The organism is Methylobacillus pratensis (genome assembly GCF_054072455.1).
In genome coordinates, this window is record NZ_JBSUSR010000005.1 from 172530 (window position 1) to 230200 (window position 57671).

45 protein-coding genes, 1 pseudogene and 2 riboswitches (2 of these 48 cut by a window edge) are annotated in these 57671 nt (G+C 59.3%); of the genes and pseudogenes, 14 read left to right on the plus strand and 32 right to left on the minus strand.

The genetic code is table 11. The features are described 5' to 3' along the window. The 23 genes and pseudogenes from ACW4YW_RS11735 to ACW4YW_RS11845 all read right to left on the minus strand — a co-directional run. A protein-coding gene (locus ACW4YW_RS11735; RefSeq protein WP_457137714.1) for a M48 family metallopeptidase crosses the window boundary here: on the minus strand, positions 1–351 show its 5' end (the start). Its footprint begins 351 nt before the window's first position; 351 of the gene's 702 nt are visible here — the first part of the coding sequence; it begins with the start codon at positions 349–351; its stop codon lies beyond the left edge, outside the window. Continuing rightward, positions 351–3476, minus strand: coding sequence for a type I restriction endonuclease subunit R (locus ACW4YW_RS11740; RefSeq protein WP_457137715.1), 3126 nt, complete (start codon positions 3474–3476; stop codon positions 351–353). The genes ACW4YW_RS11735 and ACW4YW_RS11740 overlap by 1 nt, the downstream gene beginning before the upstream one ends. Continuing rightward, the gene (locus ACW4YW_RS11745) at positions 3473–4210 is read right to left on the minus strand and encodes a zeta toxin family protein (protein ID WP_457137716.1); all 738 of its coding nucleotides are present in this window, start codon (positions 4208–4210) and stop codon (positions 3473–3475) included. The genes ACW4YW_RS11740 and ACW4YW_RS11745 overlap by 4 nt, the downstream gene beginning before the upstream one ends. 134 nt (positions 4211–4344) lie before the next feature. After that, on the minus strand, positions 4345–6195 hold the full coding sequence (locus ACW4YW_RS11750; RefSeq protein ID WP_457137717.1) for a restriction endonuclease subunit S: 1851 nt from the start codon (positions 6193–6195) through the stop codon (positions 4345–4347). Then, on the minus strand, positions 6186–8606 hold the full coding sequence (locus ACW4YW_RS11755; RefSeq protein ID WP_457137718.1) for an N-6 DNA methylase: 2421 nt from the start codon (positions 8604–8606) through the stop codon (positions 6186–6188). The genes ACW4YW_RS11750 and ACW4YW_RS11755 overlap by 10 nt, the downstream gene beginning before the upstream one ends. Positions 8607–8787: 181 nt before the next feature. Beyond that, positions 8788–9722 (minus strand): annotated as a pseudogene (locus tag ACW4YW_RS11760) (response regulator). After that, positions 9709–13158 carry a hybrid sensor histidine kinase/response regulator gene (locus ACW4YW_RS11765; protein ID WP_457137719.1) on the minus strand — a complete coding sequence of 1150 codons (3450 nt, stop codon included), beginning with the start codon at positions 13156–13158 and terminating at the stop codon, positions 9709–9711. The pseudogene ACW4YW_RS11760 and the gene ACW4YW_RS11765 overlap by 14 nt, the downstream one beginning before the upstream one ends. A gap of 115 nt (positions 13159–13273) precedes the next feature. Beyond that, on the minus strand, positions 13274–13840 hold the full coding sequence (locus tag ACW4YW_RS11770) for a HupE/UreJ family protein (protein ID WP_457137720.1): 567 nt from the start codon (positions 13838–13840) through the stop codon (positions 13274–13276). 25 nt (positions 13841–13865) lie between these two features. Next, complete coding sequence (gene ureG / locus ACW4YW_RS11775) at positions 13866–14477, minus strand: urease accessory protein UreG (RefSeq protein WP_457137721.1); 612 nt, start codon at positions 14475–14477, stop codon at positions 13866–13868. A 334-nt stretch (positions 14478–14811) separates the two neighbouring features. Beyond that, positions 14812–15495 carry an urease accessory protein UreF gene (locus ACW4YW_RS11780; RefSeq protein WP_457137722.1) on the minus strand — a complete coding sequence of 228 codons (684 nt, stop codon included), beginning with the start codon at positions 15493–15495 and terminating at the stop codon, positions 14812–14814. Further along, positions 15488–15979: an urease accessory protein UreE gene (ureE, locus tag ACW4YW_RS11785; RefSeq protein WP_457137723.1), complete on the minus strand. Its 492-nt coding sequence runs from the start codon at positions 15977–15979 to the stop codon at positions 15488–15490. Before ureE ends, ACW4YW_RS11780 begins: the two co-directional genes overlap by 8 nt. A gap of 209 nt (positions 15980–16188) precedes the next feature. Then, positions 16189–17892, minus strand: coding sequence for an urease subunit alpha (gene ureC, locus ACW4YW_RS11790; RefSeq protein WP_457137724.1), 1704 nt, complete (start codon positions 17890–17892; stop codon positions 16189–16191). After that, positions 17889–18197, minus strand: a complete 309-nt coding sequence (locus ACW4YW_RS11795; RefSeq protein WP_407993704.1) for an urease subunit beta — start codon at positions 18195–18197, stop codon at positions 17889–17891. The genes ureC and ACW4YW_RS11795 overlap by 4 nt, the downstream gene beginning before the upstream one ends. Positions 18198–18351: 154 nt before the next feature. Next, a complete protein-coding gene (ureA, locus tag ACW4YW_RS11800; protein WP_457137725.1) occupies positions 18352–18654 on the minus strand; it encodes an urease subunit gamma in 303 nt (100 codons plus the stop codon). A gap of 36 nt (positions 18655–18690) precedes the next feature. After that, positions 18691–19554 (minus strand): urease accessory protein UreD, encoded by an 864-nt coding sequence (locus ACW4YW_RS11805; protein ID WP_457137726.1) that lies wholly within the window; start codon positions 19552–19554, stop codon positions 18691–18693. A 179-nt stretch (positions 19555–19733) separates the two neighbouring features. Then, positions 19734–20423, minus strand: coding sequence for an urea ABC transporter ATP-binding subunit UrtE (gene urtE, locus ACW4YW_RS11810; RefSeq protein ID WP_457137727.1), 690 nt, complete (start codon positions 20421–20423; stop codon positions 19734–19736). Between the two features lie 67 nt (positions 20424–20490). Next, positions 20491–21234 carry an urea ABC transporter ATP-binding protein UrtD gene (urtD, locus tag ACW4YW_RS11815; RefSeq protein ID WP_457137728.1) on the minus strand — a complete coding sequence of 248 codons (744 nt, stop codon included), beginning with the start codon at positions 21232–21234 and terminating at the stop codon, positions 20491–20493. After that, positions 21231–22400: an urea ABC transporter permease subunit UrtC gene (gene urtC, locus ACW4YW_RS11820; RefSeq protein ID WP_457137729.1), complete on the minus strand. Its 1170-nt coding sequence runs from the start codon at positions 22398–22400 to the stop codon at positions 21231–21233. Before urtC ends, urtD begins: the two co-directional genes overlap by 4 nt. 10 nt (positions 22401–22410) lie before the next feature. Beyond that, positions 22411–23328 (minus strand): urea ABC transporter permease subunit UrtB, encoded by a 918-nt coding sequence (gene urtB, locus ACW4YW_RS11825; protein ID WP_309565604.1) that lies wholly within the window; start codon positions 23326–23328, stop codon positions 22411–22413. Positions 23329–23432: 104 nt separating this feature from the next. After that, positions 23433–24677, minus strand: coding sequence for an urea ABC transporter substrate-binding protein (gene urtA, locus ACW4YW_RS11830; RefSeq protein WP_457137730.1), 1245 nt, complete (start codon positions 24675–24677; stop codon positions 23433–23435). A gap of 184 nt (positions 24678–24861) precedes the next feature. After that, a complete protein-coding gene (locus ACW4YW_RS11835) occupies positions 24862–25212 on the minus strand; it encodes an FmdB family zinc ribbon protein (protein ID WP_457137731.1) in 351 nt (116 codons plus the stop codon). 45 nt (positions 25213–25257) lie between these two features. Beyond that, positions 25258–26481: a formamidase gene (fmdA, locus tag ACW4YW_RS11840; RefSeq protein WP_457137732.1), complete on the minus strand. Its 1224-nt coding sequence runs from the start codon at positions 26479–26481 to the stop codon at positions 25258–25260. 71 nt (positions 26482–26552) lie between these two features. Then, positions 26553–27707: a porin gene (locus ACW4YW_RS11845; RefSeq protein WP_457137733.1), complete on the minus strand. Its 1155-nt coding sequence runs from the start codon at positions 27705–27707 to the stop codon at positions 26553–26555. Positions 27708–27918: 211 nt separating this feature from the next. On the opposite strand from ACW4YW_RS11845, the gene ACW4YW_RS11850 reads away from it, so the two are divergent. After that, positions 27919–28491 carry a hypothetical protein gene (locus tag ACW4YW_RS11850; RefSeq protein WP_457137734.1) on the plus strand — a complete coding sequence of 191 codons (573 nt, stop codon included), beginning with the start codon at positions 27919–27921 and terminating at the stop codon, positions 28489–28491. Positions 28492–28660: 169 nt separating this feature from the next. Here ACW4YW_RS11850 and ACW4YW_RS11855 read toward each other — a convergent pair whose 3' ends face one another. Together ACW4YW_RS11855 and ACW4YW_RS11860 are read right to left on the minus strand one after the other, a co-directional pair. Beyond that, positions 28661–30487 (minus strand): phytase, encoded by a 1827-nt coding sequence (locus ACW4YW_RS11855; protein WP_457137735.1) that lies wholly within the window; start codon positions 30485–30487, stop codon positions 28661–28663. 189 nt (positions 30488–30676) lie between these two features. Continuing rightward, positions 30677–33196 (minus strand): TonB-dependent receptor, encoded by a 2520-nt coding sequence (locus tag ACW4YW_RS11860; protein WP_457137736.1) that lies wholly within the window; start codon positions 33194–33196, stop codon positions 30677–30679. 334 nt (positions 33197–33530) lie between these two features. On the opposite strand from ACW4YW_RS11860, the gene ACW4YW_RS11865 reads away from it, so the two are divergent. Beyond that, positions 33531–34436 carry a GGDEF domain-containing protein gene (locus ACW4YW_RS11865; protein ID WP_457137737.1) on the plus strand — a complete coding sequence of 302 codons (906 nt, stop codon included), beginning with the start codon at positions 33531–33533 and terminating at the stop codon, positions 34434–34436. Continuing rightward, positions 34433–35461: an AraC family transcriptional regulator ligand-binding domain-containing protein gene (locus tag ACW4YW_RS11870; RefSeq protein WP_457137738.1), complete on the plus strand. Its 1029-nt coding sequence runs from the start codon at positions 34433–34435 to the stop codon at positions 35459–35461. The genes ACW4YW_RS11865 and ACW4YW_RS11870 overlap by 4 nt, the downstream gene beginning before the upstream one ends. 304 nt (positions 35462–35765) lie before the next feature. On the opposite strand, the gene ACW4YW_RS11875 is transcribed toward ACW4YW_RS11870, so the two are convergent. Beyond that, positions 35766–36350 carry a LexA family protein gene (locus tag ACW4YW_RS11875; RefSeq protein ID WP_457137739.1) on the minus strand — a complete coding sequence of 195 codons (585 nt, stop codon included), beginning with the start codon at positions 36348–36350 and terminating at the stop codon, positions 35766–35768. Between the two features lie 113 nt (positions 36351–36463). Here ACW4YW_RS11875 and ACW4YW_RS11880 point away from each other — a divergent pair, with 113 nt between their 5' ends. The 3 genes from ACW4YW_RS11880 (at position 36464) to ACW4YW_RS11890 (ending at position 40582) form a co-directional block, all read left to right on the plus strand. Beyond that, complete coding sequence (locus tag ACW4YW_RS11880) at positions 36464–36988, plus strand: sigma-70 family RNA polymerase sigma factor (RefSeq protein WP_457137740.1); 525 nt, start codon at positions 36464–36466, stop codon at positions 36986–36988. Beyond that, a complete protein-coding gene (locus tag ACW4YW_RS11885) occupies positions 36989–37975 on the plus strand; it encodes a FecR domain-containing protein (protein WP_457137741.1) in 987 nt (328 codons plus the stop codon). A gap of 105 nt (positions 37976–38080) precedes the next feature. Next, positions 38081–40582, plus strand: coding sequence for a TonB-dependent siderophore receptor (locus tag ACW4YW_RS11890; RefSeq protein WP_457137742.1), 2502 nt, complete (start codon positions 38081–38083; stop codon positions 40580–40582). A 41-nt stretch (positions 40583–40623) separates the two neighbouring features. Here the strand turns inward: ACW4YW_RS11890 and ACW4YW_RS11895 are convergent, their stop codons facing one another. Then, the gene (locus ACW4YW_RS11895) at positions 40624–40869 is read right to left on the minus strand and encodes a hypothetical protein (protein ID WP_457137743.1); all 246 of its coding nucleotides are present in this window, start codon (positions 40867–40869) and stop codon (positions 40624–40626) included. A 121-nt stretch (positions 40870–40990) separates the two neighbouring features. On the opposite strand from ACW4YW_RS11895, the gene ACW4YW_RS11900 reads away from it, so the two are divergent. The 5 genes from ACW4YW_RS11900 to ACW4YW_RS11920 all read left to right on the plus strand — a co-directional run bounded on the left by ACW4YW_RS11900 (position 40991) and on the right by ACW4YW_RS11920 (position 47606). After that, a complete protein-coding gene (locus ACW4YW_RS11900; RefSeq protein WP_457137744.1) occupies positions 40991–41590 on the plus strand; it encodes a protein-S-isoprenylcysteine O-methyltransferase in 600 nt (199 codons plus the stop codon). A 175-nt stretch (positions 41591–41765) separates the two neighbouring features. Then, on the plus strand, positions 41766–42266 hold the full coding sequence (locus ACW4YW_RS11905) for a sigma-70 family RNA polymerase sigma factor (protein ID WP_457137745.1): 501 nt from the start codon (positions 41766–41768) through the stop codon (positions 42264–42266). After that, positions 42247–43233: a FecR domain-containing protein gene (locus ACW4YW_RS11910; protein WP_457137746.1), complete on the plus strand. Its 987-nt coding sequence runs from the start codon at positions 42247–42249 to the stop codon at positions 43231–43233. The genes ACW4YW_RS11905 and ACW4YW_RS11910 overlap by 20 nt, the downstream gene beginning before the upstream one ends. 96 nt (positions 43234–43329) lie before the next feature. After that, positions 43330–46062, plus strand: coding sequence for a TonB-dependent receptor domain-containing protein (locus ACW4YW_RS11915; protein ID WP_457137747.1), 2733 nt, complete (start codon positions 43330–43332; stop codon positions 46060–46062). Positions 46063–46181: 119 nt separating this feature from the next. After that, a complete protein-coding gene (locus ACW4YW_RS11920) occupies positions 46182–47606 on the plus strand; it encodes a sulfatase family protein (protein WP_457137748.1) in 1425 nt (474 codons plus the stop codon). 88 nt (positions 47607–47694) lie between these two features. Here the strand turns inward: ACW4YW_RS11920 and ACW4YW_RS11925 are convergent, their stop codons facing one another. The 3 genes from ACW4YW_RS11925 to ACW4YW_RS11935 all read right to left on the minus strand — a co-directional run bounded on the left by ACW4YW_RS11925 (position 47695) and on the right by ACW4YW_RS11935 (position 51262). Beyond that, positions 47695–48957, minus strand: coding sequence for an MgtC/SapB family protein (locus tag ACW4YW_RS11925; RefSeq protein ID WP_457137749.1), 1263 nt, complete (start codon positions 48955–48957; stop codon positions 47695–47697). A gap of 97 nt (positions 48958–49054) precedes the next feature. Then, positions 49055–50344, minus strand: coding sequence for an LLM class flavin-dependent oxidoreductase (locus tag ACW4YW_RS11930; RefSeq protein WP_457137750.1), 1290 nt, complete (start codon positions 50342–50344; stop codon positions 49055–49057). A 132-nt stretch (positions 50345–50476) separates the two neighbouring features. Then, entirely contained in the window at positions 50477–51262 is a 786-nt protein-coding gene (locus ACW4YW_RS11935; RefSeq protein WP_457137751.1) for a 3-oxoacyl-ACP reductase, read from the minus strand. A 47-nt stretch (positions 51263–51309) separates the two neighbouring features. Beyond that, positions 51310–51415: riboswitch (TPP riboswitch) on the minus strand. Between the two features lie 106 nt (positions 51416–51521). Next, positions 51522–51625: riboswitch (TPP riboswitch) on the plus strand. Positions 51626–51674: 49 nt separating this feature from the next. Here ACW4YW_RS11935 and ACW4YW_RS11940 point away from each other — a divergent pair. Both ACW4YW_RS11940 and ACW4YW_RS11945 read left to right on the plus strand, forming a co-directional pair. Next, positions 51675–53126 carry a sodium:solute symporter family transporter gene (locus ACW4YW_RS11940; protein ID WP_457137752.1) on the plus strand — a complete coding sequence of 484 codons (1452 nt, stop codon included), beginning with the start codon at positions 51675–51677 and terminating at the stop codon, positions 53124–53126. Positions 53127–53222: 96 nt separating this feature from the next. After that, the gene (locus ACW4YW_RS11945; RefSeq protein ID WP_457137753.1) at positions 53223–54707 is read left to right on the plus strand and encodes a mechanosensitive ion channel; all 1485 of its coding nucleotides are present in this window, start codon (positions 53223–53225) and stop codon (positions 54705–54707) included. 58 nt (positions 54708–54765) lie between these two features. Here the strand turns inward: ACW4YW_RS11945 and ACW4YW_RS11950 are convergent, their stop codons facing one another. Next, positions 54766–56322 (minus strand): protein adenylyltransferase SelO, encoded by a 1557-nt coding sequence (locus tag ACW4YW_RS11950; protein ID WP_457137754.1) that lies wholly within the window; start codon positions 56320–56322, stop codon positions 54766–54768. A 294-nt stretch (positions 56323–56616) separates the two neighbouring features. Between ACW4YW_RS11950 and ACW4YW_RS11955 the strand changes: the two genes are divergently transcribed. Further along, positions 56617–57615 (plus strand): LLM class flavin-dependent oxidoreductase, encoded by a 999-nt coding sequence (locus tag ACW4YW_RS11955; protein ID WP_457137755.1) that lies wholly within the window; start codon positions 56617–56619, stop codon positions 57613–57615. A 43-nt stretch (positions 57616–57658) separates the two neighbouring features. Here the strand turns inward: ACW4YW_RS11955 and ACW4YW_RS11960 are convergent, their stop codons facing one another. After that, positions 57659–57671 carry the final stretch of a PEP-CTERM sorting domain-containing protein gene (locus tag ACW4YW_RS11960; protein ID WP_457137756.1) on the minus strand. It continues 629 nt past the right edge of the window, so 13 of the gene's 642 nt are visible here — the last part of the coding sequence; the start codon falls outside the window, past its right edge — the gene reads right to left on this strand; it ends in the stop codon at positions 57659–57661.

Consider the following 57671-nt stretch of genomic DNA (forward strand, 5'->3'; position numbering starts at 1 on the left):
CGCTTTTGGACGAATACTCAAGGTAATACGGCGGTGATCCATCTTCACGGCAGGAGCCGCATCACGCTCAACCACTGCGAGCAAATAGCGGCGCCCCCAGATGTAATGGCTTTCCCGGGTGACAAACTGGCGGGGCGTTTCGCGCGCCTGTGTTTGTAATTGCATTTGTTGCTGGCGAATCCAGCGCAATTTGGAAACGGCATAAGCACGCGCTACTTCCAGTCGAGTGCCGGTTGGCGCCACCAGTGTTACATTACCCTTTGGTGGATGTACGGAAAGATGAACATTCTTCACGGCCTTGAACGTGATGGTGATATCCAGTTCCCCCAGACGTATGTGTGTCTGCACCATCAATAGCCCGGCTGATTTCTCAGCAAATCGAATAGTTTGAGCGTGGCCTCGCGGTTGCGTCCGGTCAACGGGTGCAGGAAATTCTGCACAATGCGCTCCTTGGCTTGGTCGCCACGCCATCCTGCCGGGGCTTCGTCACGCATCAGACGATCGATTTTCAGCGCCAGCAAGGCCAACGGGTCTCCGTATTCGGCCTGTGGCTCTTTGACTACACCATCCGTATTGGGCAGCACATCGCCGGAAATGATGTCAGGCAGATTGCGATAAATCACCAGCGCACCTGCATTGCCGTGCAACATGGCAGGTTCATCAATGTCGTGTTGTTTCGCGCGGTGCTTCTTCAGTATGTCTTCCGCCTTGCTCAGGAATGATTCGTAGGCCTCGGTGCCTTCACGGCTTTGCTGGATCAGGTCATCGAGTAGCTTGGACATCTGCTCATAAAAGCGCGGATCGGTCAGGCGATCTCGGATGATGGTCTTGCGGACGTTATTGATGATGGTTTCCGCAATGGCGTTCTTCGAGAGCTTCCCCTTCTCGTTGAGCTTTTTTGCGATGGCATCGTGGATGCCGGTTTCGATAATCAACTCTGTCAGTGACAGTTCAGCCAGCTTACCTAATGCCTGTGCTGGTTCAGCCTGGATATAAGTATTGATAAGGTGACGCATGTCGGCTTCGTAGGGCTTGATGTCCAGCTCTTCGCCGCTATAGTGCTTGATAGCCGAACGCAACTCGGCGTAAAAATCGGTTTCCCGTCGCAAGGTATCGGTTTCGTTATCGGTATAACCGGCCTCGGCCAGGTTCTGGGCAATGGCCGCAAAAGCACGCAGATAAGTCGCGACTGCCTTGTAGAAGGCAATGCGCAGTGCTTCGCTTTCCAGCAGTGCTTCTGGATCACCGGCATGACCGCAAAAGTAGTGAATAAACTGCTCGAATTCTCGCGGTTGCGCCACCGGTTCACACAGGTAGTACAACGCTTCACGGGCATCTTCCAGTTGCTTGCAGCCTTCTTCTAACCAGTTCTTCAGATGAATGTTGTTATCTCCACCTTTGCCTGCATCAATATCCAACTCGTCGGAGCTGTACACCGCAATCGCCTGCTGTACATCACGGAACATCTCCTTGTAATCGACGATATGACCGTAGTCTTTGTCGTCGCCATCAAGGCGGTTGGTACGGCAAATGGCCTGGAACAGATTATGATCGTGCAGTTCGTTGTCCAGATAGATGTAGGTGCAACTCGGGGCGTCGAAGCCGGTGAGCAGTTTGCTGACCACAATCAGCAGCTTCATGTTGGCCGGCTCCTCAATGAAGCGCCGTTTGGTTTCGTCTTCGTATTGCTTGGTGGTCTGACCATCACGCAGCACATGCTGCTTGTAGGTATCGTATTTGTAGCGTTCGTCGCTGCCGGATGATTCCTTTGAGATAGCCGCCGGGTTGGGTTCGAACGAGGTGATGACGCCTACATAAGGGCCAAAATGTGTGTTCTGGAACAGCCGGAAATAGTGGCAGGCATCGTAGATCGAGGCCGCCACAAGTATCGCTGTGCCGCGATCATTGTCCAGACGGGGCTTGAGGCTGAAGTCTTCGATGATGTTGGCGACGATGCGATCTTTGCGCTCCTTGGCGCTCATCAGCTCTTCCATCGTTGCCCAGCGCTTGCGCAGGATAGATTTCTGGAAGTTGTTAAGTCCGCGTGTTTTCTTCTCGAACCAGGCATCAATAGCCTCGCGTGAGGTCAGCCGCTGCGGCACATCACGAGCCTCGTATTTCAAATCCAGCACCACCTTATCGGCCACGGCTTCGTGAAACTTGTAGGTATGGATGTAGGTGCCGAACACCTCTCGAGTGGTTTGTCTGTCCTTGCGCAGCAGCGGCGTGCCGGTAAATCCGATGAAGATCGCATCAGCCAGCCAGCGTTTCATCTGCTTGTTCATATTGCCACCCTGAGTGCGATGGCACTCGTCCACAAACACATAGAAACGCCCATGGATCGGTGGCGGCTCGCCCTTGAGATCGGCCACATCGAACTTGTGGATCAGCGCGCACAACAAGCGCGGTGTGGTGGCGCTGAGCTTCTGCACGAAACCCGCCCTCGAAGTGATGCGCGGTGAAGCCGATTCCGCACCGATCACCCCTGCGTTACGCATCACACCTTCGATCTGCTTGTCCAGCTCGTCGCGATCAGTCACTACCAGCACCCGTGCCTGTGAGTCATGCTCCAGCAGCCACTTGGCCAGCAGCACCATCAGAATGCTTTTGCCGCTGCCCTGGGTGTGCCAGATCACGCCGCCCTCGCGCTTGGCGATGCGCTCCTGAGCAGCCTTAATGCCCTGGTACTGGTGCTGCCGGGGCACCTTCTTGAAGCCTGCGTCGAAGATCACAAAGTTGCGAATCAGGTCCAGCAACCGCGCTTTATCGCACATCTGCGCCAACGGGCGATCCAACAAGGCACCTGCGGCGACTGTGGCTTGCAATTCTTCATCCTTCCACTGCACAAAGAACTGCTCCGATGTGCCAGTGGTGCCGTAGCGCAAGCCTTGCACATCGCTGCCCGCCAGCAGCAACTGCACGGTGCTGAAGAACCCTTGGTTGAATATTTCTTCCTGATTGCTGCGCAGCTGGCGAATACCATCGCCCACATCCACTGAACTACGCTTGAGTTCAATCACCGCCACAGCCAGGCCATTGATGTACAGCACGATATCCGGCCTACGGATACTCCCACCTTTCAGTGTTACCTCCTCGGCCAGCGCAAAGTGATTGTGCTCGGGTTGCGTCCAGTCGATCAATTGCACCGTCTCGTGCGACTGACCTGCCGCGATCTGCACCGGCACGCCGTAACGCAGCAATTGGTATGTGCGCAGGTTGGCCTGATAGGGCGTAATGCCGGTGACATCCACAGCGACTTCCAGCTTCTGCAATGCGGCGCTGATGTGGGCAGGCGTGTAACCGCGTGCAGCCAGATTGGCGCGCAGCAGATCGACTTCGATGGCGCGGTTATTCTCACGCTTGCTCCAGTTACCCAGGTGTTCATAGCCTAAACCGCCCTCGGCCGCTGGGGTGGTAAACAGGCGCGCTACGCGGTTCTGCGAGTTGCGCTCGGAGCGCGGCAGGGATTGGTTCATGGCTTGCCCGGATTCTCCGCATTGCATTCCTGCCGCAATTGTTCGGCGGTGATGCGTATCCGCTTGCCTTCGCGCACCACAACGATGGCGGTATTGGTCTGTATCGCAGTTTGACGTGCCAGCTCAGCCGCACGTTGCATGGCCGTCATGGCCGTCCGCAAATCCGGATTTCTGGCTTGGGAAATCTGCTGTGTCTTGATATTACGGCTCATGGTTGTTCCCCCCCATTCCACTAGTACAGGTGTGTCACCTGCATTGTCATACAAACTCCAATCATCCACCGCATTGCGGTAATGCTGCTCAAAGTTCCTCCGGCCCGCCGCAAAGCGGCGTCGAATGACGGCCTCCGGGATATCATGGCCACCTTGCCGAACCCTTTCAGCCACGCGTTCGATGGCCGTTTCAGCATCAGGCAGCGCCAGAAAGAACAGGCTGACGACATAACCTTGCGCCCGCCACTGCCTGATATGCCGAAGATAACCAAGGCCAGACAGCGTGGTTTCAAAAGCAAAGCTCTCTGCGCGTTGAACGCATTCGCTAATTTCCCCCAGCATCAGTCGCCCAGCCTTGATGGCCGCCGCTTCTGGTGCAAATGGTGATAACCCTGCAGCAATCAAGTCTGCATTGATAAAGCGGGGAAGCTGCGCCTCAGTTGGTAGAAAGGCACGAGCAAACGTCGTTTTTCCCGCACCATTGGGGCCGGCGATGATGATGATTTTTTTGCCGTTTACCATTTTCCTCCCAAGTCCATTTATTTCAAGTAACGGCACCAAAGTATTTGTGCAAGCATCTCTTGCACAAATGATACATCCGGCCAACCAGTTGAAGTAGTAGAGTCAGGGGAACGAGTGTGTCGGTCATGGAGAATTCACCCCTGCTCAGCGAACAATTTTCTGGATTGATCAATTGCCCACTTGATATTGATGTCCGAGAAAATGGGACGCTCCAACTTAGGCTTCCACTCAGGATGTTCAGCAATCAATGTCTTGACGCTCTCCAAGCTGATGACAGAGCCTTTCCGCTCCAGGTCTTCGACAGACATGTCCACCGTTGTCAGCAACTCCAACTCATCGTTTGTTTTCTTACGGAACTGTTCGAGCCAGTCCAATACTTCCTGACCATACCAATCAATGAAGTATGCTTCGGCCTGAGCAATATTCTGATCTGCAACAAACCCTGAAAACTGGCCATTTCTGTGCTGCCGAATGTAGCCGTTTTTCTGCGCGATGCCCTCCGGCCCCCTGTATTTCACGTCAGGGTTGTAAGGTCCGGCGGCTTTTTTACGGAAGCCTTCCGCCACATACTCGACATAACGATGCATCAAGTAAGCCAGCTTGGTGCAACGTTTGCGCCCAAGCGGATACTGTTCGGAGCCAAACCGGCTTGCCAGAACGGAAATAACAACCGCTTCATTGATTTGCCAGTTGTGTACCTTGGCTTTCGCTTTCCCGGCTGAGATGTTCACGACCTTCCCTGACGACTCTGAGGCAGGCATCACGAGCCTTATTCGTCCCGTCAGCAACTCCTGCATCATGGCCTGCTTGAGGGCATGGGTCTTTGTACGGCGGGTTTCGAGGGCGGTGATTTCGGCGTCCATGTCGGTGAGGATGGTGGCGATAGCTGTTTGTTCTTCAATGCATGGGTAGCTGATTTTTATTTTTTCGATATCACTCATCCCGATATTTCCCTGCGAGGATGCGTTTGTCAAAATCAGGATCTGGCTGAGGCAGTCCATGCTCAATAGCTGGTAATAAGTAAACTTGGAGGTGATTTGATTGTTTGGTCTGATAAGTGCAATTGGTGACCAAATATTAAAGTCAAAATCGTTTTCAACGATTGCAACTTTTCCTACTGAAGCTGCCTTTCCTAGAAGGATATCTCCTTTCTTTGGTTTGCATTTTCTAGAAAAGATTTCGTCATCTTCTTTAGATATGAAACGCAGGTCGCTAAGGTCAATTCGATTATTGACAAGGTTGTTTACAGATAAAAAAGGCACTCCATCATCGTAGAACTTCGGTGTCAAATGAGGTCCATCAGTGATCGGTGTAGAGACCAACTCTTTCAGATCGCCCCGTGTCCACTCCCCACTGAACCCCGGCAAGCGAATTTGGCCGGTGAGGAGTTGCTGCATGGTGGCCTGTTTGATGGCGCGCTTTTTGGCGACCAAGCGATCCAGTCCGTCCAGCAGTGCGTCCATGTCGCTGAGGGCGGTGGCGATGGCGCGCTGTTCTGAAATATCGGGAACAGGAAAAGAAAAATCAGCCAGTTCAGACCGATTGATTTTCGGCATCCCACTCCGAATAGATACAGATTCGGCATATTTGGAAAACCTATGCGCCAGAAGCATCGGGAGCAGGTATCCACCATGTATAGCCTCAGCTGGCTTTAGGGGATACATGTCTGCGCTACATAGTCCTGCGAAATCCGCAAGAATTGCCTTGCGTAGATACGGACGAATTTTGCTATAGATAACATCGCCCGGCTCGAAAAGGTACTTTCCACTGATGGCCCGCTGCTCTGCGGCAGTTCTTTTTTCAAGCAAACGACCAGAACCGCTTTCGATGTGGTCTGGGGCAACTAATACCATAGAGCAGAATGGTTCATTTTTCGGATCAACCTGACCACTCGCAACTCGGGCGACGTCAAGTAATCCCTGAATATCCCAATCCTCCGGAATCACCCCCACTTCCGTCTGCTTGTACCCCGGTTTCACCTCCATACCGCCCCCATCTTCTTCAGGTGTTCTCCCACCTTGGCGCTGAGGGCTGCTACTTCTTCTTCCAGCTTTGGCAGCGGGGTGTCGTAGCGTTCGGCCAGTTCGCGGATGCGTTGGGCCAGGGTTTGCGAGATGCGTTCCAGCTCCTGCTGCACGTCGGTTTGCAGGCGCGTCAGCCACTTGTCCTCCACCACCAGCGTTTTCACCTCGGCTTCGCTCAAGGTGGCGTAGCGGTCATGAGCTTGCTGGTCGAGTGCCGCTTCCAGCGTTTTGACGGTCTTCTTCAGTGCGCCTTCCTGCGTGTTGAGCATGAGCCATTGCTTGAGCACGGCCAGTTCGTCGGCGCTGTCCGCGTCATCTCCGATTTCCTGGATGCGCTCTTTCACCTGCACGGCGTTGATCTTGTCAAAACCGGAGAAGACAGCGTCTTCGCCGCTGTGTTCTTCTTCCAGTTCGGCAATCTGGCTGGCGAGGCTTTCCAATTCAGCTTGCTTGGTCTCCAGTTCGGCCTGCTCGGCAGCGAAGTAGCGGGCGACGATGAAGGGCTTGGGCAGCAGGTCGCAAGTCCAGCCCTTGTCTTTGGTCTTGCCCTTCTTGTCGGTTTCCACGATGCGCCGGGGCAGGGCCACCCAGCCGTCGGCGGCGATCAGGTAGGCGTCGTCCTGCATCGTCTCGGCCCAGTAGTCCATCAGGTGCTGGTAGATGTCGTAGGGGTCGAGCAGCGGCGCGGCGTGGAAGGTGGTGAGCAGGGTTTCAGAAACCTGCGCGATCAGCGCCTTGGGTTTGTCGCCGGGCTGGATGCCGGTGAGCAGCGGCATGACGGCCTGCTGCCATTTGCCGAACAGGGTTTCGACCTTGCTGCGGAATTGCTGGAACTGCGGGTGGGCGAGGATGATGGAACGCACTTCGGCCATCGGCTGGCGCAGCCGCGCATAACCGGGCCGCTCGGCCTCGAACAGCGCATGGCGCAGGGCGGGCATTTCCTGCCAGTCGGCGGCAAAAGCGTCGATGTCGCACTCGGGAATACCGCCGTTGAGGTGCGCGTCGATGTCGTGCAGGTCTTCCGGCTCGCTGCTATCGATATAGCGCGGCAGGTTGAGGTTGTAGTCGTTTTTCTCGCTGGCGATTTCGTCCAGCGGCACCATGCGGGCATAGCGCGGCTCGTCCGCGCTGCGGCGAAAGGCATCGACGATGCGGTGGATGTCCTGCTCGCGCAGGCGGTTCTTGGGGCCGTCCTTGATGAAGCCTTTGCTGGCGTCGATCATGAAGATGCCCTTGCGGGCGCTGGCGTTTTCCTTGTCCAATACCAAGATGCAGGCGGGGATGCCCGTGCCGTAGAACAGGTTGGCAGGCAGGCCGATGATTCCCTTGAGGATGCCGGAGCGCACCAGTTTTCTGCGGATATGGGCCTCAGCATTGCCACGGAACAGTACGCCGTGCGGCAGGATGATGGCCCCCTTGCCGGTGGTGGCCTTCATGCTGCGGATGACGTGCAGCAGGTAGGCATAGTCGCCCTGTTTGGCGGGCGGTTCACCCCAGGCGAAACGGTGGTACGGGTCGTTGGCCGGGTTGAGGCCGGTGGACCATTTCTTGTCGGAGAACGGTGGATTGGCGACCACGTAGTCGTAAGCACGCAGTTGTTCACCGTCCTTGAACTTGGGGTTCACCAGCGTGTCGCCGCTGAGGATGGTGGCGCTGGGGAAGTCGTGCAGGATCATGTTCATCCGCGCCAGGCCAGCGGTGGTCACGTCCTTTTCCTGCCCTTCCAGGGTGATCTGCCGGCCTGCCTCGGCGGCCACTTTCAGCAGCAGCGAGCCGGAACCGCATGTCGGGTCATACGCGGTGGTGGAAGCCTTGGTATTGGCGTGCGAGATGCCGATCACCTGGGCGATGACGCTACTGACTTCGGACGGCGTGTAGAACTGACCCTTGCTCTTGCCGGAGTCCTGCGCGAAGTGGCGCATCAGGTATTCGTAGGCATCGCCAAGCAGGTCATCGTTGTCGGCGCGGTTGTTGGCGAAGTTCAGCTCGGGCTTTTCGAAGATGGCGATCAGGTTGCCCAGCCTCTCGACCATAGCCGCGTTTTCGCCGAGCTTGTTGGGGTCGTTAAAGTCAGGGAAGTCGCTGCGCGCCAGCTTGGTGTTGGCGTCGATCAGCAGGCGGATGACTTGCTTGTTGATCTTGTCACCGATTTCCGGGTCTCCTTTGAGCGCTGCCATGTCTTTGAATGACGCGCCCGGTGGGATGACCACAGGCGGGGCGAAGTCATCACTGTTGCCGTACTTGTCGCTGATGTACTTGATGAACAGCATGAACAGCACGTAGTCCTTGTACTGGCTGGCGTCCATGCCACCGCGCAGCTCGTCGCAAGCTGCCCAAATGGATGCGTAAAGTTCGGATTTCTTGATAGCCATGATTTATATTTCTGTGGTCGAGCACAGCACGGGCATGTACTCGAATAAATAACGCGTTATATATGGCGCAAGCAAATTGAGGCCAATATGCAGCATGCACAATTGGCCTAAACTAAGAGAGGTGAATCATACCGAGAGGATGGGACTTCTGTCACCCTCTCCTATACAGATGGATACGGCTTCAACCCGCCTTAAGATTGCGCATCTTGCTTGTCGCAAGCGCTGCGGCCGCGGTGCGGGTTTCCACGCCGAGCTTGGCGAAGACGTGTTCCATGTGCTTGTTGACGGTGCGCGGGCTGGTGCCGAGGATGTCGCCGATGTCGCGGTTGGTCTTGCCCTTGATCGCCCAGTAGAGCACCTCGGATTCGCGCTGGGTCAGGCCGGGGTTTGCATCAGGGCCTCGATTTGGGCGGCGTCGGACTCTTCCCTGAGGATGATGACCCATTGCTCCTCGGCGTTGAGGTCGGCCGGTGAGAAGATCAGGCGGCCGCTGCCTTGCACCACGGTCAGCGGGTTGGCTTCGGCGCCGCTGGTTTTCAGGCTGCCTAGCCATTTTAGGAGAGTCTGCGGAGTATTCGTTTCGGCATCGGTTTCGCTGGTACTGAAATACCGTTGCATCCAGTCCCGCGCCAGGGGCGTCTGCCAGACGATGCGGCCGCTCGCGGGCAATACGGCGATGGCTGCTTGCCCGAAGGCATCGAGGGCGCCGCGCGCCTGGTGCATCTGGCGCGATGCCTGCAGGTGCGTGCTGATGCGCGCCAGGACTTCGGCGGTGCGGATGGGCTTGGTGACGTAATCGGTGCCGCCGGCGGCAAAGCCTGCCACCACGTGCTCGGACTCGGTGAGCCCGGTCATGAAGATCACCGGGATATGGCGGGTGTTGAGATTGGCCTTGAGCCTGGCGCAGACCTCGAAGCCATCCAGTCCCGGCATGATCGCATCCAGTAGGATGATGTCGGGACGCGCCTCTTCCGCACGCCTGAGCGCGGTCTCGCCGTTGTTGGCCACCAGCACCATGTAGCCCGATTCGTCCAGCGCATCGTGCAGCACGGCCAGGTTGTCCGGCACGTCGTCCACGATCAGCACGACCGCGGTGTCTTTTCTAGACTCCATCATTCACTTCTTCCAACATTTTCTGCATTGCCTCAAGTTCGAATTGCTGCGACAGCTGGCGCATGGCCGCAACAAAAGTCCCATACCGGTCGTCCTTGCCGATCTCGTCCAGTTTGCGGGTAATGCCGCGCACGTAGCCCACCTTGATCAAGGCCATCAATTCGTCCCGCTGCTCCTTGGACGGCGCTTCAACCGCATTAGGTCCGGAAGCGACGGCAATGCCCGCATCGGCAACCGCGTCGCCCACCTCGGTCACCCATTCCAGCTTGAGCTGCTCGCCGATCCAGCGCAACAGCTCCATCACGTTTACCGGCTTGACGATGAAATCGGAGGCCGGGATGCCGGCGGTGTTCTCCAGGCCCTTGTCGAACGCATTGGCCGAGACAATCGCGATCGGTACGTCGGACTGGTGCACCTTGCGTATCATGTAGCTCGCCTCCCAGCCATCCATGTCCGGCATGGCAAGGTCCATGAGGATGACGTTGGGCTTGAACCCGGTATAGACCTGCAGGCACTCGCGCCCGCTCGCCGCCTCCGCCACCTCGAAGCCCAGAGGCTGGAGGATATTCTTGAGCAGCTCCCTGTCCACCTGCTCGTTGTCCACCACCAATATGCGCCGGCGCGGGCCTTTGTAGGCCAGCGGCATGGGCATGGAGGCGTTCTCGATCTCTTCAGCCACCCGCACCTGGGAGAGGAACAGGCGGATATTGAACTGACTGCCCTGCCCCGGCGTGCTGCGCACCGTGAGCTGGCCGCCCATGAGCTCGGTCAGCATCTTGCTGATGGTGAGGCCGAGGCCGGTGCCGCCGATATTGCTGTTGGCGGCGGCCGAACCGCGCGCAAACGGCTCGAACACTTTCTCGATTTCCTCGGGCGCAATGCCTGGGCCGGTATCCTCGACGCTGATGTTGAGCATCTCGCGCGCATAGCGCAGCTTGAACGAGACCCCGCCCTGGCGCGTGAACTTCACGGCATTGCCGAGGATGTTGATGAGGATCTGGCTCAGGCGCTTCTGGTCGATGCGCACCACCTTGGGCAAATCGCCATGCAGTTCGTAATGGAAACCGATGCCCTTGTTGTGCGCCTGCAGCTCGAACATGCTCACGAGCTGCTGGATGAATTCGGGGAAGCGCACCAGGCGCAGGTCGAACGTGAGCTTGCCGCTCTCGATGCGAGCGATGTCCAGCGTGCCCTCGATCAGGGACAGCAAATGCTCGCCGCTGCGGCGGATCACGCGGATCGACTGGTGGCGGCTCTCCGGGATGCTGGGATCGTTGTCCAGCAGTTGCGCATAGCCGAGGATGCTGTTGAGCGGCGTGCGCAGCTCATGGCTGATGCCGGTAATGTAGCGGCTCTTGGCCTGGTTGGCCTGCTCCGCGACCTGGCGCGCGCGCTGCAGTTCGGCGTCGGTCTGCCTGTGCAGGGTAATTTCGCGCTGCAATAAATTGGTCTGGCGGTTGGATTCCTCCTGCGCGACGCGCCGGCTCTCCGAGGTCAGCACGATCCACCAGGCAATGATGCCGCTCGCGAACGCAAGCGCGGCAAAGACCTTGAGGTAGCCCAGCCTGAGCTCGGGCAGCAGGACTTCCTTCTCGCCAGTGAAGGTCAGTGACTCATGGAAATAGATCAGCCCGAACAAGGCGCTCAGGAACGCCAGCGTCACCGCCATCAGGAGCAGGTAATGCCCCAGGCCGCTCTGCATCACCTCGACCCACCGTTCCGGCAGCACCCGCCGCATGACGCGCTGCCATTGATACTCGATGCGGCCGTGCGGCTTGCAGATATCGTTGCAGCGCGCATCCAGCGAGCAGCATAGCGAGCAGATCGCGCCCTGGTAAGCCGGGCAATGCGCCATGTCGTCGACCTCGTACTGCTTCTCGCAGATGCTGCAACGCTGCACGCCGCTCACCGGCTGGTAGCTCACCGGCCGGCGCGCAATGTAGTACCTGCCCTTGGTCAGCCAGGCGATCAATGGGGAAACCACCAGCGCGGTGCCAAGCGCGATCAAGGCCGAGAACGCTTCCGCCTCGACGCCGAAGACGCCGAAGAACGCGGCCACCGACAGCAGCGAGGCGATCACCATCGCCCCGACGCCGACCGGGTTGATGTCGTAAAGGTAGGCGCGGCGGAACTCGATGCCCTTGGGGCTCAGGCCCAGCGGCTTGTTGATGACGAGGTCGGCCACCACCGCCGTGATCCAGGAAATCGCGATATTGGAGTACAGGCCCAGCACCTGCTCCAGCGCCTGGAACACGTCCATTTCCATGAGGATGATCGCGATCATGGCGTTGAACACCACCCACACCACGCGGCCCGGGTGGCTGTGCGTGAGGCGCGCGAAGAAATTCGACCATGCGAGGGAGCCCGCATAGGCATTGGTCATATTGACCTTGATCTGCGAAATCACCACGAAGAACACCGTCACCGCCAGCACGATTTCCGGGTTCGAGAACACTTGGCTGAAGCCGGCCATATACATCTGGTTGGGGTTGACGGCCTGCTCGAAAGACCTGGCGCCCTCCACCGCCAGGTAGGCCAGCAAGGCGCCGCCCAGCATCTTGAGCATGCCGAGGGATATCCAGCCAGGCCCCGCCACCAAGACGCCCAGGTGCCAGCGGAAGCGGTTCTTGCGCGTCTTTTCCGGCATGAAACGCAAGAAGTCCACCTGCTCGCCGATCTGCGGGATCAAGGCCATGCCGACCGCCATCGCCGTGCCAAACATCAGCAGGTTGAAGTCGCTGTCGTAGCCCGACTTGCCCGCGAACTCGCCCAGGCGGGCGAGCACGCCGGGATCCTTGTAGATGATAAAGACGTAGGGCAATGCCAGCAGGAACAGCCAGACCGGCTGGGTGATCATCTGGATGCGGCTGACCAGGGTGACGCCGTGGGTCACCAACGGCACGATCACCAGCGCGCTCACCAGGTAGCCGATGTAGAGCGGCAGGTCGAAATACAACTCCAGCGCATAGGCCATGATGGCCGCTTCGAGCGCGAACAGGATGAAAGTGAACGAGGCATAGACGAACGAGGAGATGGTGGAGCCGATGTAGCCGAAGCCCGCGCCGCGCGTCAGCAGATCCATGTCCAGCCCGAACTTGGCCGCGTAATAGCTGATCGGCAGCCCGGTCATGAAGATCACCAACCCGATGGCGAGAATGGCCCAGAAAGCGTTGGTGAAGCCGTAATTGACGGCCAGCGTGCCGCCGATCGCCTCCAATACCAGGAAGGAAATCGCGCCGAACGCGGTATTGGCGACGCGGAAGATCGACCACTTGCGGAAGGAGCGCGGCGTGAACCTGAGCGCGTAATCCTCCAGCGTTTCGTTGACTACCCAGGTATTGTAGTCGCGGCGCACCTTGACGATGCGCTGCGTAGGTTCCGTTGCCTCGCCAGCGCCCCCGCTCGCCCCTGCCTGATACTGATAGTCAATCGCCGTCATGCAGCCGTGTCATTCCCCGTTAATGCGCCTACCATCAGTGCAGCAAGTTTCAAGCCAGTCAGTAGTTACGCAGGAATTCTCCCAACCATCACCAGAAATGCAGGACAGCGGCTGTTCAGCTTGCCATGAGCCAGGCGCCAAGCACCATCATGGTGCACCCGAAAATTGAATGCACCAAAACAGGAAGCCGCAAGCAGCGACTGGACAATGCCAGGCCGAGAATATGCAGCAGCGCAGTTGCGGCCAGCATGCCGAACATCACCGCAAAGCCTTGATCCGCGGCCAGTTCGCTGCCGTGCGCAATGCCGTGGAACAGGGCGAACAAGGCGACCAGCCCGGCTTGCAACGCCCGTGGTAGGCGCAGGCTGATGACAAGCAATGCGCCCAGCGCCATCACGCTCGCGGCGAGCAGCGTTTCAATAGCGGGCAGACGGTAGCCCGCCATGCCGATGACGGCGCCCAGCGCCATGACAGCAACGAAGGTAGCCGGCAGCTGCCAGCGCGCCGTACCGCCGATGCGCCCGGCCCATAAGCCGACAGCGAGCATGACCAGCAAATGGTCCAGCCCGGTAAGCGGATGCATGAAGCCGGCCAGCAAGCCTTGGGCTTCGTGCCCAGGATGCGCAAAAGCCAACGGGGAGAACGCCAACAGGCCCAGTGCTGCGAAACGATGAATTTTCATATGTTTTCCTTATTTGTTTGACCTGTTAGAGCATCAACCCTTGTTTCTCGATAAAGCCGACAATCTCTTCCAGGCCCTGCCCGTTCTTGAGATTGGTGAAGATAAATGGCCGCTCGCCGCGCATCTTGCGCGCATCGCGATCCATCACCTCGAGCGAGGCGCCCACCAGCGGCGCCAGGTCGATCTTGTTGATCACCAGCAAATCGGACTTGGTGATGCCAGGCCCGCCCTTGCGCGGGATCTTCTCGCCTGCCGCGACGTCGATCACGTAGATCGTCAGGTCGGAAAGCTCCGGGCTGAATGTCGCCGCAAGGTTGTCGCCGCCGCTCTCGACAAACACGATGTCCAGCGGATTGAAGCGCTCGCTCAATTGCGCCACCGCCTCAAGGTTCATCGAGGCATCCTCGCGGATCGCCGTGTGTGGGCAGCCGCCCGTCTCCACCCCGATGATGCGCTCCGGCGCCAATGCCTCGTTGCGCGTGAGGAACTCGGCGTCCTCCCGCGTGTAGATGTCATTGGTCACCACCGCGATGTTGTATACATCGCGCAAGCGCTGGCACAAGGCCAGCGTCAACGCCGTCTTGCCCGACCCGACCGGGCCGCCGATGCCGACGCGTAAAGGTTCCTTAATCTGCATTACTTGGTCCAATATCAAAAAATGACTTCATCACACAGCTCAACACTGCCACTTACCATAAGCAAAAGGCTCGCCACCCGCCCAATCGTCCCCGTCTGGCTGCGCCGAGTAGCGCAAGTGATGGATGGATCAGGGCTTGCGTCTGTCCGAGCGCAGCGAGTTCAGCAAGACCCCATCCGGCACGAGCAACGCAGGTTGCCCGGAGCAAAGCTCCGGGACGCAGACAATCGGGGGCGCCTTTTGTTTGGTCCCTTTATTTTGGCGACGCAAAATAAAGGGACTCGCCTACAGGCGAAAAACAACCTCTCAATTATCAGCAATATTGTTCAATCACCTACGACCTAAACAACCTGCTGTACTGCGTCTCATGCCTACATCCTGCGATAGTCAACGCAGGACAAAAATTACTGATCTCGTGATCCTGCATCTGCATCGCAGCCTCCACCAATGGAGGAATTTTCTCCGCCACGCCCAACAATATCTTCTGCCCCGCCACCTGCCCCAACGGCACCGCCTTCATCGCCGCGCTGGCCTGGTTTTCCAGCCAAGACCAGGCATACGCCTGCAAGGCATCTTGTTCATCGATGCCCCAAACCTGGCTAATGCCCGCGTACAACGCAGGAAAAGAAGCTGCGGGCAGAGTCTCCAGCATCGCCATCCAGGCACCGGGCAAATCATCAAACTCCAGCAACAAGCGCTTAAGCGAATACCCCATCTGCCTGCTCTCGGCCAAAGCCTCGGCATTGTCGCGCCCGGCTAGGTAAAACACATTCCATTCGTTCAATGCCTCAGCGTCGCCACGCTGCCATGCACGGTAAAACCGGCTCAGCAGCGGCAGGTCGAAACCGCCCTGATACACCTGCAATACGTCGCCTATCCAGGCCTGGGCGCTTGCCAGGTCATGCACCTCGCCCGACTCTATGCCCCATTCCAGCCCCTGCGAATAGCTATACGCCCCCACCGGCAGCATCGGGCTTGCCAGTTGCAGCAGGCGCACCAGCGCCCTGGATTTATTCATGTCCTCTCAAGCGCACCGGCTGGCGAATCGAAGGCGCATCGTCGTCATGATGGTGGCGATGCCCGCCGCCATACGCGCCGGCCTCAGGCTCGAACGGGGCCATCTGCCCTTCTACCTGCACACCCAGCCCGAGCAGCATCTCCTGCAATACATGGTCCTGCTCCAGGCGCAGCCAGCCATCGCCGACCTCAAGCGGCACATGGCGGTTGCCCAGGTGGTAGGCCGCCCGCGCCAATTCGCGCGGCGTCGCTGCCGTCACACGCAATACCGGCTCATCCGCCGCGACCACCTGCACCACGCGCCCATCCTCGGCCTGCAGCAAATCGTCGCCACGCAACACCGTACCGCGCTCCAGCAACAATGCCGCCTCGGTGCCCGAAGCCAGCATGACGCGCAAACGGCTCTTCTGCCTGCGGTCGAACGGCAGCACCAGTTGGTCGTCAACCTGGCTGGCGGTTTCTATTTTCTTGCTGATTCCTAGCATGCTCAGTTCTTTACACTTTCCGAAATAGTCACTACAAGCGCTCAAGAAAGCGATTCTGACTAGGCGCTTTGCCGCAGACATACACTTCAAATACTCAAACTCTTACTTGAGCGTGCAGACTAGCGTTCCTGGCAAGGCGCTTTAGCGCAGACAGTACGCTGAGTACGGCAAGCTAAAGCAACGCCGCCAGGGGCGCTAGTCTGCACGCGTCAAAACAGGAAGTAGCGTTGGGCTAGAGGTAACACCTCCGCTGGCTCACAACTCAGCACCACGCCATCGGCACGCACCTCATACGTTTCCGGGTCTACGTCAATCTCGGGCATCCAACCGTTGTGCACCATATCCGACTTCCTCACCCCGCGCGTGCCCTTGACCGCCACCAATGACTTTTTCAGGTTCAATGCCGCGACTTCCGGGTTGCTCAACGCCGCTTGAGACACAAACGTCACCGAAGTCTGCAACGCGCCGCCATAGGAGCCGAACATCGGACGGTAATGCACGGGCTGCGGCGTCGGGATGGAGGCATTGGCATCGCCCATCACGGCAGCCGCGATCATGCCGCCCTTAAGGATGGTCGAAGGCTTGACGCCGAAGAATGCAGGACGCCAAAGCACCAAGTCGGCCAGCTTACCGACCTCGACCGAGCCGACGACGTGGGCGATGCCGTGCGTCAATGCGGGGTTGATGGTGTACTTGGCAATGTAGCGCTTGATGCGGAAATTGTCGTTGCTCGCGCTGTCTTCGGGCAAGGGGCCGCGCTGCACCTTCATCTTGTGCGCGGTCTGCCAGGTGCGGATCACCACCTCACCCACGCGGCCCATGGCCTGCGAGTCGGAGGACATCATGGCGAACGCGCCGAGGTCGTGCAGGATATCTTCCGCTGCAATTGTCTCGCGACGGATACGGCTCTCGGCGAATGCCACGTCCTCGGCAATCGCCGGGTCGAGATGGTGGCAGACCATGAGCATGTCGAGATGCTCGTCTATGGTGTTAATGGTGAAAGGCCGGGTCGGGTTGGTGGACGACGGCAATACATTCGGGTGCCCCGCCGCGCGGATGATGTCCGGCGCATGGCCGCCGCCCGCACCTTCGGTATGGAAGGTATGGATGGTGCGGCCCTTGAACGCATCCAGCGTGGTCTCGACGAAACCGGATTCGTTGAGGGTATCGGAATGGATCGCCACCTGCACATCCATTTCCTCGGCGATGCTCAGGCAATTGTCGATCGCGGCCGGCGTGGTGCCCCAGTCCTCATGCAGCTTGAGCCCGACCACACCCGCCTCGACCTGCTCGCGCAAAGGCTGCGGCAGGCTGGCGTTGCCCTTGCCGAGAAAACCCAGATTCATCGGGAAGGCATCCGCCGATTGCAGCATGCGGTGGATATGCCAGGAGCCGGGCGTGCAGGTGGTGGCAAACGTGCCGGTTGCCGGGCCAGTACCACCACCTATCATGGTAGTAACGCCGGACATCAATGCTTCCTCGATCTGCTGCGGGCAGATGAAATGGATGTGGGTGTCGATGCCGCCCGCGGTGACGATCATACCCTCGCCCGCGATCACCTCGGTGCCCGCGCCAATGGCAATCTCCACGCCGGGCTGGATGTCGGGATTGCCCGCCTTGCCAATGGCGGAGATATAACCGCCCTTGATGCCGATATCGGCCTTGACAATGCCCCAATGGTCGACGATCAACGCATTGGTAATCACCGTATCCGCCACCTCGCTCGCCACGCCCTGGCCTTGCCCCATGCCGTCGCGGATCACCTTGCCGCCGCCGAACTTCACCTCCTCGCCATAGATGGTGTAATCCTTCTCCACCTCCAGCCACAGCTCGGTGTCAGCCAGACGCATGCGGTCACCTACCGTCGGACCGAACATTTCGGCATAGGCGCGCTTGTCGATTTTCACACTCATTTCAGCGCTCCCATCACCTTGCCAGCGAATCCATACACTTTGCGATCTCCGGCCAAAGCAACCAATTGCACCGTGCGGCTCTGTCCCGGCTCAAAACGCACCGCCGTGCCTGCGGCAATATCGAGGCGGAAGCCATAGGCCAGTTGCCGCTCAAAAGACAAGGCTTCATTGGTCTCATAAAAATGATAATGCGAACCCACCTGGATAGGCCGGTCACCCGTATTCGCCACCTCCAGCGTCACCGTCTCGCGCCCGTCGTTTAGCAGGATTTCGCCCGCGTCTATTTTCATTTCACCTGGGATCATGTTGGATACTCCAATGACCAATGTTTGTTTTTCGCTTTAAGCCAATTCTCAGCATGAAGCTGCAAGCGCCGATGACAAGACGCGCCGACGCAGACAGTACACTGAGTACGGCAAGGAGGCGCAACGCCGCCATCGGCACTTGCAGCTTCATGCCTTAGGGAATCGGTTGGTGGACAGTGACTAGCTTGGTCCCATCCGGAAACGTCGCCTCCACCTGTATCTCGGGGATCATCTCAGGCACACCTTCCATCACATCCTCACGGCTCAGCAAGGTTGCACCATACCCCATCAACTCCGCGACCGTCTTGCCGTCGCGCGCACCCTCCATAATCGCTGCGCTGATGAAAGCGATGGATTCGGGATAATTCAGCTTGAGGCCGCGCGCCTTACGCCGCTCCGCCAGCAAGGCTGCGGTAAAGATCAGCAGCTTGTCTTTTTCTCTTGGGCTTAATTCCATAGACAGTTCTTCTTCATCGATTCAATGTAATGCCAGTCAGGTATTCCATATCCGGGGCCTGACGGCAGGGCGCGCAGCATACCACGGCCTGAGCACTTGCCAGAGCCGCTCAAAGTATTCCCGCGCGGCTTCCGAGGAACGGCCAATATAACGCGCCGAAAATATCTCCGGCAAGGCAGTCACGCCATAATGCGCATCGCCGCGCGGTTCGATCGCCCGGCAGGCTTCGACAATATCCACAGGCACCGCCCCTGCAGCCACCACCAGGCTGCCATTGACCGGCATGCCTTTCAAGCCGATAGCGGAACGCATCACCAGACTTTGCGGCTGGGAAAACAGGCGCTCGTTCCAGATCAAGCGCCCTTCACGCCGCACTTGCATCACCTGGCGCAACTCACCCTGGTTCCATTGCTCGCCCCGCGCCTGGCGGCCAAAGCACATGATGTCCCAGCCACAGAACACGGCACCCTCGGCGAGGTCGATTTCGCTGCTGAAGCGCACATCGCTGCCGTCGAACAGGATATTTTCCTGCGGCAGCCACTCCAGGCAGCTATCTTTTGCAAGCTTGAACCGTATCTCCTGGCTCGCACTCAACTGATTGGCCTTATACCACTTGCCTGCGCCCGGCGTAGTCAACACGGCTTTAGCTGATGTCCCCAAGGCTGCCTGCAATTGCAATTGGTCGCCGCCCGCAACGCCGCCCGGCGGATGGATAATGATGCCGTGGCAGACTTCGTCGCCTTCCGGGTAGAGCATTTTCTGCACCACCAGCGGCCCTTGGTGGCGCTTGCCTACCAGCGTCGTCCGCCCTCGCCCTGCCTTGGCTGCAAAATCAAGCGCCAGCAATGCCTGCCAGCGCTTATCCGCCCATGCCGCCGTTTTTGTTTGTAAGTCATCCATCGGCAGCATCCTGCCATAAAAACGCCAGCATCATAAATAATTACAAATACCCTCCTGGCATGTAAGAACAATCAAGAAGGTCAGTGAAACGGTGCTGGCAAGGCGCGCCGACGCAGACAGTACGTATGAGTACGGCAAGGAGGCGCAACGGCGCCAGCAGACCTTGTTGATTGTTCCACTCAGACCGAGAGGTAGCCTTTGATTTTGGCCGCATCCACTTCGCTACGCTTGTCCTCATGGATGAAATTACCCTTATCAATGACAATGATGCGGTCCGCGATTTCCATCGTAAAGCTCAGCACCTGCTCGGACACGATAATGGTGATCTCGCGCATCTTGCGGATTTCATTCAGCACCTTGGCGATGTCCTTGATGATGGAGGGCTGGATGCCTTCGGTCGGCTCGTCCAACAATAACACCTTGGGGTTGGTCACCAATGCGCGGGCAATCGCCAATTGCTGCTGCTGGCCGCCCGACAGGTTGCCGCCCTTGCGGTTGCGCATGTCGAACAGCACCGGGAACAAGGCGTAGATATCCTCGGGAATCTGGCGGGATTTTGACTTTTCCAGGCCGGTCTCGATGTTTTCCTGCACGGTCATGGTCGGGAAGATCATGCGGCCCTGCGGCACGTAGGCCAGGCCTTTCTGCACGCGCTGGAAGGTTTCGCTGCCGCCGATGTCCACGCCGTCCACGCTGGCCTTCTTGCTCTTGCTGGGCAGGATGCCCATGAGCGACTTGAACAAGGTGGTCTTGCCCATGCCGTTGCGGCCCATGATGGCGAGGGTTTCGTTCTTGGCGGCGCTGAAGCTGATGCCGTGGATGACTTCGCTTTGTCCGTAGCTGACTGTCAGGTCTTCAATCTCAATCATTTTCTATCCTTTCGTTGTCCGGGCTGGCGGCGCGATGTGAATGCATCGCGCCGCTTCTTGCATGCATTTAGTGGCCCAGATAGACCTCAATCACTTTTTCGTTGGCCTGCACCTTGTCCATCGCGCCCTCGGCGAGAATCTTGCCCTGGTGCAGCACGGTGACCTTGTGCGCGATCTTCTTGACGAATTCCATGTCGTGCTCGATCACGATCACCGAGCGGTTCTGGCAGATGCGGTTGAGCAGTTCGGCGGTCTGGTCCCGTTCCTTGGCGCTCATGCCCGCCACCGGCTCGTCCAGCATCAAGAGCTCAGGCTCCTGCATCAACAGCATGCCGATCTCCAGCCATTGCTTCTGGCCGTGGCTCAGCAGGGCCGCCTCCATGCCCAGGATGTCTTCCATCATGATTTCCTTGGCGATCTTGTGCACTTGCTCCACCACGGCATCGCTGCGCTTGAAGAACAGGCTGCCGAACACGCCGCGGCCCTTGGGATAGGAGACTTCCAGGTTCTGGTACACGGTCAGGTTTTCATAGATCGACGGCGTCTGGAACTTGCGGCCTACCCCGGCGCGCACGATTTCATGTTCCGAAAGCTTGGTCAGCTCGCGGTTCTTGAACTTGATCGAACCGGCAGTCGATTTTGTCTTGCCGCAGATCAGGTCCAGCACCGTGGTCTTGCCCGCACCGTTGGGGCCGATCACCACGCGCAACTCGTTCTTGTCGATGTACATATTGAGCTTGTCGACCGCCTTGAAACCGTCGAACGATACGGTCAGGTCCTCGATAGCGAGTACGAAATCGGTATTACTCATGCTTGCACCCCTGCTTCCTTGGTTTCAACCGGCACGGCAGGTACATCCGCCGCTTTCTTGGCCTTGGGCGTTTCTTCGGACAATTTGCGCAGGAAAGGCACTTTCTTGGCATATTTGTCGTAGATACCAGCCAGGCCGTTCGGGAAGAACATCACCACGGCGATGAACAGGCCGCCCATGAGGAACAGCCACAGCTCCGGATAGGTTTCGGAGAACATGGTCTTGCCCGCATTCACCAGCAAGGTGCCGTATACCGCGCCGATCAGCGACATGCGGCCGCCCACTGCTGCGAAGATCACCATTTCGATCGAGGGCACGATACCGATGAAGGATGGCGACATGAAGCCGACCTGCAAGGTGAACATCGCGCCGCCGATCGCCGAGATCATGGCGGACAGGCAGAAGATGAAGATCTTGAAGTTGGACACGTCGTAGCCGGAGAAGCGCACGCGTTCTTCCTTGTCACGCATCGCCAGCAGCAACATGCCGAACTTGCTGGACAGTACATAGCGAGAAAGCAGGATGCAGCCAATCAGCAATGCGGCATTCACGTAATACAACACATACTTGGCGCTATCGGTACGGATATCCCAGCCCAACAGTGTTTTCAGATCGGTAATGCCGTTCACGCCGCCGGTATAGCCTTGCTGGCCGATGATGAGGATGCTCAGGATCAGCGCGATGGCTTGCGTGATGATGGCGAAATACACGCCGCCGACACGACGCTTGAACATCGCATAGCCGATCAAGAAGGCAAACAATGTCGGCACGACCAGGATCGCGAGAATGGTCAGCGGCAAGCTCTTGAACGGCTCCCAGAACCATGGCAGGGCCGTGAGCTGGTTCCAGTCCATGAAGTCGGGGATGCCGGGCGTGGACTGGATCGCGGTGCTGACCGGGTCGGACGCTTCAAGCTTGAGGAACATCGCCATCGCGTAGCCGCCCAGGCCGAAGAAGATGCCTTGCCCCAGGCTCAGGATGCCGCCGTTACCCCACAGCAGCACCAGGCTCACCGCGACAAAGGCGTAAGTGAGGTATTTGCCGACCAATCCAAGGCGGAAGGGGTCCAGGCCCAGCGGCAGCACCACCAGGATGAACGCGGCGAGGATGCCGAGGCCGATGGCCCCCTGCTTTCCGCCTAGTATTTTGCTCAATGTTTCATTCATATTGTTCCCCTTACTTACGTACTTTGGATGCAAACAGGCCTTCCGGACGCATCATGAGGATGCCGACGATCACCATCAGGGTCGCGACCTTGCCCATGGAGCTGGTCATGAAGAACTGCAGGATGGATTGCGCCTGGGCGATGCCGAAGGCGGAAGCAATCGTGCCTAATACGCTGGCCGCGCCGCCGAACACGACGACCATGAAGCTGTCGACGATGTAGAGCGAGCCTGTGGTGGGGCCGGTGGAAGCAATCGTGGTGAACGCTGCTCCAGCCACGCCGGCGATACCGCAGCCGAGCGCAAAGGTCACGCGGTCGACCTTCTTGGTATTGATGCCGACGGCACCCGCCATGACGCGGTTCTGCACCGTGGCGCGCACGCGCAGCCCCCAACGGGAACGGAACATGAAGATAAAGACGCCTACAGTGACCACCAACGCCAACCCGAGCACGAAGACGCCGTTGATCGGGATATCGATGTCAGGCGTCGGCTGGAAGGAGCCCATGAGCCATTCTGGCAGCACGGCGCTGACCTCCTTAGCACCGAAGGTGGAACGGAAAATCTGCTGCATCACCAGGCTCAGGCCCCAGGTGGCAAGCAAGGTATCGAGCGGCCGCTTGTACAAGTGCCGTATCAGGGCGAACTCGACGATATAACCGATGATGAACGCCACAATGAACGCGGCGATGATCGCAAACAGGAAGTAGTAATTGACGATTCCGTAAGTTTCGGCCACCCGGGAAAGAAACACGGTGGTATAGGCGCCTATCGCCATGAATTCGCCATGGGCCATGTTAATCACGCCCATTTGCCCGAAGATGATCGCCAGGCCAAGTGCCATCAGGAGAAGAACGCTGAACAGGCTCAATCCGGAGAAAGCCTGCATGACAACGATATTGCCTATCTCTGCCATTGAATAATCAAACATAATCGGCCTCCAGCCTTTTACTTACGAAGATAAAACATTTGGTACTCGCCACAACAACCCCAAGCGGGGCTGTCGTGACTTCTTGCATGTAAACCACTAGGTGATTATTGGTAGCCCTTTGGGAACGGATCAGGCTTGATCAGCTCGGACTCGTACACCACGTCCGCCTGACCGTCAGCACGCCACTTGCCTACGCGCAGCTTGCTTTCCAAGTGATGGTTAGGATCAACCTTCACATAGCCTTCAGGCGCTTCCTTGAACTCGTAGCCTGGCAATGCCGCGGCGGCCTTGTCCACGTCGAAGCTGCCGGCACGCTCGACCGCAGCCTTCCACAGCCATGGGCCTAGGTAGGCAGCTTGCGTCACGTCGCCGATCACGGACTTGGGACCCCACATCTTCTTGAACTCGGCAACGAACTTCTCGTTGTTCGGATTCTTCAGTGTCTGGAAGTATTTCATCGCGGAGTAGAAGCCTTCGAGGTTCTCGCCGCCGATGCCCAGGACTTCATCCTCGGTCACGGAGATGGTCAGCATGTTCTGCTTCTTAGAGTTGAGGCCAGCGGCGTTCAACTGCTTGAACCAGGCCACGTTGCTGCCGCCCACCACCGCTGCGTAGATCACGTCAGGCTTCTTCAGCTTGATCTTGTTGATGACCGAACCGAACTGAGTGTCGCCCAGCGCGATGTACTCTTCACCCACCACCTTGCCGCCGAGCTTGTTCTCGATGTGCTTACGGGCGATCTTCATGGAAGTGCGTGGCCAGATGTAGTCGGAGCCGATCAGGTAGTAGGTTTTGGCCTTCTTTTCCTTGGCGATCCAGTCCAGGCCAGCGAGTATTTGCTGAGTGGCTTCCTGGCCGGTGTAGAACACGTTCTTGGATTGCTCCAGGCCTTCGTAGAAAGTCGGATAGAACAGCAGACCGTTGTCTTTCTCGAACACCGGCAGCACCGCCTTGCGGGAAGCGGAAGTCCAGCAGCCGAACACGGCGGCTACTTTGTCCTTTTCCAGCAGCTTCTTGGATTTTTCAGCGAAAGTCGGCCAATCGCTGGCGCCGTCTTCCTGGATCACTTCGATCTTGCGGCCCAATACGCCGCCCATGGCGTTGATCTGGGCAATCGCCAGCTTCTCGGCCTGGATGGAACCGGTTTCGCTGATCGCCATGGTGCCGGTGGATGAATGCAGGATGCCGACCTTGACTGTCGTGTCGGTCACCGCCAGCTTGGTGGTATTGACCTTGGCAGTCGGGAAGTCGGCCGCATAAGCGCTGCCGGAAATAATGCCTGCTGCGAGCATTGCCCCCATCAGGGCGCCTGTCTTGGTGATGAACTGGCGTCTATTTGTCTTACTCATCAGATTTCTCCTGAAAAACACTGCAAAAGATAAAAACTTCAAAATGCTTCATAACCAATCCCAGGATGCTCAGCATTGCGTGGGGATGTTCAGCATCGTGGGAGGACAAGGCGCGCCGACGCAGACAGTACGTATGAGTACGGCAAGGAGGCGCAACGCAGTCCTCACGCGATGCTGAACATCCCTAATGTCCCAGCATCCAGGGGCGGGCGGTTTTCTTCGTTTGCATCTGCAATAGGCTTCCTTTCTCTTTTCCCTGAGTGGATTGCTTCGAAGTGGAGGATGAACCGCAGGTATGACTCCCGGAACATCCGCAGCTCGAGCGGCGGGTGGACCGGGGTTCATGGGCAGATTTTTCGTTGCGTTCATGCGCACTTCGTTGCGCCTTGCCCATGATGGCCAGACGCGGTGCCGAGAGAATGCGCTCGCTCAACTCGCCGCAATCCGGACAGATCGTGGGCTCGCTGGATGTGCTCATTTTCCCCAGTGCGGAAAACACGCCGCACTCGTCGCATCGGTATTCATACATAGGCATGGCTCTTCCCCTTATGCTTTCAAATCGTCAATCAAGAAACGCTGTTCAGGATGTCTTGGCGACATCCGCGGTGCCGGTGATGATCTTCTTCGGGCCATCCGCATTCGGCTTCAGGTCGAAATCGAAGATCTCGGTCGGCAGCCACAAGGTGGCGCAGGCATTCGGGATATCCACCACGCCGCTGATATGGCCTTCCACCGGCGCAGTGCCGAGGATCGCCACGGCTTGCTCGCCGCTGTAGCCGAACTTCTTCAGGTACTCGATGGCGTTGAGGCAAGCCTGGCGGTAGGCGATATGCACGTCGAGGTAATGCTGCTTGCCCTGCTCGTCGACCGAGATGCCCTCGAACACGAGAAAGTCGCGGTAGTTGGGCGTCAACGGGCTAGGCTGGAACAATGGGTTCTTGATGCCGTATTTCTTGACGCCGTCCTTGATGAGGCTGACCTTGATATCGAGGTAGCCGGCCATCTCGATCGCGCCGCAGAAGGTGATTTCACCGTCGCCCTGCGAAAAGTGCAGATCGCCCATGGACAGGCCGCCGTCCTTGACGTAGACCGGGAAAAAAATCTTCGAGCCCTTGGTCAGGTTCTTGATGTCGCAGTTGCCGCCGTGGTCGCGCGGCGGCACGGTACGTGCGCCCTCTTTCGCTGCCGCTGCGGCATCTTCGCCCTTCAGGCGACCCATGACGGCACCGGTTTCATTCGGCGGCAAGGCCAGCGCGGGCACGCGGTTTGGATCAGTGGCAATCAGGTCCGCCTCACGCTTGTTCCATGTGTCCAGCAACTCGCGAGATGGCAGGCAGCCGATCAGGCCCGGGTGCATGATGCCGGCAAACTTGACGTTGGGCACATGACGGGAAGTCGTATAGATGCCATGGAAATCCCAGATACTCTTGGAAGCATCGGGGTAATGGTCGGTCAGGAAGCCGCCGCCATTGTTCTTGTCGAACAAGCCGTTGAAGCCCCATTGCTGGTCCTGCAAGGTGCCGACATCGAGAATATCCACCACCATCAGGTCGCCCGGCTCGGCGCCCTCGACACCGATCGGACCGCTGAGGTAGTGCACCTGCAACAGGTCGACATCGCGGATGTCGTTGGCGCTATCGTTGTTGCCAATCTGGCCGCCGGTCCAGTCCATGCACTCGACACGGAACTCGTCGCCAGGCTTGACCATCGCCACCATCGGCAAATCCGGGTGCCAACGGTTATGGATCTGGCCGTCCTGCTCCCAGGCTGGCTTGTCGAAATCCAGCTTAATCAAGGTCTTCATCTATACGTCTCCTTTAACAACTAAACTCACGACAGCCGCCATCGCATCTAGGGATGACGGCCATCCCCCAACTAGAATTGCAACTGCAGGCCGACCGTGAACCGATCGATGTCGCTGGCGTTTTCAGTCTTGGTCTTGGTATAGACGGTGCTGATACGGGCGTTATGGCCATCGATGATGTAATTCAGGCCGATGTCGTACTCTTTAACATCCGGGTTGAAAGCCACCTCACCATCCGCATTGAAACGTTGGTAACGGGCGTATGGCTGGAACTTGCCCCAGCCCACGGTATCGCCGAACATCCAGGAAACCAGGCCCAGGTATGCTTTACCTGGCTTGGCGCCTGCAGGATCCGCTGCCAGTGCAGTAGTACTGAAGTCGTACTTGTATGCAGCCCCTTCAAGGTTCAGCACGCCTGCCGCAAATTTCTTCTCTAGCAAAGCGTCAACGTTGTAGGCTTTGTAATCGTCGCTAGTGCCAGCAATACCTACAGCATCCTTTTGGAACATCCCAACCAGAGCGATGGAAAGCACGTCCTTACCGTAATAAGTACTGCTGGTGTAATAAGCCGGGTCGTTGCCGGCATCCCAGAAGTCATACTGGACTCGGCCGCTATACATCAGGTTGTCGGAGCGATTAGGGTTCAATGCGCTGTCATTATTGAAGCTGGAAGCACGGTTACCCTCATAAGCCCCAACGGAATACACCAGGTGCTTATCCAGCAACTTACCCCAGACGGTGACGCCGATATCACGGCCGACGAACTTGTTCTGGTAGCGCGACACCACGCCTGGATAGGACCAGGCGTTGAGGAAGAACGGACCATCCAGGTTGGCACGGTCTGTTGGTGGCAACAGCTGACCGACCCAGATATTGAACTCATCCATGAACTCGAACTGCAGGTAGGCGTCCAGGGTGCTGATATCATCCTTGCCGCTACCATCGTTAGTGGTCGTGAAAGTGTTGAATGTCGCCTTGATATACTTGTTGAAGGAAGCGTTGATGTAGATACGCGCATCATCCACATCAAAATCCTTGGAACGGGAGCTGCCGTTTGGCGCAGCATCTTCGGTGCTGGTAAACGCAGTACGCACCCCCAGGCCGATGCTGATGGACTTGTCCTCACCGAAGGTGATCGTGCCAGCAGCCTGTGAGCTCATGGACGGCAATGCGGCAGACGTTGCCAGTGCCACCATCAGCGCACACTTCTTCATCTTGAATTTCATTTCTCATACCCCTTTATCAAGTTTCACCAAAAACCATCAAAGTGAACGGTGAACTACCCGCCAAATCTTTCGTGTTGCCAGATTAGCGATGGAAGGGGTCGGCTTAAATACGTCATATTGCGTACATGCCGGAATGAGGCAGCGTGGTAATTTGGCCTCGTCGACAATAGATGCCTGCCACTCGGCAGGCATGCCACAACCGGAAAAACACATGAAAAATCAAGGACGAGAAAAGCCGCTATCCGCCGCAATCACCCTGTGCCTGGCGTTAGCCGGGTGCGGCGGCGAATTTGCCTATAAGAGAGGGGCCGGCGTACACGACCTCAATACGGCGAAAAACGAATGCCAGGCCAAGGGCCTGCAAGAGAATGCATTTGCAAAATGCATGGAGGACAACGGCTGGGTATTCCATAACCCGCAAGACAGCCTGGACGATGACGACCCGGTGATCAAGGCGTCATTGAAGAATGATTACCGTGATACCTCCACCGTTCAGGAGCAAGGGCCTGTTGCTGCAAATACCGCAACCACTGAAGCTGGCGCAGCCAAAAAAGAGGTGCCGGCGCCTCCTCTCGCACCGAAAAGCCCGATGGATATCTTCACTGTCAGCTCTTGGTGGAAGATCGGCAAGGGAGCGGAAAACCTGAAAAGCGACATCCAGCAATGTGTCGCCAAGCTCGGGCCGGAACACCAGCCCGACATGTCGGGCACTACCGCCAAGGCGACCCGCGGGCTGCTGCTGTGTATGAGGGAAATGGGCTGGAAGGCGCTGCAGGCCCAATAAGAGCCTCCAACAAGACCCTTCTGTCGTCGTTGCTCTGCCTTGCCGTACTTGTTGTTGTACTGTCTTCGGCAGAGCGCCTAGCCAGAATCGCTTCGCTGGGTTTTGTTAGCGGCTCTAAGTAGTCCGTGCCTGCCAACTTATAGTTGGCAGGCAATGGATTAATGGATTGCTATGGCAGATTCAAGGCGCGCGCAATATCCTCCCAAGCAACGTACTTGAAGTTCTGCGCGCCGTCCGGCAAACGCTTGTAGCCGTCCTGCACCACCAGCAGGCCCTTGCGGAACGCGCCGCCGAAATCCACCGCGCTCACTTCCAGGCCGTCGGTATCCGAGACGCCGTCGATGCCCGCGTCGGCATTGATGCCGATGCGGAAAGCGCCGCGATAGGCATAAGGCGGCTGCGCATCAAGTACCACGTAGCTGCTGTTGCCCTGGCTCGAGGCGACCAGGTAGCTGGCGCCCTGGCCATGGTAAAGCGCCAAGCCCTCGACATCCGCCACCAGCTGCTCGCCTACCGGCATGACCAATTGCGGCGCTTCTGTCGCACCGGCGCTTGCGGACATGGCCCAGATGCCGTGCTTTTCCTCGCCGACGAACAGGCGGCCGGCATGGTCGTCCACCACGCAGCCTTCCGGCTGACTATCCACACTGAAAGCCCGCAGCAATTTGCCTTGATAGCCGCCTTTCGCGCGCTCTATGCGGTAGTGCTCGATGCGGCCGTCCTTATCATTGGCGAACACCTCCAGGCCGCCGCCCGGCGGCTGGTAAAGGCAGGTACCGTAGACATCGTTGAGGCCGGTCGCAACCCTGCCCGCGTCGCGGATACGGCCATCGTGGCCGATCTCGAACACGGCCAGCGCCGCCTCGTCGCGCTGCGTCGCTACGGCCAGGTCAGCCTTGCCTCCGGGCCAGGCGATGTTCTGGCGCACGTCGACGTTGTTGAGACGACCGGCTTCTAGCAACTGCAACTGCCTGCCTTTCAGGTCGTAGCTCAGCAGCCCCTGCTTCTTGTTCGTCGCGATGATGCGCGATTGCGCCGAGTGTTGCGGATGCACCCAGATGGCGGGATCATCGGCGGCATCGCCCGAACGCGCCACGGTCTGGGTCTGTCCGCGCGCCACCACGACCGGCAGCGGTTGTGTTTTTTCCTGCGCCTGGTTTTCTCCCGCCAGCGCATGCGCCTGCCAGCCCTTGCCGTCCAGCACTAGCAAGTCAGAACCCGCAACGGCAAGCGCCTCGGCGGATTTCAGCCACAGTTGCTGCGGCAGGAAGTTGCCGCCGTGGTCCAGCAGATGCACCTCCCCGCCGTTGCTGTCGATGACGGCGATACCATGCGGCAGCACGGCCAATGCACCTGGCTCGCCCGCAATATCGCCATGCGGCCGACGCCCCAGCAGCAATTCACGCTCCGGGATGCCCTCGCCGTTGGCGGCATAGCGCCAGACGCCAAAGCCTGCTTCGCTGACGTACAGCGCCTGGCGCACGTCATCAGCGCGGCAGGATTCCACACCGGGCGGCAGGGCCAAGCGACGCAGGCGCTTGGGCGCCTTGCCGGTCAGCAGCCACTGCTCGGCCTGGCCGTCCTTGGCGATCAGGAACAGGTGGTTGAGCTGCTGCGCATCGCGGTAGAGGCACATGCTGTCCAGAGCGAAATCGACCGGCGCCAGTTGCTTATCGAGGCGCAGCCGTTTCGCATCGACTCTGAGCAGAAGAGGCTGCTGCTTGTCGGCATCGAACACGGCAGCCAGCACGCCATCCGGCAATACGCGAGTATCGAGGTGCTGCGCACGCACGGCAAGGCTGCCCTGCTCCGCGCCTTGCTGGTCGAGCAGTCGCACCGCGCGCTTGTCGACGACCAGCCAGCGGCCGTCGGGCAAGGCGGCCACCTCCTTGAACGTCTTCAGCACAGGCAACGTGCGTGGCGCATCAGCCGCATTTGCAGCGGGATGCAGCATGCATAAAAAGGAAAAAACCAGGAATATCTTCAATCGCGGCATAGTGGCTCAATTATCAGGTGTTATCAAAACGGCGCGGCAATGCCGCGCCATGGTTCAAACGTAGAGCAGCTAACAAACTCAGCGAAGCGGCCCTGGCTAGGCGCTCTGCCGCAGACAGTACAAGGTGTACGGCAAGGCAGAGTAACAACGCCAGGAACGTTTTGTGAGCCGCTCTTTTGTCAGCCACGCCTAGAACGTCGCTATCTTCATGCTCAACCGGTAAGTGCGGCCGTAGGACTCGTATTGCGCGTTCAGGCTTCGGCTGCCGGTGTAGACGTAATATTTTTCGTCGGTCAGGTTAAGCACCTCGAACACGATCTGCGCCTGCTTGGCAATATTGTAGCGGGCGGAGAAATCGTACTGCGTCTGCGCATCCACATACTGGTCGCTGCGGGAGTCGGCAATGTCGTTCACTTCCAGCAGGTACTTGGATTTGTAATTGGCCGCCAGGCGCACGTTCAACGGGCCGCGCTCGTAGCCGATCATCAGGTTCATGGTGCGGTCGGACTGGCTGGGCAGCGAGATCTTGCGGCTCGCCAGCACCCCGTCGGTATAGCCGCCGACCTTGGCATCGGAGCTGACGAAGGTGGCATTGGCCGAAAGCAGCAGGCCGTTCCAAGGCGCGGGCAGCAATTCCTTGAAGCTTTGCATATAGTTGAGCTCAAGCCCCTTCACCTTGGCCGAGCTGCCGTTGGCATAGGTGTCCGCGTGGGTGAAGTCCGCCCACATGCCGGTGCCGGCAAGGTCGGTGCGGTAGACGAAATTCTTGATGTCCTTGTGGAAGACATAGGCGGACAGCACGCCCGCGTAGCCGATGCGGTGCTCGATGCCCAGGTCGAGGTTGCGCGATTCCATCGGGCTCAATGAGGGATTGCCGAAGCTGGCTTCGTCGGCGTTGATGACCACGCCCGGCGCGAGCTGGCCGAAGGTCGGACGCACAACGGAGTTGGTCAGCGCGGCGCGGATCGAGGTGTCGTTGTCGAGGTCGCGACGGATATGCAATGCCGGCAGCCAGTGATCGTACTTGCGCGATGCCCTGACGTCGCTATAGGCGCCGTCCTCGACCGACGTGCCGTTGGCGCTGAACTTGGTCTGCTCGTAACGCACGCCCGCGAGGATGCGCCACATGCCGTGGTTGAAGGTGTTCTGCGCGTAGGCCGCGTTGATATCCTCGCGCATGGAGAAATCGTTGATCCTCGATTCTTCCTCGTTCACGTAGCCGGACATATCCACCCCCGACAGGAAGCGCTTGACCGCGGAACGGCTGATCGACGAGCCGTAATTGCCGTAGGCATAATCCACGTTGCTGCCGAGAAAGCCCGCGAGCGATGGATTGCCAAAATCGCCGCCGTCGATCTCCCAGGCGGTCATTTCATTGGTTTTTTTGCGGCGGCTGGCCTTGGCGCCGAATTTCAACTCGGAATCGATACCGAATACCTGCCAGTTGTGGTCGATGTCGAATTTGAGGTTGCGTTCGCGGTCCACCGTCTTCTGCTTGCTGAGCTCGATGGAATCCAGCTCGTAGTCGGCCGCATTATTGATGCTGCTGTCGCCGATCAGGCGCGGCAGCCTGGAGCTGGAATAGCCGGCGTTATAGGTCTCGCCGGACTCGAAGCTGGCCGCGTCGATCGCATCGGGCGTATCCTGGCTCGCGCGGCTGGTGCCGAACGCCACCGCCACCTTCCAGTCCTTGAAAGTGCGCTCGCCCCCGAGCACGATAGAGGCGATATCCTGCGTTTCCTCGCGCGCCTTCAGTTCGCGCGAAGACTCGGCATCGCCCAGCTCTCCTGCGAACTGGGGATTATCGAACTCGATGTTGTGGCGCTGGCGTATCTCGTTATCGACGAAACGGCTGTACAGCGTGCGCAGGTAGTAGGATTCATTGTCGTTGGGGCGATAGTCCAGGTTGAGGATGCCGCCCTGGCGCTCGCGCGTGATGTCGTAGTCGCGGCGCTGGAATTCCTCGAGTGCCGGACGCGGGCCGGAGAAATCCCATGCACCGCCGGTTTCCGCGTTTTCGGAGCCGAACTTGCGCTTGGAGGAATTCACCCCCAACGCGATGCCGAGCTTGCCGTCGAGGAAGCGGTTGCTCCACGCCGCCGCGAAATTGGGGCCTTCCTGGTCGGTATTGCTGTCGTGGGAAGCGCCAGCCTCCAGCGAATAGAACATGCCCTTGTGGTCGAAGGCCGAGATCGTCTTCACCTCGACCGTGCCGCCGATCGAGTTCGCGTCCTGGCTCGGCATCAAGGTCTTGCTTACCTCCAGCGAGCGGATCAGGCCCGCAGGCAATACGTCGAGCGATACCGCGCGGCGGTCGCTTTCCGGCGCCGGCACCAGGCTGCCGTTGATGGTCACCGCATTGAGGTCTGGCCCCAAACCGCGGATGCGCACATAGCGCCCCTCGCCCTGGTCGCGCTCGATCGATATGCCGGGGATGCGCTGCAAGGCTTCCGCCGCGTTGGTGTCCGGCAGCTGGCCGATATCGTCCGCATGCACTGCGCTGACGATATTGTCAGCCATCTGCTGCACGTCCAGCGCGCTGTTCATGCTGGCCGCCTGCCCGACCACCGACACTACGGGCAACACCAGTTCCGGCGTGTCGTCCGCCTGCGCCAACCCGCCCATCAACGCGATCGCCGCCGCAATCACCCTGGTCGGCAGGCGACACCTTGCCTTGCCCAGCCTCAATTCAACATGATTTTCCTGCACGGTCATTCCCCTTTAAAAAACTGCTTGAGTCGTTGCGAATGCCGCACAAGCTAACCGTGAAAAATTTCATTTCCATGACAGTGCCTGAATTAATAAAATAAAAATCAATAACTTAGATAAAAATTCAATTCAGGTTGAGCTTTTAAGACCCTGACACTTCCCTGCATGACAGGCCTCAACAACAAGGAATTAGCCGAGTCCCGCTTTTGCGCATCCGAAGTTGCAGCCAAGCCGTGAGCCAATCGCACCCCCTCCCCGGCATTCACCGTTTCATCATCGTTCTGTCACGCAAATGTCCTAGGATTGCCATCAGTCCATACAAGGCAATCCCACCATGCCCCAACTCAACCATACCGCGCTTTTCAGCATTTTCGCGCTGCTGCTCACCACCTCGCTGCTTTATGCCAGCCTGGGCCAGGCCCATCCCATGTCCGCCTGGAAATGGATGGATATCGTCGGCGAAGGCGGCACCGCCGCCATGGCGGCGCTCTGGGCGCTGTTGATCGTCAGCAGCCGTCCTGGCGGGCGTGTCACCATGCTGCTCGCGGGCGGGCTCATCACCATCATGCTCGGCGCCTGGGCCGACTGCCTGGATGAATTCTTCGCGATTCCCTCCACGCAATACTGGGACAACTGGCTGGAAGCGCTCATGCCGGTAGGCATGCTAATCGTGACGGTAGGCCTCTACTACTGGCGGGAGGAGCAGGCCGTGCTCAACGAGCACATGCAAAAGCGCGAGCGCCTGTTCCGCGACCATCGCTCGTTCGACCGCATCACCCAGCTCGCCGACGCCAGCTACCTCTACCGGCAGATCCGCATGCAGCAGGAAAACCACCTCGGCGACGAAGGCATGCTGGTCTTGCTCGATCTCGACAACTTCCACCAGGTCAACCGCGAATACGGACAACGCGAGGGAGATCGGCTGCTGCAGGCCGTCAGCCACCTGCTGCTGCTCAACCTGCGGCCGCAGGACCTCGTCTGCCGCTATGCCGGCGACCGCTTTGCCATCCTGCTGCCGGACATGGAGGAAATCCAGGCCAGGTGGAGCGCCGCCCACCTGCAACAGGCCATCGCCACCCTGGCCCATCACACGCGCGACGGGAAGCACCGCATCAACCTCTCTGCCAGGACAGCCTGCGCCCGCGCCGACCAGGACCCCGAGCAACTGCTCGCCAAGATGAACGCGAGGCTCGAAGCGCCATCGCAAACCGCTATGCACGCAACCCCGGCCGTATCGTGACCTCAACCATACAACGCTATTACCTGACCACGACGCCGTTCATCCCGGCAAGGCACCAGGCCGCCTTGCTGCTCGAATACGCGCTCAGCCGGGATATGGCGGCACAGGAACTGCTGCGCGGCACCAGGCTTTCCGAGCAGGACATCCTCGCGCCCTCCACCCAGCTCAGCCCCTCGGACTACCTGCAACTGCTCGTCAACCTGCAAAGCGGGCTAGCTGCGGCCGACACCAGTTTCATGCTCGGGCAGCAACTGCTGCCCGGCCATTACGGCAACCTCAGTCATGCCATTCTGCAGGCCGGCAACCTGCGCCAGGCGCTGAACATCCTGGTGGCATACCAGTCGTGGCTCAGCCCCTTGCTCGCGCCGCACCTCGTGGAGCATTCGGGGCATGCCGTGCTCTACTGGACGGATAGCTGCATCACGCCGCGCCTGCGCGGCTTCACCGTCGAAATGATGATGGCCGCGGTCGCCAGCATGAGCCGCTGGCTGGGCGAGACCAAACTGCCGTGGCGCTACCGCTTCAACCGCACCCGTCCCGCGCATATCGAGCAATATGCCGTGCACCTGGGCCCGGACCTGCATTTCAACGACCACCTGGACGCCATGAGCCTGCCGCTGGAATGGCTGGAACAGCCGTGGCCGCGCGGCAGCGAAATCGCGGTATCCGCCGCCCTTGCGGGCATGGAAATGGAATACGGGCGCAGCCTGCTTGCTAGCCTCTACGATTACTTACTCGAGCATATCCGCACCGGCCCGACGCTGGAAAAAGCCAGCGCCGCATTCGGCGTCAGCCCCGCGACCTTCAAGCGCCACCTCGCGCTGCACGGCACCCATTTCCAGGCCGAGCTCGACCAGGTACGCATCCACGTCACCTTGCAGCTCATCCAGCAACACGGCTACAGCAACGACCAGATCGCCGCCTACCTCGGATTCCACGACGTCAACAATTTCCGCCGCTCGCTCAAGCGCTGGACCGGGCTGACGCCTTCGATGCTGCGCCTGCAAACCCAAGGCGTTCAATAGCAGGCCTGCCCTGACAACCAACAGCAAAAGCTGCTCAAGAACAAAACAAGAATCAGCGGAAAGCCATACCAGCCATCGGCCCTGGCAACATGCGGTTTTTATTCGAATCTAGAGTGAGGCAGATTGCCTCAAGTGAAGGACCAACCCGCTGATATGCTGGCGGGCAAACCATCGCCACCTGCCCACAAAGTCTGTGCATAACATTGTGGGCGGCCTGGGGAAACAGCAGTCAAGCGGCTGATACGATGGAAAGAAACAGGGCTGCCCGTTTTATAGGCAGCCCGTCGAGATTAAGGATAAACGCTCAGGAATACTTGCGGAACTGGCCGACCACCACGCCGAATATCTCGAAATCCCCGCTCGGCCGGATGACGGGAAAATCCTTGTTGGCAGGAATCAGCACAAACTGGTTGCCCTCCTTGCCCAAGGTCTTGAGCGTGAACTCCTTGTTGAGGATGGCGACGACGATATCCCCGACATTGGCGAACGCGCGCTTCTCGACGATAACGACGTCGCCGTCGAAAATGCCCGCGTCCTTCATGGAGTCGCCCCGCACCGTGATCAGGATAGTCTGCGACGGCTTCTCGATCAGGAAATCGTCTATCCCCATCGTGTCCAGGCTGTCGCCATAGGTAGGGGTGGCGAACCCGGCCTGCACCGTGCTCTCGGCAATGATGCGCTCGAAAAAGCGCCTGCCCGGCTTGAGCCGCTTGTCCGGCGCGTAGTCGATGAAGCCTTGCAGCTTCAGGCGTGCCACGAAAGAAGTCACGGCATTCTTCGACTTGAACCCAAGCAATTGCGCCACATGGCTGAACGTAGGCAGTGTCTTGTGCTCGGCGAAGTAGTCCTGGATCTTGCCCAGGTATTCAAAATCTTTGTCTTGTCCCATGGATGGAAATTTACTGTACGAATGTACAAAATGTCAAGCCCCTGTTTTGTTAAATTTTTCCATGGGTGAAACCCATCTGCTAAACTTGGTAATAATTATCATTTGTACGCATTATGAATTCCCCAAGCACGCCGCCCGCGCCCCATCCCCTGCATACCATCTACCAAGACCACCATCGCTGGCTGGTACAACTGCTGCGCAGGAAACTGGGCAATGTGGAACAGGCGGCCGACCTCGCGCAGGATACCTTTGCGCGCATCCTGGCCGCCAACCAATATCATGACTTGCGCGAGCCGAAAGCCTACTTGACCACCGTATCCACCCGCCTGGTGGCCCAGCACTTCCGCCGCTATGCATTGGAACAGGCTTACCTCGACGCGCTCGCTTCGCAACCCGAGGCCACCAGCCCGTCGCCGGAAACCGTGGCGCTGGTGGTGGAGGCCTTGGCTGCAATCAGCCGGGTGCTGGAAGGCCTGCCGGCCCGCACGAGGGAAATCTTTCTCCTGTCCCAGCTCGACGGCATGAAGTATGTCGATATCGCAAGGCAGCTGGACGTTTCGGTCAACGTGGTGCAGAAAGCCATGGTCAAAGGGTTCCAGCACTGCTACCAGGCCGTGTACTCGGCTGACGCAAGCTAGATGAATCCATTGTTCACCCCGGTAAACGGGGACCACAGCAGCATCCCCGCAGACATTATCGAGCAAGCCGCGACCTGGATGATGCGGCTGCAATCCAGCGAATTGTCGCCGCAGGAACAAGGGGAACACCGGGCCTGGCTGCATGCCAGCCCGCAGCACCAGCTTGCGTGGCAGCGCATGGCAGGGCTGGCAACCGACCTGCAGGCCAACAACCATCTCGTCGCGGCGCCGCTTGCGCGCCAAGCCTTATTATCTGCCGGCGGCAAGCAGCGACGCATGGTGCTGAAATCCATCGCCGGCATCAGCATCGCGGGCGGCAGCGGCCTGTTGGCATGGCAACAATTGCCATGGACATCATGGATGGCAGACCAACGCACGGGCGTCGGCGAACAACGCCGGCTCACCCTGGCGGACGGCACCTCCCTGCTGATGAACACCGACAGCGCGCTGGATGTGCAATTCCTCGACCATGAAAGGCGCATCACCCTGCACTATGGCGAAATCCTCATCGTCACGGCAAAAGACCCGAGGCCGATGGTGGTTGCGACCAGTAACGGCACGATTACCCCAATCGGCACGCGCTTTAGCGTGCGTCACGAACACCGCTCGCCGACCCGCGTGATGGTGACCGAAGGCGCGGTGCGCCTGCAACCCCGCAACAGCGCCAATAGCCAACTCCTTGCCGCAGGGATGCAGGCCGAATTCACCGGCCAGGAGATCGCCACACCCATCACGCTCAATCAACACGGCATGGCCTGGGCCTCCGGCATGCTGGTCGCGGAACGCATGCCCTTGTCCGTATTCGTTGCGGAACTCAACCGCTACCATCACGGCAAGCTGGGCTGCGCCGACGATGCCGCCAATATGCTCGTCAGCGGCGCCTATGCCATCGACGACACCCTCGCCGTCATCGGATTGCTGCAAGAAACCCTGCCGCTCCGGGCGCAATATTTCACGCGTTACTGGATCACCTTGCATCATTCCTAAAAAATTCCCGTTCCCATCTGGCAGGTTTTCTTTTGCTGTGCATCAAGTAAGACAAGAGCACCTGTTCACGGTGCCATTGCCAACTTGAACCAGAGGGAGAACCACATGGCCGCCACGCCATTCGCCAAGAAAAAAATCACACACGCCATCCTGCTCGGCCTGGCCCTGGGCAGCAGCATTTCCGCCATGCCGCGCCTGCATGCGGCGGAGCAGCAAGCCAACACCGCCACTCAGCAGTATGCGATTGCCGCAGGCACACTGGACTCGGCCCTGGGCGAATTCGGCCGCATCAGCGGCCGCATGGTCGCCATCGACCCGGCGCTGACAAATGGTATAGGCAGCAAAGGATTGCAAGGCCGATACACTGAACAGCAGGCGTTATCAGCATTGCTACTGGGAACTGGCCTGGAAGCGGTTGCAGCAGAAAACGGCGGTTATCGCTTGAGAAAGGCGAGCAGCATTGCAGGCGATGCAGCAGCATCCTCCCCCGGCAACACTACCCTGCCCGAGGTGGCAGTGACTGCTAGCCAGGAAAGAAACAGCATCACCGAAGGCACCCGCAACTACGCCCAGAGCGGCCCGAGCAGCACCGCTACCAAATTGAACATCAGCCTGCGCGAAACGCCGCAGACGGTTAGCGTGATGACTCGCCAGCGCATTGAGGATGAGGCGCTGCTGGACGTCAAGGACGTGCTGAATAAGACGCCCGGCATCAAGGTTGTCGAATTGGGGCCGGAGCGTTACTCGATTGGCTCGCGTGGTTACGGGATTACCAACTATCAGTTGGACGGCGTCGGCACCCACTCCGATATCACAACTCATAACATTACGCAGAATATTGCCGATCTTGTGATCTACGACCGCGTCGAAGTCCTGCGCGGCGCCTCCGGTTTACTCACCGGCGCTGGCGACCCATCAGGCGTCATCAATCTGGTGCGCAAGAAACCGACCAGCGAATTTCAGGCTCACATAGCCGGTAATATCGGCGCGTGGAGCCAGCGCCGTGCCGAAGTCGACGTATCTGGTCCGTTGAACGAAGCTGGAAACCTGCGCGGTCGCCTCGTTGCCGCGTGGCAGAAGAAGGACAGCTTTGTCGATTACCACGAGAACGAAAAGAAAGTGCTGTATGGCGTCGTCGAGGCCGATCTGAACGACCGCACGCGCTTGACCGTGGGCATCGACCACCAGATCAGCGACACCAAGGGGTCGTGGTACGGTATTGGCCAGCCGATGTTCTTCAGTAACGGCGAGCAGACGAAGTTCTCCCGCTCCAAGAGTTTTTCCAGCAGGGACAACTTCAGCGATTTGAAGACGACCAACGCCTTCCTGACGTTGGAACAAGGACTGGCGGCCGACTGGAAGCTCAAGCTGTCGGCCAACTACCTGCATGGCGAGCGGGATTACCGGACGACATTCCTGAACAGCCTATATTCATTCCCCGACAAACTGACCGGCAATGGTTTGCAATTGGATGCCACGCAAGGCAAAAACAAGCAGACCCAGAAGAATCTGGACATCAACCTGCAAGGGCCATTCGAGCTGTTCGGCCGGCAACATGAAGCCGTGCTTGGCTTCAACTATCTGAATTACGAGGACTTGTCTGACATCGAAGTCGACACGGGCGGCGTACACGGAACCCCGGCCAACATCTACACCTGGAACAACCGTGGCCACGGCACCCACTACGTCGGCTCCAGCGATTCCGACACTTTCGTACGTCAGACCGGCTTTTACGCTGCCAGCCGTTTCTCGCTGAGCGACCGGATCAAGACCATCGTCGGCGTCAACGTGTACAACCATCGCAACTCTTACATCCTCGACAACTACCTCTACGACTACTACAGCGCCACCCGAGCGAAGGAAAGCGGCGTAGTCACGCCTTACGCTGGTATCACCTACGAGCTGACACCCGAGCATACCCTGTACGCCAGCTATACCACCATCTACAAGCCGCAGACCGTGCAGAACCGCTCCGGCGCTATGCTTGATCCGCGCGAGGGCGTCAATTATGAACTGGGTGTAAAAAGCGAATTCTTCGGCGGCAGGATCACCAGCAGCGCATCGGTTTATCAAATCAGGCAAGATAATCTGGCCGTGGTCGATTCTGGCTATACCGTGCCCGGCACTATGACCAGCGCCTACCGTGCGGTCAATGGTGCAAAAACCACTGGTGTCGACCTGGAGATCAACGGTGAGTTGCTGCACGGCTGGAATATGGCAGCTTCCTACACTTATGGTCGTACCGAAGACGATGATGGCGACCGGATCAACACGGTCTATCCCGAGCATCTGGTCAAGCTGTGGACGACTTACCGACTTACTGGCGCCTTGCACAAGCTGACGGTAGGTGGCGGCGTGGATTGGCAGAGCAAAATCTACTACACGGCCAGCCCGTGGTGGGTCGGGCGTGACATCACCGCCAAACAGAGTGCCTACGCAGTCGCCAACCTGATGGCGCGTTACGACCTCAACGAAAAAGTAGCGCTCTCCCTGAACGTGAACAATTTATTCGACAAAACCTATTTCAGTTCACTTGAAGATACGTTCTACAGCGGCATGTATGGAGCACCTCGCAGCGCCATGCTGAATTTGCGATACAAATTTTAAGCATTGGTGGATAAGCCAGCCAAAAACCGGCTTATCCACCGTTATTGTCTACATTCCTTTTTTACCCCAACTTCACTAGCTTCCCCCTGCCCCGCCAACTGCAACAAAAACTGCCCCACCTGCTCCGCGCAATCCAGAGGAAACAACAACTCCTGCTGGCGAATGTTTTCCATTGCCCCATCCATGCCGATCACGGTGATTCTGACTTCTTTGTATTCCGTCGTTTCCACCGAGATCATCGGCCGGTCCAGGATCACCATATTGGCTTTTTTCTGGTTGTCTGCCATGCGCACTCTTCCTTGAAAAGGGCGGCATCATATCAAATCCCGTTGCCCTCGTTGAGTATTGTTGTATGCAATTCGCCACGAATATAGAATGAGAATAATTCCCAATTCAATATCTACCACCATGGACCGTACGCTCACGCTTGGCATCCTCTTGGCCGCTATCCTGCTCAGCAGCCTGATTCGTACCCCGTATGCCTTGCGCAGGCGGCGCATCAAAATCAACAGCAGCGACAAAGACCTGCAGGAGCGCATTCTGCTCGGGCTGGCGGGCGTGGGGATGATGCTATTGCCTTTGGTATACACGGCGACTTCGTGGCTCGATTTTGCCGATTACGGTTTTCAGCCCTGGGCTGGATGGGCCGGCAGCTTCATCATGCTGGCCGCGATGTGGCTATTCTGGCGCAGCCACCACGACCTCGGTGACAATTGGTCGGTGACTTTGGAAATCCGCGACCAGCAAGGCCTGGTGATGCACGGGGTTTACCGTTCCATGCGCCACCCGATGTACGCCTCGATATGGCTATGGTGCATTGCTCAGGCATTGCTGGTCGCCAACTGGTTGGTCGGGCCGGCCGGGTTGCTAGCTTTCGGCCTGATGTACTGGCTGCGAGTACCGCGCGAGGAAGCCATGATGCTGCGTGAGTTCGGCAGTGAATATGCGCAATACATGCAGCGCAGCGGCCGCATAATGCCGTTTGGGCAACATCCCCCCGCGCATTGAACTTTCAATTCGGATAGCTTCCGCTTGTAGGCGAAAATCAACAAACAACTATACTAATAATTATTAATTATATTTCACCGAAATTATGATGTGATAAATTAATAAACAAATAGGCAAGCCCTCATTCATGCATCCGGCAATGGCGCTGGGAATTTGTTCACAACCGCACCGCATTATGAATACTGAACATTTATATCTGCAGCACCATTCATGGCTTTTCGGCTGGCTGCGCGGCAAGCTCGGTTGCCATGCCCAGGCGGCAGATATTGCGCATGACACTTTCCTCAAGTTGCTGCTCAAACCCCACCCGGCAAAACTGCAAGAGCCTCGCGCCTTCCTGCTCACCATCGCGCGCGGCCTGGTCATAGACCACTGGCGGCGCGAAGACCTGCACCGGGCCTGGCAGGAGGCAATGCATGCCCTGCCCTTGGACGCCGTACCTTCATTGGAGCAGCAGCACATCGTGTTGTCGACGCTGGAAGCCATCGCCCAGTCGCTTGAAAAGCTCAAGCCCAGGGTGCGCCACGCCTTCCTCCTTGCCCAGCTCGAGGAAAAACCTTATGCGGAGATCGCAAAGGCGCTCAGCGTGTCCGTGCGGACGGTGGAGCGCTATGTGGCAGAGGCGCTTTTTCAATGCTACCAGCTGCGCTTCGGCGATGACATCGCCGCGACTTGACGACACACTGGTCAAGCAGGCAATCGACTGGCTGGTGAAGCTGCAAAGCAATCGCGGAAACGCCGCCGTGCTTGCAGCATGCACGGCATGGCGCCAGGCTGACCCGCGGCACGAGCTGGCCTGGCAGCGCGTCAGCCTCATGCACGGCGAGATGCGGGAAAACCTGCATGCCCTGCCGGACAACGCCCAGGCGGCGCAAGTACTGCAAACCACCATGCAGCGCACGCAAAAACGCCGCTCCCTCAAACTGCTCACCCTGGCAATACTCGCTGGCAGCTCGACGCTGATCGGGCGCGAGATCGCGCCGTGGCAGCAATGGATCGCGGATTACAATACCGACATCGGAGAGCGCCGCAGCTTCACGCTGGCCGACGGCAGCGAACTGTTCCTCAATACCGATAGCGCCGTGGACATCCGTTTCGACGAGAACCGGCGCCTGATTGTATTGAACAAGGGCGAAATCATGGTTTCAAGCGGCCCGGATGCGCACTCCCCCCGCAAAAGACCGCTATGTGTGCAAACCCGGGACGTGTTGCTGGAAGCGATCGGCACCCGTTTCGTGGTGCGGCTGGAAGACGACGCCACCCTGCTCAGCATGCAGCAAGGCAAAGTCGCCATGACGCCTTCGGCGTTTCACTCGCCGCAGGAAGTGGCTGAAGCGGGCCAGCATTTTCTCATCCACCAGGATCATCTCGATCTTGTGCAAACGCCCATCGAGGCGGACGGCTGGACCCAGGGCGCCCTGGTCGTCAAGGATATGCGCCTGGCGGACTTCATTGCCGAAGTCGCCCGCTACCGACCGGGTTATATCAAGTGCGACCCATCCGTGGCCGAGCTGCGCCTGTCGGGCGTATTCCAGCTCGACGACACCGACAAGCTGCTCAGCCTTTTGCCGCGCAGGCTGCCGGTCGCCATCCATTACAAAACGCGCTGGTGGGTCAGCGTGGGCCGCCGGGCATCAATTTAAATTTTATTCATTTATTTTTGTCGGGTTTGAGTTCGTGGTTCGGCATATCCCATGTAAGGCAATCATGCCGTCCATGAATGTATGCAAAGGAAACCCATGCACGCCCACAAGAAGCCACAACGATCCAGACTGGCGCTGAAGCTGTCCAGCAGCCTGATTGCCGTCTCACTTGGCATCTCGCTGCCCGCAGCGCTACAAGCGGCAGAAGCGCAGCCCCAGCAGCAAGCCGCGCAGCGCGAATACCATATCCCGGCCGAGCCGCTGACCGATGCGCTCAACCAGTTCGCCAAGCAAGCCGGCGTCAATATCCTGTTCACGCCGGAGCAGGTACGCAACCTGCGCAGCCACGACCTGCAAGGCAGCTACACCACGGAATCAGGCCTCAGCACCCTGCTCCAGGGCACCGGCCTGGTCGCACGAAGAAGCGCGGCAGGCTATACGCTGGAAAGAACTTCCCAATCAGCCGCTGACAACAAGCCGCTGGCATTGGACGCCGCGCAGCAGACAGCGTTGGTGGAGGCAAGCACCCCGGCGCTGGGCTTGGTGGTGGTTACCTCGCGCAACCGTGAGGAAATCGCCCAGGACATCCCGATTCCGGTGTCCGTATTCGGCGCGGAAAAGCTGGACCGGGAACGCATCGTCACCATCGACGACCTGACGCGCATCACGCCGGGGCTGACCGCGACCATCCCCAACTCGCGCCGCTCGGGCATCTCCATCCGCGGCATCGGTAAAACCACGGTCAACGAGGCGATGGAAGCCGGTGTTGGCGTCATCGTCGACGACGTTTACCTCAGCCATCCCGGCATGAGCTTCCTCGACTTCACCGACATCGACCGCGTCGAGGTCATGCGCGGCCCGCAAGGCACCTTGAAAGGCAAGAATACGACCCTGGGCGTGGTCCAGTACGTGAGCAAGGAACCCACCTTCACGCGACAAGCCTATTTCGAGGGCGAAGTCGGCGCGCAGCAGAACGGCAGCGACTTCCCGGGCGCGATGCGCGCACGCGGCTCCATCTCTGACGCCCTGGTGGATGGCGTAGCGGCTTACCGTGCTTCATTCTTCTTCGACAGGCAGGAAGGCGACCTGGAAAACACCAATCCCAACACGCTTTCCGACCAGCGTTTCCACGAACGTAACCGCCGGGGCGGCAAGGTGCAATTGCTGCTGACGCCGACTGAGGATTTCAGCGCGAAATTCAGCGTGGATTATTCGGAACTGTCCGAATACAGCAACACCCGGCCGTTCCAGGAAGACCCGACGGCCTTCGCCACCGGCGCAAACCGGCCCATCAGCTACAGCTCGCGCCTGGCACGGGGCTACTTCAACGGCTACCAGCCCATCATCGGCTCCAAGGACAAGCTCGACGTCGGCCAGGTGGAGCCTGTGAAAACCAGGAACTACGGCGCCTCCGCCAAGCTGGACTGGAACCTGGGCTCGCATGTGTTGACCTCGATCACCGCCTATCGCAAATATTCCTTCACCGGCATCAACGACCTCGATCAGACCCGGTATGATATTGCCCAATTCGGCGCTTTCGTCGACACCAAGCAATGGTCGCAGGAGTTCCGCCTGGCTTCCGATATCGGCGAGGTCATCGATTACCAGGTCGGTTTTTTCTACCTGCACAGCGAAACCAACCAGATCAACCATACCCAGTACGGCAGCGATGCCGGCGCGTTCTATGCCAACGCGGCGCAATACACTGCTTTAAGCGGCAATTCTTCCCTGCTGCAGCAATCATTGAACGGCCTGAGATCGTACAGCCGCTTCACGCCGGAAACCGACAGTTACGCCGCCTTCGGCCAGTTGAACTGGCATTTGACCGAGAAAGCCACCCTGACCCTGGGCCTGCGCAACACCTATGAAATCAAGGACAGCACAGCCCAGAAATGGACCGAGGGCAATGACGGCGGTTTTGGCGACGCCACTGCCGAAGCCATCCGCAGCAATGTCATAGGCAACGTATATGCGCGCCGCGATGGCGAAAGGATCAAGGACAATTCCGTCTCCTGGCTCATCAGCCCCAATTACAAGGTTAACGACGACCTGATGTTCTATGCCTCTGCGGCCGGCGGGGAGAAATCCGGCGGCGTATCATTCGTCACCGGCACCGGCCAGCCGCTCAATGCCGATCCGGAAAAGGTGCTGGACTTCGAGTTCGGCTTCAAGGGGCTGTTCCTCGACCGCAAATTGATGCTGAACACCAACTTCTACCGCACCCGCGTCAGGGGCTACCAATCCACCACCACGGTCATAGATCCCTCTTCCACCAGCGGTTACAGCTCGCAGCTGGGCAACATTCCTGAAATCACCGCGACGGGTGTCGAGGTTGAAGGCGCATACCGGGCGACAGACAGATGGACGTTCACCTTTGCCGGCGCCTACAACCGCGCCAAATACGCAGACTGGGATGGCGCCACTTGCCCAACCGAACTCAACCTTCCCATCACCACCACATGCGACAACACCGGCAGGCAGATTTCCTCCGCGCCCAAGCTGACCGGTATTTTCGGCTTCCACTACACTCGCCCGATCTGGGGAGGGCTCAAGGCACAAGCCTTCATGAGCACCGTCGTCCGCTCGAAGCAGAATCTTGACATCCTGCTTTCCGAATACGGCGAGCAAGGCGGCTATTCCGTCACCGACGGCGGCTTCGGCATCATCGGCGGCAAGAAGGACAACTGGGAGCTCAACATCGTCGGCAAGAACATCTTCGACAAGGTGTATACCACCAGCATCGGCTCCTATAACGCCACGACCCCAGTGCTTTGGGACGGTATCGGCCAGCGCCGCTACCTGGGCGTGGTATTCCGCACCAAGTTCTAAGCGCGGCCAACAAAACGCTCCTGGCGTTGTTAGCCGCTCCAAGTGAGTGAAACACACCCCGGCAATGTTGGCATTGCCGGGCTTGCATACTTTTATGCTCTGATTGAAGGGAAAATATCGTGACACAATTCAAACCAACACGCCGCCGGATTCTGCAAGCCGTTCCCGCACTGGCGATACTGCCTTACGCCGGCCTGGCAAATGCCGCGCTCGGCAGCAACGGGACAAAGCATCAACCCAACATTATCTTCATCATGGCCGACGACCTCGGCTATGCCGACCTGGGCGTCTACGGCCAGACCGCGTTCAAGACGCCCAACCTGGACAAGCTCGCCCAGCAGGGATTGCGCCTCACCCAGACCTATGCCAACTCTTGCGTGTGCTCGGCCACCAGGTTCGCATTGATCACCGGCCGCTACCAGTACCGCCTGCGCGGCGGGCTGGAAGAACCGCTCGCAGGCAGCAGCGTGGAACACCTTGGCCTGCCTCCCGAGCACCCGACCCTGCCCTCGTTGCTGAAGAAAGCCGGCTACAACACCGCGCTGTTCGGCAAGTGGCACCTGGGCTCGCTGCCGAAATTCGGGCCGCTCAAAAGCGGCTATGACGTGTTCTTCGGCAACTACGCCGGGGCGCTGGACTATTTCACGCACAAGCCCGGCGTTGGTTCCGATGTGCCTGACGGCTTGTATGAGGGCGAAGTGCCGGTCAAGGAAGTCGGCTACTACACCGACATCGTGGCAAACCACGCCAGCCAATACATAGGCAAGCAAACTGCCGCCAAGCCTTTCTTCCTTTCCCTGCATTTCACCGCTCCGCACTGGCCCTGGGAAGGCCCGGGAGATGAAGCCGTGTCGCATGAGATCAAGAACCTGTTCCACCTGGACGGCGGCAGCCTCGAAACCTACGGCAAGATGGTCGAAGCCCTGGACGCAGCGGTGGGCCGCGTGCTGAACACGCTGCAACAACAAGGGCTGGCGGACAATACCATCGTCGTCTTTACCAGCGACAACGGCGGCGAACGCTTCTCCAACACCTGGCCGTTCAGCGGCCAGAAGACCGAACTGCTGGAAGGCGGCATCCGCGTGCCAGGCATTATCCGCTGGCCCGCACAGATCAAGGCGGGACAAGTCTCCAGCCAGGTAGTCACCAGCATGGATTGGCTGCCCACCCTGCTTGCCGCTGCCGGCGCGCAGCCAGATGCCCGGTATCAGCCGGACGGTGCAAATGTGCTGCCCGTCATCCTGGGGCAAACAGCTATCCAGCCCCGCACCCTGTTCTGGCGTTACAAAGGACAAGAACAGGCAGCCGCCCGTTCTGGGGATTGGAAATACCTGAAAATCAACGGCAACGAATTCCTGTTCGACCTGGGCAAGGACCAGCGCGAACGCGCCAACCTGGCCGAGAAACATCCGCAGGTGCTGGCCGAGCTCAAGGAAAAATGGCAGCAGTGGAACAACAGCATGCTGCCGATCACCCCGGATGTGCGCTCGCACAGCGTGAACGGCAAGATGCAGGCGGACAAATACGGCGTGCCTGCGCCTTAAACGCTACTTACGAAATCCTGCTGCGACATACTGACGTTTGAATCTACACAAGGGCTGCAAATGCAGCCCTTATTTTTCCACCAGCCGATCAGGCTGTCATCAGCATCACCAATATGCCAGCACCCAGGCCGAGCGCCACCACGGGATAAGTGCGCAATGCCAGCTCACGCCCGCCGATGAAGCCCACCAAGGCCGCCTTGAATATGCTGTTGCTGATAACCGCCAGCACGATGCCCTGCACCGCGACATGGCTGCCAAGCTCATTGCGCGCGCTGCGCGAAAGGGACAAGGTGATCGCATCCACATCGGCGATCCCAGCCAGGAGGGAAACCAGGTAGACGCCGGCATCTCCCCAGTAACGCCTGCCCGCCTCCACCAGGAACAGGATCAATGTCAGCAGCAAGGCGAACCGCAGCGCGGGCCCTAGCTCGAACGGGTTGCGCAGCGGGGTTTCAGCGTTTGCCGGCTCTTCCTTGACAGCCCGCCGCCAGAAAACAGCCGCCCCTGCCATATAGACCAGGAACATGGTGCCCAGCGACCAGGCCAGCGGCGGCAACAGGGAGGCATTGACGACGGCGACTTCCAGCAGCACGCGCGGGAACATCAGGCCCGACGTAGCCAGCAATCCGGCAGCGAGCAGCTTGTGCAGGCTCTTGGAAGACAAGCGCGACAGGGTCAATGTCATGGCCGTGGAGGAAACCAGGCTGCCGAGGATGGCGGTGAGCATCAAGCCGTAGCGCGTGCCGGTCAGGCGCACGGCAATATAGGCAATGAAGCTGAGGGCGGCGATCAGCACCACCATCCACCAGGTGGTGTAAGGATTGAATACCTGCCAGGGGTCGTAAGTCTGGTTCGGCAGCACCGGCAGCATGACCACGGAGATGAACAGCAGCTTCAACGCGCCGGAAAGCTCGGTCTCGCTCAAGCGTTTCAGCAGCGAATGCAGCACATTCTTGAGGCTAAGCAGCAAAGCCACCACCACCGCCCCGGCGCTGGCGAGCATGACGTAATCCGAGAGCGCCAGGCTGCCCAGCAGGAAAGTGATCAACAGCGCCAGCTCGCTGGTAATGCCTTGGTCTCCGGTACGGCGCAAATCACCGACATAGGCGATGCTGACGACCAGCATCAGCGCCACCAGCACCGTCACCCAGACCGCTATGCCGAGATGCTGACTGAGCAAGGCGCTCAAGCCGCCGAGCAGGCCGGTGAGGGCAAAAGTACGTATCCCCGCGCTCTGGTAGGACTCCTTCTCGTCGCGCTCCTGCCAGCCACGCTCGGCGCCGATCAATAGTCCTGCCCCCAGGGCGATGAGCAGGTTGAGCATGACTTCTATAGAAATGGACGCAGGCATAAGGTAGCTTTCTCAAACAATACTTAGAGCCTGTTCATCATACATGAGGGCGCAATATCCGAAACAGGCTCCGGAAACGGGAAAAGCCTAGCCCATGCTACTTTCTCGCAGGCCTCGCCAGGCCCAGGTGGCCGCGCAATGTCGCGTGCTCGTAATCTTCGCGGAACAGGCCGCGCCGCTGCAGGATGGGAATCACCTGGTCGACGAAATCCCGCACGCTGTCGGGCTGCACCGGCGGCATCAGGTTGAAGCCGTCGGCGCCGCCGTTGTGGAACCAATGTTCCATCTCGTTCGCCACCTGTTCCGGCGTGCCGACCATGGTGCAATGCCCTCCTCCGGCGGCCAGGCGGCCCAATAGCTGGCGCACCGTGGGCCGCTCGGTTTCGATAATGCGCAGCACGGTGGCATAGCGCCCCTTGGGGCCGGTGAAGGCCTCCAGCGGCGGCAATGGCGGCACCGGGGCGTCGAGCTCCCAATCCAAGCAGTCCTGGTCGATGAACAACTGCAATTGCCGCAACGAGGTTTCCGCTGGCAACAGTTCATCCAGCTCGCGCTGCTTGGCGCGCGCCCCTTCTTCAGTCGAGCCGATGAAAGTCACCAGGCCTGGCAGGATGGGCACGTCCACCTGCCGCCCGGCGGCCTTGACCCTGGCCTTGACGTCGCGGTAATAGGCCTGGGCCGATGGCAAGTCGTAGGCCACGGCATAGATCGCCTCGGCGTATTTCGCCGCCAGCGCGCGTCCATGGTCGGAAGCCCCGGCCTGGAACAGCACGGGGTTGCCTTGCGGCGGACGCGGCACGGTCAACGGCCCGTCGACGAGGAAATGCCTGCCATGGTGGTTGATCTGGCGCACCCGGCTTTCGTCGACGTAATCTCCGGCGCGGTCGTTGAGCAAGGCGCCGTCGTCCCAGCTATCCCACAACTGCAATACCGCCTGGATGAACTCTTCCGCCCGGGCATAACGCTCGGCGTGGCCTGGCATGGCCTCATAGCCATGGTTCCTGGCCTCGACGTCGAACATGGAAGTCACCACGTTCCAGCCCGCGCGCCCGCCGGAAATATGATCGAGCGAGGCCATGAGCCGCGCGGCATGGAACGGCGTGAAGAAGGTGCTGGAAATCGTGCTCACCAAGCCGATGTGCCGGGTGGCGCGGCTGATGGCGGTGAGCATGGTCACCGGCTCCAGGAACCAGCGCGGGCCGTCGGTGATATTGTTGGTGGCGTGGCCGTCGGCAAGGAACACCGCATCGAGCTTGCCGCGCTCGGCCAGCTGCGCCATTTCCTCGTAATAGCGGATCTCGCCCAGCCGCTCGACCTGGGAATCCGGATGGCGCCAGGCTGCGTTGTGGTGGCCGCAGCCGAACAGGAACAGGTTGATGTGCATCATGGCAGAACAAGAGCCTCTTTAGTGAATTCAGGAATGGCAGGTGCAGCGATCCTGGCTAACAGCCTTGCCGCAGACAGTACAAACATTGCGGCAAAGCAGGGCAACAACGCCAGGAAGGTTTTGTCAGCCGCTCTAGTTCTTGACCAGGCCGCCATCAACCACCAGGTTCTGCCCCGTCACAGCGCGCGACCAGGGCGAGGCGAAAAACAGCACTGCGTCGGCGAACTCTTCCGGCGTGGTGACGCGGCGCAACGGCGTGCTCGCCGCAATCAGGTCGAACACGGCATCCGGCGTGGCGGCCGAGGCGTCGGTCGTGCGCAACAGGCCGCCCGACACCATATTGACGGTGATGCCGTCAGGCCCCAGGTCCTGCGACAAGGTGCGCGTGAGGGAAAGCAGCGCCGCCTTGGCGGCTGTGTAATCGTGGTAAGGCACTACCGGATTCTGGAACAGGTTGGTGCCGATATTCACCACCCGGCCGCCGCCCTGCACGCGCATGCCGGGCAAACACGCCTGGACGGTATTGAGCGCGCCGCGCACCACGCCTTCGAATTGTTGCTGCAACCCTTCCCAGCCGAGGTCATGCGCATGCGCCCGCGCATCGCCGTTGAACTTGAAGTCAGGCAAGGCGTTGTTGACCACAACGGTGATCGGCCTACCGAAATGCGTTTGCGCCTGCTGCGCCATCGCCCGTACGGCCGCGGCATCGCTCACGTCCGCCTGGATCGCCAAGGCCCGTCCCGGCGCTTCATCCGCCAAGGCCGCCGCAGCCTCCGCGCTGTGAAGGTAGTTCACAACCACGCTCGCCCCCTGGTCGAGGAAAGCGCGGGCGATATGCCGGCCCAGCCCGCGGCCCGCGCCGGTGACGAGCACGAGTTGTTCTTGAATGGGAAGTAAGGATAGAGATGGGCTGCTCATGCGATTCCTTTGCAATGTGTCATGGCAAAGGAATGCGCAGCAAAAGAGTAAGCTGCGACAGGCATTCCTCCGCCAGTATGATCTGGATCAGGTATACGGGTGTGTTCTCAGCCCTGAAGCAGATACTGCAACAAGGCACCCCGTGCCGAAAGACAGAACCATAGCATGGAATATAAAGAATTCACATCCGGCACCATGTGAAAATCACCATGAAAATCGTTATAATCTGGCACCGAAACGGCAAAACCTTATTGGGCCGTTTCAATCCTGGGGGAGCCGCTTGCGGCTGAGAAATGGCAATTGCCATGACCCTTAATACTTGATCCAGATCATGCTGGCGAAGGGAAGGAAATAGCGCATCCATCATTGTGCGTACTCCTTGTCGTTCGTCGATTACAGGAGTCACCACGCAATGCTCAGTACACAAGCCGCCCTCGCCTGGCTAGTCTTTTTCGCCGCCATGTTCGCCATTGCCGGCATGGCCTATTCGCGCAAATTCCGCGGCAACCTTGAAGAATACATCGTCGCGCGCAACAGCCAGGGCACGCTCGCCAGCATCATGACCCTGCTGGCCTCGTCGCTGGGCGCGTGGATATTGTTCTCCCCCGCGCAGGCGGCGACCTGGGGCGGCCTGACTGCCGTGATCGGCTACGCCATCGGCGCCATGTCGCCGCGCATCGCCATGATCCCGCTCGGCAAGCGCATGCGCGAACTCATGCCCAACGGCCACTCCCTCACCGAGTTCCTGGTTGCGCGCTACGGCAAGCCCATGTACCTGCTCGCACTGACCATCATGCTGTTCTACCTGTTCATCGCCATGAGCGCCGAGATCACCGCTATCGCCAAGATGGTGACATTGCTCGCGCCCGTGCCGCTTTGGGCCACTGCCGCCATCGTGCTCGGCTTCACCCTGCTCTACACCACCTACGGCGGCCTGCGCGCCTCCATCTTCACCGACAAGGTGCAGATCGTCATCATCATCCCGTTGCTGGCGGCGCTGGTCTTCATCGGCTGGCAGGCCACCGGCGGCATTGCCCCGGTCGCGGAAAAGCTGCAGCAAACCGCGCCGCAGCTGATCAACCTTGAGGATATCGGCGGCATCAAGGCCGGGCTGACCTTTTTCGTCGCCATCCTGCTCACCGGCATCTTCCACCAAGGCAACTGGCAGCGCATCTACTCCGCCAAGGACATTCCCACCATGCGCAACGGCTTCCTGCTCGGCGGCATTCTCGTCGTGCCTTTCATCTTCATCATGGGCCTATTCGGGCTGGCCTTCATGGCGATGACACCGGATGGCGACAGCTCAGTGGCCTTGTTCAGCGTGGTCATGCCCAATATCCCGCTCTGGCTGGCCGTTGCCCTGATTCCGCTCGGCATCTCGCTGGTGATGTGCAGCGCAGACACGGCCATCAGCGCCATCTCGAGCATCGTGGCAGTGGATATCGGCCGGGTGATGCCGAAGAGCAGCGCCGCCAGCCTGATGCGCCTGTCGCGATGGCTGGTGCTGCTGGTTGCGGTTCCCGTCCTGCTCGTCGCCGCGCAAGGCTATAGCGTGCTCTACCTGTTCCTGCTCGCCGACCTGCTCTGCGCCGCCGCGGCATTCCCGGTGTTCTTCGGGCTGTTCAGCCGTTCCCACACCGGCCGCGAAGCCGTCATAGGCACCACTGCAGGGCTCGCCGCCGGCCTGTCCATGTTCCCCATGCCCAACCAGCCGGTGGCGCATTTGCTGGAATCCTTCCTGCTCGCCGCCCTGGTCCCGGTCGCCGTGATTATCCTCATGCGCCTTATCAAACGCCGCCAACAGCATTTCGACCTCACCACGCTGAACAACGGCATCCGCAAACTGGATAGCGAGCAGCTTTGAGATGACACGGCCTTGTTGACAAGTCTTTCCCGACGCGGCCATTATCTAAACCGTAAGACACCGGATATTGTCATCTAAACAACACGGGAGGATCGCATGAATACGGAATGGAACAGTATGTGGGGCGCGGTACAAACCGGCCTCGGCGACAACATGCTTCAACTGCTGGGCGCGCTGGCCATCCTCGTGCTGGGCTGGCTGTTCGCGGTGCTAGTGCGGGCCGGCGTGCGGCGCGGCCTGGGCATGGCAGGCACCAACCGCCGCTTTGCGCAATTGACCGGGCAGACCGGGAAGCCGGTGGATATCGAAAAAGGCGTGGCCGTCAGCCTGTTCTGGATCGTGCTGCTGTTCACCTTCGTCGCGGTGCTCAATTCTCTCGACCTAGCCATGGTATCCGGCCCGTTCGCCGCACTGCTCACCGAAATGTTCGCCTACGCGCCGCGCATTCTCGCAGCCCTGATACTGGCGCTGGTCGCCTGGTTGCTGGCCAGCCTGGTGCGCGCGCTCATCACGCGCGTGCTGGCGAAGACCACGCTGGATGAAAGGCTGGCCGAGCATGCCGGCATGGCGCCCATCAGCGACGGCCTGGCCCAGGCGCTGTTCTGGCTGGTGATATTGCTGTTCGTGCCGGCCGTGTTGGGGGCGCTGCAACTGCAAGGCCTGCTCGACCCGCTGCGCGACATGGTGGCAAGGGCACTCGACATCCTGCCCAATGCCGTCGCTGCGCTGGTGATCGGCGGCGTCGGCTGGATCGTCGCCACGGTGCTACGCAACCTGGTCAGCAACCTGCTGCGCACCGCCGGCGCCGACAATCTCGGCCAGCGCGCCGGCATAACGGAAACGTTGCGCCTGTCGCACGTGGGCGGCTTGCTGGTATTCATCGCGGTGTTCTTGCCGTCGCTGATCGCCGCGCTCGACGCCCTGCGCATCGAGTCGATTTCCCGCCCGGCCACCGACATGCTGTCCATGTTCCTGGCTGCCGTGCCGCACATCATCGCTGCCGGCCTAATCCTCGCGGTCACCTGGCTGGTGGGCTCGTTTGCTTCGCGCCTGCTGGCCAGTCTGCTGCAAACGCTCGGCTTCGATACCCTGCCGGCGCGCGTCGGGCTCGGCCATGCTTTTGAAGGCAAATCGGCTTCCGGTTTCGTCGGCAAGGTCGCGCTGTTCTTCGCCATGCTGTTCGCCGCGGTGGAAGCCGCCAACCAGCTCGGCTTCCTGCAGGTTGGCGACATCGTCGCCACCTTCATCCGCTTCGGCGGCGACGTGCTGCTCGGCTCGGTGATCCTGGTGATCGGCTTCTGGCTGGCCGGCTTGGCGCATGAAGCCATCGACCGCGCCGCCGGCCCCAACAGCCGCGGCCTGGCGCGAATCGCCCGCTTCGCCATCCTCGGCCTGGTGGTCGCCATGGGCCTGCGCGCCATGGGCATCGCCGACGACATCGTCAACCTGGCATTCGGCCTGACGCTAGGCGCTATTGCGGTGGCAGTTGCCCTATCCTTCGGCCTCGGCGGACGCGAGGCGGCCGGCAAGCTGATGGAACACTGGCTGGCGAAATTCCGCCAGGACGACAAGCGCGATTGAGATGATGTGAAGCAAGGCTCTTCGAGCGAAAGCCGTTCAGCGAAGCTGGACGGCTTTTTTATGAACTGCACGACAACATGGAACACCCTGCCTTGTGCCTGGCCCAATCCGGCCGCAGGGCGGCAAAACGCTCCTTGCCCTGCTGCTCGTCATAAGGCTTGCGCAGCACGTCCAGCAGCTCTTCTATCATGCTGGTATCGCCCGTGTCGGCCAGGTCTATGGCCTGTTGGGCAAGGTAGTTGCGCAGCACGTAACGCGGATTGACCCGGTTCATGGCCTCGCGCCGCTCCGCCGGGTCGCGCCCGTCCGCGAGCGTCGCCTGTGCGTATTGCTTGAGCCAGTCGCCGAACTTGGGCTTGAACGTTTCCCATAGTGCAGGGCTATAGGCTGCGCTCTGCAATACCCCCAAGTCGGGCTGGGCGGAATCCACCCAAGCCAGCCTGCGGAAAAACTCGGTCATGTCGATCTCGGCCTGGGTCATGAGGCCGAACACTTCATTGAGCAAGGGCTCATAGTCGTCGCGCCATGCGCTGAAGCCGAACTTGGCGGCCAGCACGGCGCCCCATTCCTTGTTGTAGGCCTGGTCGTAAAGCATGAGGCCTTCGTCGTAGATCTCGCGCTCGGGCTTCAAGGCATATAGCGCCTGCGCCAGGCGCTCCAGGTTCCAGCGCGCGATGTCGGGCTGGCGGCCGAAGCAATAGCGGCGGCCTGCCGCGTCGGTGGTGTTGGGAGTCCAGCCCGGGTCGAAGTTGTCCACCCAGCCGTATGGGCCGTAATCGATGGTCAGGCCGAGAATGGACATATTGTCGGTGTTCATCACGCCGTGCACGAAGCCCACGCGCATCCATTGCGCAATCAGGCGCGCGGTGCGCACGCAGACGATGGCGAACCATTCGGCAAAGCGCTCTTCTTCCGGGTAATCCTTCAACTCGGGAAAGTCACGATCAATGGTGAAATCCACCAGCGTTTGCAAGGTTTCCCTGTCGTCGCGCATGGCGAAAATCTCGAAATTGCCAAAGCGGATGAACGAGGGCGATACCCGGCAGACAATCGCGCCCTTCTCCGCCTGCGGATTACCGTTGTAGAACATGTCGCGGATCACGACGTCGCCGGTCTGCACTAGGCTCAGGGCGCGCGTCGTGGGGATGCCGAGATGGTGCATGGCCTCGCTGCAGAGGAATTCGCGCACCGAGGAGCGCAGCACTGCGCGCCCGTCCGCCATGCGCGAATACGGCGTCACGCCCGCGCCCTTGAGCTGCAGTTCCCAACGCTGGCCTTGGGAATTGACCACCTCGCCCAGGCTGATGGCCCGGCCGTCACCCAACTGTCCTGCCCAGTTGCCGAACTGGTGCCCGCCGTAACACATGGCATAGGGCTCCATGCCCGGAATCAGGCCGTTGCCGCCCAGCGCGCTTACCCATGCCGGCGAATTGATCTCTTCCTCGCCCAGCCCCAGCGTTTGCAGCATTTCTGGCGAATAGGCGAGCAGCCTGGGCGCAGACACCGAAGTCGGCATCACCCTGGACCAACAGGCGCCATACACCTGGCGCAACTGGTTGCTGGTTTCCGGATCGCCCGGCAACTCTCGCAAGAAACGGTTATCAAAAGTAAGCATGGTCAAAATATGGGGCCGATCAATAAGGTTCAATGAAGGAGGGACGGTATGTAAAGAATGACAGCGTCCCGTATTGTATGTTCTCTCGCAGGATAAATTAAACTGGCAGATGCTTAAAAAACAAGCAGGATCAATTTATGCATGGCATAACAGCCGCTTAGTAGCGCAATGCCCATCATGCCCACAAAGTTACCCACAGAAATTGTTGAGGCCGGTGCATAATCGGGCTTGAACCGAACCTCAAGGGCAAACACCTGTCTTCCACAACATTCTGATGAATGACACTTGCAAGCGATGATTCCATTTTCCATCCTCGACCTCTGCCCCATCGTGCAGGGCAGCACGCCTGCACAGGCTTTCAGCAACTCCATTGAACTGGCGCAAGTTGGGGAGGAGTCAGGCTACCGGCGTTTCTGGCTGGCGGAGCACCATAACATGCCGGGCATCGCCAGCGCGGCAACTGCCGTCGTCATTGGCCATGTCGCCGGCCAGACCAAGACCATACGCGTCGGCGCCGGCGGCATCATGCTGCCCAACCATGCCCCGCTGGCGATCGCGGAGCAATTCGGCACGCTGGAATCGCTTTACCCGGGGCGCATCGACCTCGGGCTGGGCCGCGCGCCCGGCAGCGACATGGCTACCGCGCGTGCCTTGCGGCGCAACCTGCATGCGCATGGTGAGGATTTCCCCGAGCTGGTGGCCGAGCTGCAGGACTACTTTGCCTTGCCCCAGCCGGGCCAGGGCATCAGGGCGGTGCCCGGGGCGGGCCTGGCCATCCCCATCTGGATACTGGGCTCCAGCCTCTATGGCGCACAGTTTGCCGCTGCGCATGGCTTGCCGTTCGCCTTTGCCTCGCATTTTGCGCCCACCTTCCTGTTACAGGCGCTGGACACCTACCGCCGCAATTTCCAGCCCTCCGCCTCGCTGGACAAGCCCTACTTCATGGTCACGGCCAATATCCTGGTCGCCGACACCGATGAAGAGGCGCGCTACTGGTTCAGTTCCCAGCAGCAAGGCTTCACCAACCTCCACCGCGGCACGCCGGGGCAATTGCCGCCGCCGGTGGACGATATCGAGCAATACTGGACGCCTGCCGAGAAGATCGGCGTGGAACGCATGCTGGCCTGCTCGCTGGTCGGCTCCGCCGCCACCGTTGAGGCCGGCTTGAGAAAGCTGCTCCATGACCTCGCGCCCGACGAGCTGATGGTGACCGGCCATGTGTTCGACCACGCAGTCAGGCTAAAATCGTACCGGGCGGTGGCCGCTCTCCGCAACAAGCTGGCGGCGGAATGAAAAAGGCCGGGCATCAACCCGGCCAATTGAGGAATAGCGTCTTTTAATAGAGAGGA

Bases quoted from the DNA above. Each gene is read 5' to 3' on its own strand.
- ACW4YW_RS11880 (WP_457137740.1), top strand. From the start codon at position 36,464: ATGAATTCCCCAAGCACGCCGCCCGCGCCCCATCCCCTGCATACCATC.
- urtA (WP_457137730.1), bottom strand. From the start codon at position 24,677: ATGAGTAAGACAAATAGACGCCAGTTCATCACCAAGACAGGCGCCCTG.
- ACW4YW_RS11745 (WP_457137716.1), bottom strand. From the start codon at position 4,210: ATGGTAAACGGCAAAAAAATCATCATCATCGCCGGCCCCAATGGTGCG.
- ACW4YW_RS11935 (WP_457137751.1), bottom strand. From the start codon at position 51,262: ATGAGCAGCCCATCTCTATCCTTACTTCCCATTCAAGAACAACTCGTG.
- ACW4YW_RS11740 (WP_457137715.1), bottom strand. From the start codon at position 3,476: ATGAACCAATCCCTGCCGCGCTCCGAGCGCAACTCGCAGAACCGCGTA.
- ACW4YW_RS11930 (WP_457137750.1), bottom strand. From the start codon at position 50,344: ATGATGCACATCAACCTGTTCCTGTTCGGCTGCGGCCACCACAACGCA.
- ACW4YW_RS11950 (WP_457137754.1), bottom strand. From the start codon at position 56,322: ATGCTTACTTTTGATAACCGTTTCTTGCGAGAGTTGCCGGGCGATCCG.
- ACW4YW_RS11780 (WP_457137722.1), bottom strand. From the start codon at position 15,495: ATGAATAAATCCAGGGCGCTGGTGCGCCTGCTGCAACTGGCAAGCCCG.
- ACW4YW_RS11905 (WP_457137745.1), top strand. From the start codon at position 41,766: ATGAATACTGAACATTTATATCTGCAGCACCATTCATGGCTTTTCGGC.
- ACW4YW_RS11755 (WP_457137718.1), bottom strand. From the start codon at position 8,606: ATGGCTATCAAGAAATCCGAACTTTACGCATCCATTTGGGCAGCTTGC.
- ACW4YW_RS11865 (WP_457137737.1), top strand. From the start codon at position 33,531: ATGCCCCAACTCAACCATACCGCGCTTTTCAGCATTTTCGCGCTGCTG.
- ACW4YW_RS11885 (WP_457137741.1), top strand. From the start codon at position 36,989: ATGAATCCATTGTTCACCCCGGTAAACGGGGACCACAGCAGCATCCCC.
- ACW4YW_RS11955 (WP_457137755.1), top strand. From the start codon at position 56,617: ATGATTCCATTTTCCATCCTCGACCTCTGCCCCATCGTGCAGGGCAGC.
- ACW4YW_RS11855 (WP_457137735.1), bottom strand. From the start codon at position 30,487: ATGCCGCGATTGAAGATATTCCTGGTTTTTTCCTTTTTATGCATGCTG.
- fmdA (WP_457137732.1), bottom strand. From the start codon at position 26,481: ATGAAGACCTTGATTAAGCTGGATTTCGACAAGCCAGCCTGGGAGCAG.
- ureA (WP_457137725.1), bottom strand. From the start codon at position 18,654: ATGGAATTAAGCCCAAGAGAAAAAGACAAGCTGCTGATCTTTACCGCA.
- urtD (WP_457137728.1), bottom strand. From the start codon at position 21,234: ATGAGTAATACCGATTTCGTACTCGCTATCGAGGACCTGACCGTATCG.
- ACW4YW_RS11845 (WP_457137733.1), bottom strand. From the start codon at position 27,707: ATGAAATTCAAGATGAAGAAGTGTGCGCTGATGGTGGCACTGGCAACG.
- ACW4YW_RS11750 (WP_457137717.1), bottom strand. From the start codon at position 6,195: ATGGAGGTGAAACCGGGGTACAAGCAGACGGAAGTGGGGGTGATTCCG.
- ACW4YW_RS11900 (WP_457137744.1), top strand. From the start codon at position 40,991: ATGGACCGTACGCTCACGCTTGGCATCCTCTTGGCCGCTATCCTGCTC.
- ACW4YW_RS11895 (WP_457137743.1), bottom strand. From the start codon at position 40,869: ATGGCAGACAACCAGAAAAAAGCCAATATGGTGATCCTGGACCGGCCG.
- ACW4YW_RS11875 (WP_457137739.1), bottom strand. From the start codon at position 36,350: ATGGGACAAGACAAAGATTTTGAATACCTGGGCAAGATCCAGGACTAC.
- ACW4YW_RS11835 (WP_457137731.1), bottom strand. From the start codon at position 25,212: ATGCCTATGTATGAATACCGATGCGACGAGTGCGGCGTGTTTTCCGCA.
- ureG (WP_457137721.1), bottom strand. From the start codon at position 14,477: ATGCAGATTAAGGAACCTTTACGCGTCGGCATCGGCGGCCCGGTCGGG.
- ACW4YW_RS11915 (WP_457137747.1), top strand. From the start codon at position 43,330: ATGCACGCCCACAAGAAGCCACAACGATCCAGACTGGCGCTGAAGCTG.
- ACW4YW_RS11945 (WP_457137753.1), top strand. From the start codon at position 53,223: ATGAATACGGAATGGAACAGTATGTGGGGCGCGGTACAAACCGGCCTC.
- ACW4YW_RS11890 (WP_457137742.1), top strand. From the start codon at position 38,081: ATGGCCGCCACGCCATTCGCCAAGAAAAAAATCACACACGCCATCCTG.
- ACW4YW_RS11765 (WP_457137719.1), bottom strand. From the start codon at position 13,158: ATGACGGCGATTGACTATCAGTATCAGGCAGGGGCGAGCGGGGGCGCT.
- ACW4YW_RS11925 (WP_457137749.1), bottom strand. From the start codon at position 48,957: ATGCCTGCGTCCATTTCTATAGAAGTCATGCTCAACCTGCTCATCGCC.
- ACW4YW_RS11910 (WP_457137746.1), top strand. From the start codon at position 42,247: ATGACATCGCCGCGACTTGACGACACACTGGTCAAGCAGGCAATCGAC.
- urtE (WP_457137727.1), bottom strand. From the start codon at position 20,423: ATGATTGAGATTGAAGACCTGACAGTCAGCTACGGACAAAGCGAAGTC.
- ACW4YW_RS11805 (WP_457137726.1), bottom strand. From the start codon at position 19,554: ATGGATGACTTACAAACAAAAACGGCGGCATGGGCGGATAAGCGCTGG.
- urtC (WP_457137729.1), bottom strand. From the start codon at position 22,400: ATGAATGAAACATTGAGCAAAATACTAGGCGGAAAGCAGGGGGCCATC.
- ureC (WP_457137724.1), bottom strand. From the start codon at position 17,892: ATGAGTGTGAAAATCGACAAGCGCGCCTATGCCGAAATGTTCGGTCCG.
- ACW4YW_RS11770 (WP_457137720.1), bottom strand. From the start codon at position 13,840: ATGAAAATTCATCGTTTCGCAGCACTGGGCCTGTTGGCGTTCTCCCCG.
- ureE (WP_457137723.1), bottom strand. From the start codon at position 15,979: ATGCTAGGAATCAGCAAGAAAATAGAAACCGCCAGCCAGGTTGACGAC.
- ACW4YW_RS11795 (WP_407993704.1), bottom strand. From the start codon at position 18,197: ATGATCCCAGGTGAAATGAAAATAGACGCGGGCGAAATCCTGCTAAAC.
- urtB (WP_309565604.1), bottom strand. From the start codon at position 23,328: ATGTTTGATTATTCAATGGCAGAGATAGGCAATATCGTTGTCATGCAG.
- ACW4YW_RS11850 (WP_457137734.1), top strand. From the start codon at position 27,919: ATGAAAAATCAAGGACGAGAAAAGCCGCTATCCGCCGCAATCACCCTG.
- ACW4YW_RS11940 (WP_457137752.1), top strand. From the start codon at position 51,675: ATGCTCAGTACACAAGCCGCCCTCGCCTGGCTAGTCTTTTTCGCCGCC.